At 66.8% G+C, this 57,671-nt stretch carries 43 protein-coding genes (2 of these 43 cut by a window edge); 14 read left to right on the top strand and 29 right to left on the bottom strand.

Annotated features, from left to right (window positions below; genetic code table 11):
• The 11 genes from L6Q96_08075 to L6Q96_08025 all read right to left on the bottom strand — a co-directional run.
• On the bottom strand, window positions 1-1,013 hold the 5' portion of the coding sequence (locus L6Q96_08075; GenBank protein ID MCK6554526.1) for an acyl-CoA dehydrogenase family protein. The gene continues 166 nt to the left of window position 1, outside the view; the window shows 1,013 of its 1,179 coding nt (coding positions 1-1,013); its start codon is at window positions 1,011-1,013; its stop codon lies beyond the left edge, outside the window.
• Window position 1,014: 1 nt separating this feature from the next.
• Complete coding sequence (locus tag L6Q96_08070) at window positions 1,015-1,530, bottom strand: L-2-amino-thiazoline-4-carboxylic acid hydrolase (protein ID MCK6554525.1); 516 nt, start codon at window positions 1,528-1,530, stop codon at window positions 1,015-1,017.
• Window positions 1,505-2,248 carry a TetR/AcrR family transcriptional regulator gene (locus L6Q96_08065; protein MCK6554524.1) on the bottom strand — a complete coding sequence of 248 codons (744 nt, stop codon included), beginning with the start codon at window positions 2,246-2,248 and terminating at the stop codon, window positions 1,505-1,507. Before L6Q96_08065 ends, L6Q96_08070 begins: the two co-directional genes overlap by 26 nt.
• 202 nt (window positions 2,249-2,450) lie before the next feature.
• Window positions 2,451-3,845 (bottom strand): MATE family efflux transporter, encoded by a 1,395-nt coding sequence (locus L6Q96_08060; GenBank protein ID MCK6554523.1) that lies wholly within the window; start codon window positions 3,843-3,845, stop codon window positions 2,451-2,453.
• Between the two features lie 195 nt (window positions 3,846-4,040).
• On the bottom strand, window positions 4,041-7,550 hold the full coding sequence (locus L6Q96_08055) for an FG-GAP-like repeat-containing protein (GenBank protein ID MCK6554522.1): 3,510 nt from the start codon (window positions 7,548-7,550) through the stop codon (window positions 4,041-4,043).
• Window positions 7,532-8,545, bottom strand: coding sequence for a nitrilase (locus L6Q96_08050; GenBank protein ID MCK6554521.1), 1,014 nt, complete (start codon window positions 8,543-8,545; stop codon window positions 7,532-7,534). The genes L6Q96_08055 and L6Q96_08050 overlap by 19 nt, the downstream gene beginning before the upstream one ends.
• 7 nt (window positions 8,546-8,552) lie before the next feature.
• Complete coding sequence (locus L6Q96_08045; GenBank protein MCK6554520.1) at window positions 8,553-10,391, bottom strand: CRTAC1 family protein; 1,839 nt, start codon at window positions 10,389-10,391, stop codon at window positions 8,553-8,555.
• Between the two features lie 102 nt (window positions 10,392-10,493).
• The gene (locus L6Q96_08040; GenBank protein MCK6554519.1) at window positions 10,494-12,647 is read right to left on the bottom strand and encodes a hypothetical protein; all 2,154 of its coding nucleotides are present in this window, start codon (window positions 12,645-12,647) and stop codon (window positions 10,494-10,496) included.
• Between the two features lie 54 nt (window positions 12,648-12,701).
• Window positions 12,702-14,384 carry a CRTAC1 family protein gene (locus L6Q96_08035; GenBank protein MCK6554518.1) on the bottom strand — a complete coding sequence of 561 codons (1,683 nt, stop codon included), beginning with the start codon at window positions 14,382-14,384 and terminating at the stop codon, window positions 12,702-12,704.
• A 28-nt stretch (window positions 14,385-14,412) separates the two neighbouring features.
• Entirely contained in the window at window positions 14,413-15,648 is a 1,236-nt protein-coding gene (locus L6Q96_08030) for a hypothetical protein (protein ID MCK6554517.1), read from the bottom strand.
• Between the two features lie 184 nt (window positions 15,649-15,832).
• Entirely contained in the window at window positions 15,833-16,678 is an 846-nt protein-coding gene (locus L6Q96_08025) for a radical SAM protein (protein MCK6554516.1), read from the bottom strand.
• A gap of 293 nt (window positions 16,679-16,971) precedes the next feature.
• On the opposite strand from L6Q96_08025, the gene L6Q96_08020 reads away from it, so the two are divergent.
• Window positions 16,972-18,801 carry an FAD-dependent oxidoreductase gene (locus L6Q96_08020; GenBank protein MCK6554515.1) on the top strand — a complete coding sequence of 610 codons (1,830 nt, stop codon included), beginning with the start codon at window positions 16,972-16,974 and terminating at the stop codon, window positions 18,799-18,801.
• 126 nt (window positions 18,802-18,927) lie between these two features.
• Here the strand turns inward: L6Q96_08020 and L6Q96_08015 are convergent, their stop codons facing one another.
• The 6 genes from L6Q96_08015 to L6Q96_07990 form a co-directional block, all read right to left on the bottom strand.
• Complete coding sequence (locus L6Q96_08015; protein ID MCK6554514.1) at window positions 18,928-19,275, bottom strand: type II toxin-antitoxin system PemK/MazF family toxin; 348 nt, start codon at window positions 19,273-19,275, stop codon at window positions 18,928-18,930.
• A complete protein-coding gene (locus L6Q96_08010; protein MCK6554513.1) occupies window positions 19,275-19,511 on the bottom strand; it encodes a hypothetical protein in 237 nt (78 codons plus the stop codon). The genes L6Q96_08015 and L6Q96_08010 overlap by 1 nt, the downstream gene beginning before the upstream one ends.
• Window positions 19,512-20,027: 516 nt before the next feature.
• Entirely contained in the window at window positions 20,028-21,980 is a 1,953-nt protein-coding gene (locus L6Q96_08005; protein ID MCK6554512.1) for a hypothetical protein, read from the bottom strand.
• 148 nt (window positions 21,981-22,128) lie between these two features.
• Window positions 22,129-22,914 (bottom strand): hypothetical protein, encoded by a 786-nt coding sequence (locus L6Q96_08000; protein MCK6554511.1) that lies wholly within the window; start codon window positions 22,912-22,914, stop codon window positions 22,129-22,131.
• A gap of 176 nt (window positions 22,915-23,090) precedes the next feature.
• Window positions 23,091-24,347 (bottom strand): DUF1501 domain-containing protein, encoded by a 1,257-nt coding sequence (locus tag L6Q96_07995; protein ID MCK6554510.1) that lies wholly within the window; start codon window positions 24,345-24,347, stop codon window positions 23,091-23,093.
• A gap of 21 nt (window positions 24,348-24,368) precedes the next feature.
• On the bottom strand, window positions 24,369-29,309 hold the full coding sequence (locus L6Q96_07990) for a DUF1800 family protein (protein MCK6554509.1): 4,941 nt from the start codon (window positions 29,307-29,309) through the stop codon (window positions 24,369-24,371).
• A gap of 474 nt (window positions 29,310-29,783) precedes the next feature.
• Between L6Q96_07990 and L6Q96_07985 the strand changes: the two genes are divergently transcribed.
• Window positions 29,784-30,533, top strand: coding sequence for an SDR family oxidoreductase (locus L6Q96_07985; protein MCK6554508.1), 750 nt, complete (start codon window positions 29,784-29,786; stop codon window positions 30,531-30,533).
• Between the two features lie 90 nt (window positions 30,534-30,623).
• Here the strand turns inward: L6Q96_07985 and L6Q96_07980 are convergent, their stop codons facing one another.
• The gene (locus tag L6Q96_07980; protein MCK6554507.1) at window positions 30,624-32,144 is read right to left on the bottom strand and encodes a hypothetical protein; all 1,521 of its coding nucleotides are present in this window, start codon (window positions 32,142-32,144) and stop codon (window positions 30,624-30,626) included.
• A gap of 134 nt (window positions 32,145-32,278) precedes the next feature.
• On the opposite strand from L6Q96_07980, the gene L6Q96_07975 reads away from it, so the two are divergent.
• Complete coding sequence (locus L6Q96_07975) at window positions 32,279-34,645, top strand: adenylate/guanylate cyclase domain-containing protein (protein MCK6554506.1); 2,367 nt, start codon at window positions 32,279-32,281, stop codon at window positions 34,643-34,645.
• Between the two features lie 11 nt (window positions 34,646-34,656).
• Window positions 34,657-35,154 carry an arsenic resistance N-acetyltransferase ArsN2 gene (gene arsN2, locus L6Q96_07970; protein ID MCK6554505.1) on the top strand — a complete coding sequence of 166 codons (498 nt, stop codon included), beginning with the start codon at window positions 34,657-34,659 and terminating at the stop codon, window positions 35,152-35,154.
• Here arsN2 and L6Q96_07965 read toward each other — a convergent pair.
• The 8 genes from L6Q96_07965 to L6Q96_07930 all read right to left on the bottom strand — a co-directional run bounded on the left by L6Q96_07965 (window position 35,090) and on the right by L6Q96_07930 (window position 42,011).
• Window positions 35,090-35,512 carry a DUF6285 domain-containing protein gene (locus tag L6Q96_07965; GenBank protein ID MCK6554504.1) on the bottom strand — a complete coding sequence of 141 codons (423 nt, stop codon included), beginning with the start codon at window positions 35,510-35,512 and terminating at the stop codon, window positions 35,090-35,092. The genes arsN2 and L6Q96_07965 overlap by 65 nt on opposite strands.
• 205 nt (window positions 35,513-35,717) lie before the next feature.
• Entirely contained in the window at window positions 35,718-36,956 is a 1,239-nt protein-coding gene (locus tag L6Q96_07960; protein ID MCK6554503.1) for a site-specific DNA-methyltransferase, read from the bottom strand.
• 10 nt (window positions 36,957-36,966) lie between these two features.
• Window positions 36,967-37,776, bottom strand: a complete 810-nt coding sequence (locus tag L6Q96_07955) for a hypothetical protein (protein ID MCK6554502.1) — start codon at window positions 37,774-37,776, stop codon at window positions 36,967-36,969.
• A gap of 102 nt (window positions 37,777-37,878) precedes the next feature.
• Complete coding sequence (locus tag L6Q96_07950) at window positions 37,879-38,943, bottom strand: phosphotransferase family protein (protein ID MCK6554501.1); 1,065 nt, start codon at window positions 38,941-38,943, stop codon at window positions 37,879-37,881.
• Between the two features lie 45 nt (window positions 38,944-38,988).
• Window positions 38,989-40,374, bottom strand: a complete 1,386-nt coding sequence (gene galK / locus L6Q96_07945) for a galactokinase (GenBank protein ID MCK6554500.1) — start codon at window positions 40,372-40,374, stop codon at window positions 38,989-38,991.
• Window positions 40,375-40,379: 5 nt separating this feature from the next.
• Entirely contained in the window at window positions 40,380-41,108 is a 729-nt protein-coding gene (locus tag L6Q96_07940) for a nucleotidyltransferase family protein (protein ID MCK6554499.1), read from the bottom strand.
• A 90-nt stretch (window positions 41,109-41,198) separates the two neighbouring features.
• Window positions 41,199-41,423, bottom strand: a complete 225-nt coding sequence (locus L6Q96_07935) for a hypothetical protein (protein ID MCK6554498.1) — start codon at window positions 41,421-41,423, stop codon at window positions 41,199-41,201.
• 54 nt (window positions 41,424-41,477) lie between these two features.
• Complete coding sequence (locus L6Q96_07930) at window positions 41,478-42,011, bottom strand: hypothetical protein (protein MCK6554497.1); 534 nt, start codon at window positions 42,009-42,011, stop codon at window positions 41,478-41,480.
• 197 nt (window positions 42,012-42,208) lie between these two features.
• Between L6Q96_07930 and purM the strand changes: the two genes are divergently transcribed.
• The 5 genes from purM to L6Q96_07905 all read left to right on the top strand — a co-directional run bounded on the left by purM (window position 42,209) and on the right by L6Q96_07905 (window position 47,818).
• Window positions 42,209-43,246 (top strand): phosphoribosylformylglycinamidine cyclo-ligase, encoded by a 1,038-nt coding sequence (gene purM / locus L6Q96_07925; GenBank protein ID MCK6554496.1) that lies wholly within the window; start codon window positions 42,209-42,211, stop codon window positions 43,244-43,246.
• A 190-nt stretch (window positions 43,247-43,436) separates the two neighbouring features.
• A complete protein-coding gene (locus L6Q96_07920; GenBank protein MCK6554495.1) occupies window positions 43,437-45,020 on the top strand; it encodes a B12-binding domain-containing radical SAM protein in 1,584 nt (527 codons plus the stop codon).
• A gap of 136 nt (window positions 45,021-45,156) precedes the next feature.
• Window positions 45,157-46,113, top strand: coding sequence for a ketopantoate reductase family protein (locus tag L6Q96_07915; GenBank protein ID MCK6554494.1), 957 nt, complete (start codon window positions 45,157-45,159; stop codon window positions 46,111-46,113).
• Window positions 46,110-46,580, top strand: coding sequence for a M67 family metallopeptidase (locus tag L6Q96_07910; GenBank protein ID MCK6554493.1), 471 nt, complete (start codon window positions 46,110-46,112; stop codon window positions 46,578-46,580). Before L6Q96_07915 ends, L6Q96_07910 begins: the two co-directional genes overlap by 4 nt.
• Before the next feature lie 50 nt (window positions 46,581-46,630).
• Entirely contained in the window at window positions 46,631-47,818 is a 1,188-nt protein-coding gene (locus L6Q96_07905; GenBank protein ID MCK6554492.1) for a sodium:calcium antiporter, read from the top strand.
• A 52-nt stretch (window positions 47,819-47,870) separates the two neighbouring features.
• On the opposite strand, the gene L6Q96_07900 is transcribed toward L6Q96_07905, so the two are convergent.
• Window positions 47,871-48,194, bottom strand: a complete 324-nt coding sequence (locus tag L6Q96_07900) for an acylphosphatase (GenBank protein MCK6554491.1) — start codon at window positions 48,192-48,194, stop codon at window positions 47,871-47,873.
• Window positions 48,195-48,238: 44 nt separating this feature from the next.
• Window positions 48,239-50,272 carry an NAD-dependent DNA ligase LigA gene (ligA, locus tag L6Q96_07895; GenBank protein MCK6554490.1) on the bottom strand — a complete coding sequence of 678 codons (2,034 nt, stop codon included), beginning with the start codon at window positions 50,270-50,272 and terminating at the stop codon, window positions 48,239-48,241.
• Window positions 50,273-50,397: 125 nt separating this feature from the next.
• Between ligA and L6Q96_07890 the strand changes: the two genes are divergently transcribed.
• The 5 genes from L6Q96_07890 (at window position 50,398) to L6Q96_07870 (ending at window position 56,867) form a co-directional block, all read left to right on the top strand.
• Complete coding sequence (locus L6Q96_07890; GenBank protein MCK6554489.1) at window positions 50,398-53,058, top strand: PPC domain-containing protein; 2,661 nt, start codon at window positions 50,398-50,400, stop codon at window positions 53,056-53,058.
• Between the two features lie 84 nt (window positions 53,059-53,142).
• Entirely contained in the window at window positions 53,143-54,036 is an 894-nt protein-coding gene (locus L6Q96_07885; GenBank protein MCK6554488.1) for a hypothetical protein, read from the top strand.
• The gene (locus tag L6Q96_07880) at window positions 54,033-55,577 is read left to right on the top strand and encodes a tetratricopeptide repeat protein (protein MCK6554487.1); all 1,545 of its coding nucleotides are present in this window, start codon (window positions 54,033-54,035) and stop codon (window positions 55,575-55,577) included. Before L6Q96_07885 ends, L6Q96_07880 begins: the two co-directional genes overlap by 4 nt.
• 8 nt (window positions 55,578-55,585) lie before the next feature.
• Entirely contained in the window at window positions 55,586-56,467 is an 882-nt protein-coding gene (locus tag L6Q96_07875; protein ID MCK6554486.1) for a FecR domain-containing protein, read from the top strand.
• A 151-nt stretch (window positions 56,468-56,618) separates the two neighbouring features.
• Window positions 56,619-56,867 carry a hypothetical protein gene (locus L6Q96_07870; protein MCK6554485.1) on the top strand — a complete coding sequence of 83 codons (249 nt, stop codon included), beginning with the start codon at window positions 56,619-56,621 and terminating at the stop codon, window positions 56,865-56,867.
• Window positions 56,868-56,934: 67 nt separating this feature from the next.
• Here the strand turns inward: L6Q96_07870 and L6Q96_07865 are convergent, their stop codons facing one another.
• On the bottom strand, window positions 56,935-57,671 hold the 3' portion of the coding sequence (locus L6Q96_07865; protein ID MCK6554484.1) for an alcohol dehydrogenase catalytic domain-containing protein. Its footprint extends 295 nt past the window's final position; only the last 737 of its 1,032 coding nucleotides appear in the window; the start codon falls outside the window, past its right edge — the gene reads right to left on this strand; its stop codon occupies window positions 56,935-56,937.

Raw genomic sequence — 57,671 nt, 5'->3', positions numbered from 1 at the left:
TCGTAGGCGGCGCGATTGACCAGCTCGCTGCAGAACAACTTGGTCATCGCCGCCTCCGTGCGTACCTCGATGCCCTGGTCGCGCATCCACGCCGCACGGAAGACCATCGACTCGGCGGCGTAGAGTTCGGTTGCCATGTCGGCAAGTTTGGCCTGGATGAGTTGGTTGTCGCCGATCGGCGCGCCGAACTGGCGGCGTTCGCGCGCGTAAGTCGTGCTCGCGCCGAGCAGCCGGCGAGTAATGCCGACCGCCGCCGCTCCGAGTTTGATGCGGTTGGTGTTGATCCAGTCGAGCGCCAGCAGCAGGCCGAGACCTTCCTGACCGAGGATGTTTTCGGTCCGGACCTCGCAGTCCTGCAGAACCAGCTCGCCTTGAAACCCGTGAAAGCCCATGCACGTGTGCGGTCGAACCGGTCCGTACCCGGGCGTGTCGCGGTCGACGAGAAAGCAGGTGATGCCGCCGCGCGCTCCGAGGTTGGGGTCGGTAACGGCAAAGACCATGGCAAAGTCGGCCTGGACGGCATTGGTGATAATGCTCTTGGTGCCGTTCAGGCGATAGCCGCGGGCGGTCTTCTGGGCGCGCATCTGCAGGGCGCCGGCATCCGAGCCGGCCCCCGGCTCGGTGAGCGCGAAGCAGGTCGAGGTCTCGCCGCGGACCAGAGGCAACAGGTACCTCTCGCGCTGCGCCGGGGTGCACGCGAGCAGCACCGAGGTCGGCCCGCCGGGACCACCGAGGACATCGTCGAAGAACACGGTGTCGTGCGAATGGGCTTCCATTTCCAGCCTGCACCGGGTGGAGAAGGGCAGGCCGCCGCCACCCACCTCCGCGGGCAAATCGGCAGCGTAAAGGCCGAGTTCCTTGGACCGCGTCCGTACGTGTTGGCGCAGCTCGTCCGGCGGGGCCACGTCGGGTTCGAGCTTCTCGCGCCGCTGCAGGGGGATCAACTCCTCGCGCAGGAAGCGCCGCAGCGTCTCGGTGAGCATGCGCACGTCGTCACTCGTCTCGTAATGCATCTCAGTCCTCCTTGAGAATGGCGAGCCGGCGGACGCACGGCTCGCCTTGTGCTTTGCGACACGGCTCGGTGGCGGGCTCCGCGGCAAGCGGCATCCCGGCCCCGAAGTGCCATCCGTAAAACCGATCGAAGGCCGCGCATTCGTACCGGTCGGCGACGCCGGCCCGCACGATGCGCTCGTGAATGAAGCAACGCTCGACGCTGACCTCGTAGGCCCGGTCGTCGAGCGGAACGAACCGCACCTCGATATCGGGGGGTGTGGTGAGGATCGCCGAACAGCCGTCGTTGAGCAGCTCGATCATGTCGTCGATGGACTGCGCCGGGCCGCGGTCGAGCGCCCGCAATAGGCGGTGCGCCTCGACGCGTCCCTGGTGGCGCAGGATCTCGCGATTCAGCCGGTTGGCGACCTCGATGCCGAAGGCGTCGCTGACCGCGCGAAACCAGAGCGCGTCGTGCGTGTACCAGCAGCGGCGCAACAACGCCTCGCGTTCGTCAGCGGGGATTGCGGGCTTTGACACGACTGGACCTCCTTTGCTCCGGCTTGGGCGGCGGAGCTGCGGCAGGGCCGGCCGGCGTGGTTAGCCAGTCGAGCGCCGCGGTCACCATGAGATCGGAGACAAGGCGCCCGTCGGCGGTGCGTTCGAGACCCAGCAGGCGCACCAGCGTGAGGGTGAAGCCGATGCCGTTCAGGATCCATCCCGCCGCCAGCGGGTCCACGTTCTCACGGACGCGTCCCTGCGCCTGTTCCGCCGCGACGGCGCCCGCGAGAAAGTCCACATAGGCGCGATGGTTCTCGCGCAGCGCGAAGGCGAGATGGGGATCTTCCGACTCGGCCAACGCCTGGAATTGCACGGCAAGGGCGTCGTGATGATCGTGCACGCCCTGCAGATAGGTGCGCGCCAGGCGTTCGAGCCGACCTCCGCGAGTCGTTTCCCGCGTGCGGGCTGCCGCACCCGCCGGCCGCCGTGCCGGCGCCGCGGCGGGTCGCTCCGCGTCGTCAGCCGACCAGTTCTCGAGCACGCGCGTGCCGAGGCGTCGCAGGACGCGCTCGAACAGGTCCTTCTTGCTGGCGAAGCGCTTGTAGATCATCGCCTCCGAGATCCCGGCCTCGCTGGCGATCGCCGCGGTACCCGCACGCCGGTAACCGAGCCGTGCGAACACTCGTGTGGCCGCCTGCAGGATTTGCTTTTCGCGTTCCTCCGCCGGCAAGCGCGTCCGTCTTGCCTTGGGTACCATGGGCTTCGCCTGCGCCATAAGTAAGTGGGCACTTACTTATGAAATAGCGACGCGAAGGTCAAGCCCCCTCGTGCGCACGATGGGATGGCGCGTCCGGCGCCGAACCCGGGCGCGCCGACAAGCGCGCCGCGGTCGGTTCGGTGGACCCGAGGCGGCTTGCCCATCGGGCGTTTGGGGGCGGCGGCGGTGGCCGCTCTTTTCGTTATGAGGGCTGCTGGGTGGAATGCCGGCCGTACTCGGAGGCCAGCACGCGGGTGCGCCGGAACCACACGACCACAAGGGTCAGGGCGACGGCGATCAAGCCGGTGCAAAGGCCGACCCACAGGCCGCGCACGCCCCAGTCGAGCCGAAAACACAGAGCGTACCCGAGCGGCAGGCCGATACCCCAGTGCGCCACCAGATTGGAAAGCATCGGGGTGCGCGTATCGCCGGTACCGCGCAGCGCACCCGTGGCGACGACCTGCAGGCCGTCGAAGAGCTGGAATACGGCGGCAATGCCGAGCAAGGATACACCGACCGCGATCACCGCGGCCTCGGTGGTGAAGGCGCGGACCAGCGCGTGCGGCACGGCGACAAAGGTCAAGCCGGCGACGCTCATGAACGCCGCGCCGAGCATGAGCGCCGTCCAACCGGCGCGCGCGGCGCCGGCCGCGTCGGCACGGCCGAGGGCGTGGCCGACGCGCACCGCTGCCGCCGACGAGACCCCAAGGGGCACCATGAACGTGAATGCGGCGATGCTGAGCGCCACTTGATGGCCGGCAAGCGTATCCGGAGAAAGCCGCGCCGCCAGCAACGCCGCCGCCGCAAACACGCCCATTTCCAGAAGGATCTGCAGTGCCGCGGGCCATCCGAGGCGCGCGATCTCGGCGAGACGGGCGAACTCCGGTCGATACGAGACGCCTCGGCCCGCCCCCGTCCGCGACTCGTGTCGGAGCAGGTAGATGAGCAGGTAAAGGAACATGTACACCCGCGACGCGCAGGTGGCCCAGCCTGCCCCTTCGGCACCCAGAGCCGGCAGCCCGAAGTGGCCGAAAATCAAAGCCCAGGCGGCACCCGCGTTGATCGCATTGGCGCTCAGAAGCGCCACCATGATCGGGCGCACCGCGCCGATCGCCTGCAGGTAGCGCCGCAGGGCGGCGTAGAGCAGCAGGGGCAGCGTGCTCCAGGCGAGCGCACGCAGATATGGCACCGCTTCGCGCGCCACCTCGGGGCGTACGCCGAACGACTCCAGCCGCGGCAGCAGAGACATGAGGATGACGCCGAGCAGTGCCGAGATCGTCACGCTGACGTAGACCCCTTGCACCAGCGCCCGCCGTCCCTCTTCGGGTTGCCCCTCGCCGACCGCGCGCGCCACCAGGTAGTCGAGACCGAGCAGCATGCCCATGCCGGTAACGGCTACGGTGTAGAAGATGTGGCTGCCGATGCTCACCGCACCGATCGCCGCGGCGCTCACGCGTCCGACCAGCATGGTGTCAACCAACCCCATGCTCATCCAGCCGATCTCCGCCAGCACCACCGGCCCCGCCAGCCGCAGCATCGGCCGCAACTCGGTGCGCAGTCCGGAGCGCACTTGCCCGTATCGGGAGGTCAGCGACATCGGCCAGCGACGATAGCACCGTGTCGGGTGCTCCCAAGAGGCAGCGGCCGATTCCGTTCCGCTGCCGCGGCGGAGGGTGGGGTCCCGCTCGGGTCCGTCGGCCGCCGCGCGCGTCGCCCGACAAGCGAGGCCGCACGCGAGATCGGGGAGCGGAGCTGTCCACGCGTTCTGGCGGGACCGCTCCGCGGTTCGCCCTTACTGGCCGACCACTCTGCGGGTGTTCCACTCCGCCGCGTAACGCTCGTGGTCCGGGGTTGCCGGCCCGGGTCGCGACGGCGGGTAGTTATCCATTGCGTGGTAGGGCAGCGGCTCCACCGTGTCGGGGAACGCGGTGTAGAGGTTCATATCCTTGCAATACCCGTCGGCGTGCAGCACCACCGTGCGCGCCCGCCCGTCGGGCAATGCCGGCAAGGCCATGGCGTCGAACTCCAGGGCCAGTTCCTCGCCGCGCCCGAAGATCGCGAACTTGTCGTCGGCCGCCTCCAGCAACGGACGTACGTCGCCGAAGCGCGTGTAGTTGCCGGTCAGGTTCTTGAACGGCAGGCCCTGATCGACCCGGTGATAGTCGTAAAGCGTCGGGTTCGCGCCGTCCGGCGAGTACTCGCGCGGATAACCGAGATAGCGCAGCTCCGCCACCGCCGGCCGCAGCACTTGCCCGGTCAGCTCGGGCCCACTGACGTCAACGGCGGCAAATATCTGATCCCAGTACACCTCCATGTTCGTGCGAATCCGCAGCCGTCCATCGCTGCGCCACGGCAGCTCCGAAATGTCGACCGTCATCATGCGCGGCAGCCCGCCCGGATAGCCGGCTTCCGCCATCGCCACGCGCCAGCCGCCCTTGCCGTCGGGCACCTCGATTCGCGGCGATTGCATGCGCAAGCCCGCCTGCGACGCCGCGTAGTTCACATGCGAGTAGGTATACTCGACCCAACTGTACAGGTAGAGGACCAAACGGGCGTCCGGCGCGACTCCACGCAAGCGGTCGCCGAAGTCGATCTCGATCCAGTGATCCTGCGCGTAACCGATGAAACGCCGATCCATGGGCGGTTCCACGTAACGCCGGTCAATGGTCAGAATGCGCTCCCGTACGTCCTCGCCGCGATCGGTGCGTGCAGCCTGCGGGAATATCTTATCGGCCGCCGCCAGCGGCCGACCGGTGGGGAACGGCGGCGAGCCGGTGAAGCGCTCGTCCGGATAGACCTCCCAGCCGGCCGGATGGTCGTAGGCGTGCAGGTGCACTTCGTCGAGGTAGGTGATTTCCTCGAGCGGCTCGGCGATACGTAACACGTAACGGCCGTCGCGCGGCCGGATCAGCTCGGGCGGGATGCGGACGTCCTCGGTCGGATCGGGCGGCGCGTACTCTCCCGGCGCGATGAAGAAACCGAGCCCGCCAACGCCGAGAAAATCGGTCACGAAGGCGAAGCCCTTACCGTCCCACGCGAACAGCAGCGGACAGGACGACGGCTTGCGCAGCACCTTCGGTACGCGCCAGCTCTGATCGGCGGCAACCTCCAGCTCGCTCTGTAAGACGGCATCCGGCCAGTTGAGGCGGACATAGTCGGCCCTGGCATCGGCGCCGAGACCGAAGTGCGCCTGGCGCGGCGTGCTGCCGAGATAGCCGCCGGCCGCCTTGACACTTCCCACCTGGAGACGGCGCCCGGTCTTAACCTCGACCTGCAGACCGACCGCAGCCGGCTCCACCCAGCGCGCCTCGCCCTCGCCGGCTTTGGCCGGGATGACTTGCAGCCAGTGCCGGCCCGGCACCGCCGGAGCCTGCCAGAACTCGGGCCGCGCCCCGGCACGGGCCACGAGCAGATCGAGTCCGCCGTCGGCGCCGAAGTCAGCCGCGACCGCACCGCGCGCCGCCGGCGCCGCCCGTTCCGCGCCGAACGCCGCGGGTGGCGCAAAGATCCCGCCGCCCGAGTTCATCAAGATCCGGTGGCGCACGCCGCCGTCGCGGCCGCTGTCGAACAACACCAGGTCCAGGTCGCCGTCCAGATCGAGGTCGCCGAGGGCCGCGTTGGCCGCCCCTCCCAATCCACGCGCGACCGCGGCGAAGGTCTGGTCCTCGACGAACCGCCCGCGCTCGACCTGCAAAAATAGTCGCGGCGGCTCTGCGCCGAGCAGGATGAGCAGATCCTCACGGCCGTTGAGGTCGACGTCGCCCGCCATCGCCCCGACCGACGCACCGGCGTTGGAAAGATCGGCGAAACGTGCCGTGGCATCGGTGTACTGGCCCACCCGGTCATTGAGAAAGACCCGGTTCGGCTTATTGGCGTTGAGCAGCAGGAGGTCGAGATCGCGGTCGTCGTCGAGATCGAAGAACAGCACCCCGACGGTTGCCGCATCGCCGCCGTCGATACCGGCGGCCTCCGCCACCTCGACGAAGGTGCCGTCGCCGTTGTTACGAAACAGCGCGTTCGGTGCGCCGGGCGCCTGGGCTCCCGTGCTCGCGACGTTGGCCACGTAAAGATCGAGATCGCCGTCGTGATCCGCGTCGGCCCACGCCGCCCCGGCGCTTACCACATCTTTACCGGCCGTAGCGGTCGCCGCGGTGACGTCGGCGAAGCGTCCGCCCCCCTCGTTTCGGTAAAGCCGGTTCGTACCGGCACGCGTCAGGTAGAGATCGGGGTCGCCGTCGGCGTCGTAGTCCCCGAAGAAAGCGCCGATCGCGCCGCTGCCGTCGATGCCGCTATCCGCAACCGCGGCGAAATGCCCGCCCTCGTTGCGCAACAACGCTCCCCGAGCGTCGGGTCCGGCGGCTACGAGATACGTGTCGACGTCACCGTCTCCGTCGATGTCGTCGGCGGCCACGCCCGGTGCGAACGCCGGGGCTCCGCCGGTCAGCGGTACGCCCGGCCATCCGGGATTACCGGCGGCGGCAAGCGTCAGCCCGTGCGACTCCGCGGCGTCGGTAAACGCCGGCACGGCCCCCGCTTCTGCGGCGGCGGCCAGGCCGGGGAAGGCGCGGATCACCTCGGCGTAGCGGCCCATCTCGCCGTATTTCATGCCGGAGAACGCCCCGGCCTTGGCGGCCTTGAGGGCGCGGAACCGGCTCATCAGTTCCTGAGCGCGCTCCTTCTCGCCGGCCTTGATCAGCAGCGATTGCAGGCGATAGCAGGCCGATTCGTGATGGGGGGTCTTGGCGAGCGTCTTCTCCAGATGCGCCCGGGCGGCGGCCGGGTCCTTGTCCATGACGAGAATGCCGAGCTGGTAGTGCGCGTCGGCGTCTTCAGGGTCGATACGTAACACTTCTTCGAACTGTGCCTTCGCCTCTTCGAAGCGCGTCAGGTGGCGGAGCAGCATGCCGAGAGCGTAGTGGGCGTATGGATCGTCCGGCGCCACCGCGATGACCTTCTTCAACTCGACCTCGGCGCGCCCGTAGAACTCGTCGGTCTGCCCATTGAGCAACGCGATGCCGTAGTTGAGCCTGCCGAGGGTCCAGTCAGGCGCCAGACCGACCATCTCCTCGAATGCCTTGATGGCTTCCACCGGCTCGAAGCGGTCCATCAATCCGACACCGCGGTTGAACAGCTCGACGACACGCGTCGCATGCTGCGGCGGGATACCGGCGGCCGCCGGCGCCTTTGCCGGTACCGCGGTCGGGGTCGCTGCCGGACGCGGTTCGGTATCGCGCCGCGAACAGCTCGAGAAAGCCGCCACCAGTCCCGCACTGACGAGGAGCGTCAGGAATCGCTGTCGCATCGGAGTTTGTCCTTGGCCGCCACGATCGCCGCGGTGGTCTTCTGTACATCGAGATCGCGCTCGTCGGTCCAGAGGCCCGGCGGGTAGTAACTGCGCCGATAGACCGGGTAGGCCTCGGTGCGGAGGTGGGCGAGCATGTGATGGCCCTGTCGCACCGAGCGCTCGTGGCGCAACGCACCGATGTCGATCGGCGCGACGACCACCTTCGCACCCGGTCCGGGGTCGGCCTGCGCGAGGATGCGGCCGTCGAAGTCGACGATCATGCTGCCGCCCGGCCAGGAGAACGGCGGATAGTTCGCGGCGCTCGCAGCCTGGTTCGCCGCGACGACGTAGGCGACGTTCTCGAGCGCACGGCAGCGATTTACCACCGTCCACCAGTCCATCGGCGCGGTGGCGCCCCAGGGATCCATGTAGGCCGAGACGCGGATGAGCACTTCCGCCCCGTTGGCGCAAAGCTGGCGCAGCACTTCCGGAAAGATCCAGTCGTAGCAGATGGCAACGCCCAGCTTGCCGATCGGCGTCGAGGCCACGGGGAACAGCTCTTCGCGGTAGCCTTCCAGGTCGTGCGGGCTGGCGTTGACCTCCCACGGAATCCACGGATTGACCTTACGGTACTTCGTCAGCAGTCCTTCCGGCCCAACGAGACACGTGGTGTTGAACACCGCGTGCGGCCAGGCGGGATCCTCTTCCAGGAAAGTTCCGGTCTGAATGTAAACCCCGAGGGCGCGAGCCGCTTCCGCGTAACGTTCCGTGTGTTCGTTGGGTACCGGGACGGTGAGGTGACGGCGCAACTCGGCAGCGGTCGGATACGCCGGTGCGGCATGAGCGAACTCCGGGAAGACGAGCAGTCGCACCGGAAGGAAGGGTGCATAGCCTTCGACGGTGCGCTGAACGGTCGCCAGCATATGCGAGACGCGCTCGCCGATCTGGTCGCGCCGCGTCGGATTCGGGAGATCGATCTGACAGGCGGCCGCGCCGTAACGCAGGGTCGTCATCGCCGTCCTAGTCCGTGCGCGCGAGGCGCGGGTCGGGGCTCGCAACCGGATGGGTCGCCTGCACGCGGCCGGCGGGGACGTTGGCCAGCACGGTTTCCTTACCGTCGGCCCAGCGCACGCGCAGTTCCTCGGCCCCTGACGCGGTCCCGAGGCCGAACACCAGCTCCGGGGCGTGCATGCCGAGGAAGGTGACATCGCCGCCGCACCAGCGGTACTGCCGGCGGCCGTTAACGAGCACCTCGACACGGGCGCCGAGGCACGCGGCCGGCGGACCCTGGAGCATGACTTTCAACGACCGGTTCGCGGTCTCTGTCTCGTTGCGCAGCAGCAGCGGCTGGCCACGGTTGATCGACACGGCCAGGTCGACCTTGCCGTCGCCGTCGTAGTCGGCGGCGGCCAGACCGCGTGCCCAGTAACGGCGCGTCAACGCCTCGCTGGCTGCCGGCGCGACGTCGTGCCACTGTTTGCCGTCGTTCCAGAACAGAAAGATCGGCTCGGCAATCATTTGCGCCGGGTCCTGCTTATGTTCCAGCGTGCTGCCGTTGGCGACGGCGATGTCGATCCATCCGTCGAGGTCGAAATCGAGCAGCGCGCTGCCCCAGCCGACCATATCGAGCGAGACCTCGCCGAGCGCGTACTGCCGTGTCTTGTCGCGATACTCGAGGTCGCCGCCGGAGGTGATGACGCTCTGGTAGAAGGCGTTCTCCTGCGCCACCCAGTGGGTGAGAAACAGGTCGGGAAGTCCATCGGGCTGGCCGCCGCCCATTTCGTTGATCTCGCCGACCGAGAGGCCCATCGAGGCCCGTGGGTCTGCCGTGCCGGTCATCGTCGACAGGTCCGCGAACGGCGCGAGATCCTTACCGCCCATGTCGCCGATCATGTTGCGGAAGAGTTTGTTCTCGGAGACATCGTTGTTGACGTAGAGATCGAGCCACCCGTCGCCGTCGAGGTCCGCAAACACGGCGTTAAGGCTGCGGCCCTCCGGGCTGGTGACGCCGAGGCGTTCGGCGACGTCCTCGAAGGTGCCGTCGCCGCGGTTGCGGTAGAGGCGGTTCGGAACCGGATCGAAGGAGTTGGGGTTGAGTGTGAACGGCACCGAGTAGGCGGTGTCGCCGCGGGGCAACGTGACCTCGGGGCCGATGCCCGCGTCGTCGTAACGGACGTAGTTGCAGACGTAGAGGTCGAGATGACCGTCGCGGTCGAAATCGCCCCAGGCGGCGCAAGTGGACCAGAGCGGATCGGCGACACCCGCCGCCGCGGCAACATCCTCGAACGTGCCGTCGCCGCGATTGCGGAAGAGTCGATTCGGACCGTAGTTGGTTACGTAAAGATCGGCGTCGCCGTCCGCGTCGTAATCGGCGAAGGTCGCGCCCATGCCGAAGCTGCCCGCGTCGCCGACACCGGCCGCATCCGTCACGTCGGTAAACTTGCCGTCTTCGTTGCGGAACAGATGGTGCTTCGCCTGCGGGTCGCGCGGTCCGTGCAGCGGTCCGGGGAAGTTGACGACGTACAGGTCCCAGTCGCCGTCACCGTCGTAGTCGCCCCAGGCGAGCCCGGAGCCGGTGTCTTCGGGCAGGGTGCGGCCGCGCGGCCCCGGACCGTGGCGCATGACGATACCGGCGGATGCCGCCACGTCGCGAAAGCGGATCGGTGGCGCCGCGGCGTTGGCGCCCCCCTTAAATTGCGCCGTTACGCCCTCGGTGGGATCGGCGAGGTCGGTCTTGCGACTCGTCTCCACCCGGATCGCCAGCACGGCGACGGCGACGGTGCCGAGGAGCGTGGCCCACACGGCGAGCCACACCTTTCCGGTACGGCTGAGGCCTTTGCCCCCGCGGAGCCAGCTCATTCGGTCCTGTCCCTTTGCGTCGCGGCGCGAATCGAACTACCCCTCCCGAGCATTCTGCCGTAGTAGGACGATGGCATTGGTGGAACGCGACCCCGAACGCGCTCAGCGCGTCTCTGCCATGGCGAGCGGCGCGCCGTCCTGCAAGGCAATCTGTTTCTTCGTCGACGCCTGAGGAACGACTGGCTGGTACACGCCGCTGTCGCGTTCCATGGTTGGCACGACCAGGTCGAGGAACTGCTGGCGGTAGCGGCGGAAGTTGAGATCGGCCTCCACGGTCAAAGGCCCGCGCGTATCGGGCGGTACGCGGAAGCGGTACACCTGGTTGTCCGTATAGCGCGGGAATATGACTCGCGCGCCCTTGCCGCCGGCGGATTGCCACAACTCGTGCTTGAGGAGCGGTTGGCCCTCGCGGTTCATTGGCAGACCCTCGAGCACCATGGTGCCGACGTCGCGCGGATTGCCGATGGTGTGCACCTTGCCGGGTTCGTCGAGAATCCAGCGGGTCTCCGGATCGACCTTGCCCCACTCGGCGACGGTGTTGCCGAGAGCGTCAAGGACCCGCAGGTGTATCCAGGCGTGCATGAAGTCGAGCGGCCCGGTGATCAGATTGTGTCCGGCCTTCTGATTCATGACCATGGCGCGCAGCGTGACTTCCTCGCCGGGGTTGGCGCTGTCGGGCGCGAGCACCTCGATGGAGCCCACCGGACCCTCGGGCCAGATGTGCGCAATCTCGGGGAGTACCGTCTCGCCCCGGATCCACGCCTCGGTCAGCTCCACGTGCTTCTCCCAGTTGGGCAGCTTCAGCACCGCCGGCATGAACATGTTGGTTCCGATCGTGCCGTGATGGCGGTGGGCGCCGTCGTCGGCGCGGCGGCGCACGTCGCCGGCTTCACCACGTCCGGGATCGGTCGAGTCCTTCACCAGACGCATGTGGCAATCGCGGCAGGCGAGGTTCTTCTCCTGATTGTCGGCGACGTGCCAGCTACTCTTGCGCCACTCGTCGAACTGGTTCTGACTGGCGGCAAGACCGAAGCGATTGAGGGCCTCGGGGATGAACTGCTTGTGGCAGGCGCCGCAGAACTCGGGCGTGCGCATCAGGTTGCGATCGTAGTCGGCCAAGTGCTGGCGCGGGTAAGCGCGGATGAGGAAGTCGGACACCGACTTCTTCCAGCCTTCGGTGTTCTCCCACAGGTATTTGTTCGGCGGCGTGAGCACGTAGTCGGCGTTGCCGCGCTGATCCACCTTCGAGATCGAGTGGCACACACCGCAGGAGCTCCCCTCCTGCATACCCGGTGCCGCGAGGTCCATGTTGTGGATGTCCTTGGCGCCGGCGAACAGCGAGATCGGGTCATGGCAGCCGGCGCAGTAACGTGTTTCGGCCGGTTCCCGATCGTTTGCGAATATGCGCTGCACGGCGAGGAACGGCGGGTTCATCGCCGAGAAGCGGTGTGCGCTGGGCTGCCATTCGGCAAGGATCTGCTCATGGCATCCGCTGCTGCCGCACGATTCCGAACCGGACAACACGCTGGGATCGACGAGTTTGAGGCTCTCGGTACGGGCGTAGGTGGGGGCAAACGGGTTGCCGCGATACTCGTCGAATTGCTCGACGTACTTCGAGACGCTGTAACCCTCCGGCACGGGAAGCTCGCCCGGTCGCGACGGCCAGAAGGGCAACACGGCAGCGATCGCAACGGCGGTGGCCGCTGCCCAGGCCACCTGCTGGCGTACGAAGCGTCGCATGGCGGTCGCCAATTCGGCGGCGCGCGCGGCCACGGCACGGCGGCGGGTGTAAGCCAGCGTCAGGTGCACGACCACCAGCACGAGGACGGCTATGCCGGTGATCAGGTGTACGAGATCCCATATCGGCGAGCGCTTCGGGCCGACAGCCGCCTCCCAGGTCAGCACCGCGCCGCTCACCGCGCAGGCCAGCGTGAATGCGCCGAGGGCGTAGCCGAGCAGCATCACGACGGTGGTTTTCTGACGGTACCACACCAGAAAGTGACGGGTCTGATAGATCGCGTAGGGCGCGATCACCAGCAACCCGACAGCGGTGTGTAGCAGGACCTGGAACTGCGCGGCGGCGGAGAACGGCGCGATATAGATCCACAACCCGGTCAGGCCCTCGACGATCAGGACGGCGGTGACGGCGATCGCCAGCCGCGAGGTCCACCCCTGCAGCGCCAAGGCGTTGGTGCCCGCACCGGCGACCTGCTCGGCCTTGGCCTGATCGCCTTTGTTCCGGATCGGACTTGCCATCGTCAGTTCTCCACGCCCGAGCGTTTCTCGAAGAGAGCGATGCCGGCCGAACGTCTACGACGCCGGCTTCGTGCCCTGCGGCTCCTCGATGACCGTGAGGGCCGCCGCGCGCGCGGTGTGCGTCGAGCGCTTCTTCGACGGCCAGGTGACCTCGACCCGCGCCTCGGCGATGCCCGGCTGGAGGCCAAGGTGGATGGTCGGATCGCTGCTGCTGAGGTAAGCGCCGGGGTAGCGCACTTCCGTAACCGTGGTGCGATCGCCGAGGCGGATGGCCACACGCGCGCCGATGGCGTCGGTATTGGGCCGCTGACCCTTCAGGCGGATCTTCATCCAGCGGTCGTTGGCGGGCAAATCGTTACGCAGTAACTCGGCGCGCTGTCCGGAGTTGGACACCACAATGTCGATGTCGCCGTCGTTGTCGATGTCGCCGAAGGCGGCGCCCCGGCCAACGCGCTTGCGCTTGAAGACCTCGCCGCACTTGTCGGCAACGTTCGCAAAGCGTCCGTCGCCGTTGCCGACGAAAAGCATGCGCTGCTGCGGATACGTGATGCTCTGGGAAAAACCCTCGACGTAGTCGACGACGTGGCCGTTGGCGACGAAGCAGTCGAGACGGCCGTCGTGGTTGAAGTCGGCGAAACGCGTCGCCCAGCCCACGTGGCGGTAGTTGTCCTGATCGAGACCGAGCGCGCGGGTGGTGTCCTCGAAGAGCATGTTGCCCTTGTTTTGATAGAGGTTGTTGAACTCGAAAATCATGTTGGTGACATAGAGGTCTTGCAGGCCGTCGCCGTCGAGGTCGGCCACGTCGACGCCCATGGCGGCCGTCTCGACGCCGTCCGGGTCGTAGGCAACGCCGCCCTCGGTGGCGACCTCGGCGAACTTGCCGCCGTCGTTGCGGTAGAGGAAGTTGGGTGCGGCGTCGTTGGCGACGAAGACGTCCTGATCGCCGTCGTTGTCGAAGTCCGACGCCACCACGGTGAGGCCTTTGCCACCGGGCGCCAGTCCGACACTCCGAGAAACGTCGCTGAAGGTGCCGTCGCCGTTGTTGCGGAACAGCGCATCGTCAGCGGGCTCGTAGTCGCGCGGCCCCGGAAAAAAGCGGAAGCCGGTGCGCTGGGAGAGCGTGGAGGAGTGGACCCCGGCCATGCTCGGCTTGAACTTCACGTAGCTCGACACGTAAAGGTCGAGGTCGCCGTCGCCGTCGTAGTCGAAGAACGCGGCGCCGGCGTGCCAGCCGTCGCCACCGGCGGTGCCGGAGCGTTGGGTGACGTCCTCGAAAGTCCCGTTGCCGCGGTTGCGGTAGAGCCGGTTGGGCCCGTAGTTGGTGACGAAGATGTCGACGAAGCCGTCGCCGTCGAAGTCGGCGGTGGCGACGCCCTGCCCGTACGACGGCGCGTCGAGGCCGGCAGCCGCGGTGACGTTCTCGAAAGTCCCGTTGCCCCGGTTGCGAAACAGGGCGTGCGAGGTCGGCTTGTCGGCGCGCGGACGGCCTTCGGCATCCATGAACGTGCCGTTGACGAAGAAGACGTCGAGCCAGCCGTCCTTGTCGTAGTCGAACATCGCCACGCCGCTGCCGGTGGTCATCAGCACGTTTTCGAGCTTGTCGGCGCCGAAGGTGTGCTGGAAGCGCAGGCCGGCCGCCTCCGTCCCGTCGACGAACGGCGGCGGGACGGGACCTTCCGCCCGCGCCGGCGCCGCGATCGCGAGCAAGAAGAGAAGCGCAAGCCGAGCCGGTCGCACGGTGCCGCCGACCCGCCGCGCCGGTCCCCTACGACCCGTAGTAGATGAAGGTGAAGTACAAACCATCAGCGTCCCCGTCCATGGGCGAATTGATCGCGATTCGATAGTCGAGCATGAGCGATACCGATGTCAGGATGGAGTATCCGGCCTCGAAGATAACCGCGGTGTTGTCCGAGCCCGGTGTCCCCAGATCGCGGATGACCGATTCGGCCTGCATTGCGAGGCGCAGGTCTTGCGCCCAAGGCAACACCCAGTCCACCCAGCCGAGTGCGCCAAGAACGTCGGCGGGCTTGCCGCCGGTAACCCCGATGTACCGCGCGCCGCCGGCGAAACCGTCCTGGCCGTAAGTGAACTGCAAGCCGCTCATGAGGTAGGTGCCGTACTTATAGAAGCTGTCAAGCCCGAAGCGCCAGCGGGAAATCGAGTTGCAGTCGAGAATCAGGGCCCCGGCAACCATCGGCAGCTCTCCATAAAGGAACGAGGCGCCATACTGGAGGTCCCAGTAGGTCGGCGCCCCGACCCGGCCCATGAGAAGGTAACTATGGCCGTTGGCGCAACTGTGAATGCCCTCGCCCCAGCCGATCGTGGCCGCGGTCTCCCAGTCGTACTCGCCGATGGGACCCTTCAGGTCGAGTCCCCAGTCCCACTTCAGGCCCAGATCGGTGGCTTCGAGCGGCAACAGGAAGCGTTGGCGCGGCGCGAAGATCGGGTTGACACCGTAGGGAATGACGAACTGGCCGGCCCGCAGCGTGACTCGATCCAGGCCGCCCGGATTGAAGCGCACCCAGAAATCCTGCGGCGCGAAGCGCCACTGCTCGATGCCCGCGTCAGGTTCCATTTGCTCGTAAGTAATGCGCGGGTGCAGGTCGATGGCGCTCACCGGCAGCCAGTCGGGAAGCACATGCTCGTTCAGAAAGAACTGCGGGCCGAAAGTCTGGACGTAGTCGACGCCGACGTAGTTGCCGGGCGGGCGTGGATTGAAGTCGAGGTGCGTGCGTTGCGTGTTGCCGAAGGGAACGTTGAGCAGGCCTTTCGAGGAGTAAAAGCCGGACAGGACCAGTTCGAGGTACAGGAAGTGGCGTCCGACGTCGGCTTCCGGCTCGACTTCCTGGGGTTCTTCGCCAGGCGCCGGCTCGGCGTAAGGCTGCTGGGCGACCACGCGAGCCCCGGGGACGGAGGCGAGGACCAGCAAGGCCAGCAACCCGACGTGCCATCGGCGGCGTACGCGGGACCAGTGGCGCGGCAATACGTTTAAACAGATCACGCGTAACACTCAGGCCCGCCCGCTGCCCATCCTCTGTACCCCGCCCGCGTCACCCATCGGCCCGCGGCTCACTAACACACGCGTGCCACCCCGCGCCCCTAGCACCGGTGACCGTCGTTCGTGCGAGAGGGTGATATAGGTCAGCGCCGCGAATGACGCCGCGCAGCGGGCTGGGGTGCGACGTTCAGACGCTGACGCGCACTTGGAGTCCGGTTGCCGTGGCGATACGGCGGCCCAGGGCCTCGAGTTCGTCGTCGGGCAGGGCGCGCAGCAGTGGTGCCTCGGGTTGGAGGGATGGACGCGCCTGGCTGTACAGCCGCACCCCGGCCAGCCGCGCCCCGGCGGCACGGACTTCGTTCAACAGGGCGCAGTAGGCGTGTTCCTCGGCGCCGGCGAGGGTTGGCCCGCCGAAGTCGAGGGCCATGGTTTGCACCCACGTGCGGCAGGCGCGGGCCGAGATATCGAGGTTGGAGCGGGCGCGGCGCACACCGGCAGGGTTGCCGTTCAGGCGGGCCAGCAGGGCGTCGGTGCCCCCGTCGAGTTTGAACCACACCTCGCCTCCGAGGGCTGCCAGCCGCTGCAGGGCGTCGCGGACGTGCCGATGGTGGACGAGAGAGCCGTTGGTGATCAGCACCACGTCGAGTGTGCCGGTGAGTTGCCGCGCGCCGAGCACCCGCTCGACGATCGCGATGACCTCCGGTAGCTGACGAGAACTGGTGGGCTCGCCGTTACCGGAAATCGCCACGTCGCGCAGGGTGCGGGCTTCGGGAGGGACATTGGCCAGCATCCACTCGCCGCTGCGCGCCTGGCGCAGCATCAGATCGAGTTCGCGTTCGAGCCGATCGAGGTCGATCTCCGGCGCCCGGCCGAAGGCGAGGCCGGGCACCTGGCAGTACACGCAGCGCCAATTGCAGGCATCGTTGGGGTTGAGATTGACGCCGATCGATACGCCGCGGGCGCGCCGGGAAACCACCGGATAGACGTAGGTCAGCCCGGCTCGTTGCCGATCGTGGTCATTGGTCGAGAGCAATCGGTCCGGCCTCCTCCTGCGTACCAGCACGCCCCATAGCAGCCGTCTGCGCAGGTGGGAATCGACGCCTCGGTCCTTTACCCCCCGGCTGATTTACGAATTCCGGTGCGGGCAACCCTTGTGGTTGCCCTGGTCTGCCGACACGGGGGCAGGCACAAGGCCTACACCTACGGAGCCCACGGGAAGGAGCCGCCACGCTCGCCGGCGATCCATCGAAACCCGCCGGGCCACCTCTATCGTATCGCCGTTGCCCTGCTGCTAACCCAGGGGTCGCTCGGTGCGGGAGGACGGACATGACTGCAGGACCTGACACCAATCGTCGCACTTTCCTCAAAGCCGTGGGCGGCGCGCTGGGCAGCGCTGCCCTGCCGCTCGGTTCGATCGCCGCCGGCGCCGCCGAACCCGCTGCCCCGGACGTCATTGTGATCGGTGGCGGATTCGCAGGGGTGACCGCCGCTCGCGAGCTGCGGCATGCCGGGTTTCGAGTTCTGCTCCTCGAGGCGCGTAACCGGCTCGGCGGGCGCACCTTTGCCGTACCCGTCGGCGACGAGATTTTCGAACTCGGGGGCACGTGGATCCATTCGACGCAACCGCACGTCTGGGCCGAGGCCAACCGCTACGGCCTCGAACTCATAGAGACACCCGATGGCCTCCCGGAGCGTATCCTCTGGTGGGACGGGACGCGGGCGAAGGAAGCCGGGCTGCTCGACATGCGCCCACTCGTCGGTGCCGCTCTGTGTGCGAGTGCGGACGACGCCGCCCCGGACATGCCGCTCCCCGTGCTGGAAACCTTCGCGGCGCTCGACCTGCTGATGTCTCGTTTCCATGCGGAAGCCAGTACCGCTCTCCCACGGCCATTCGATCCGTTCTTCTCCGACGCATGGCAGGCCCTCGACCATTTGTCGGTCCGCGACCGTCTCACCGCGATGGACCTCGCCGCGGACGAGCGCGCGCTACTGGAGGGGGTTCTCGGCGCCAGTGCGCACGGTGCTTTTCAAGAGGCCGGGCTCGTCGACATGCTCCGCTGGTGGGCGCTCTCCGGTGGCGATCTGCAGCGCTACTCGGACAGCGTGGCGCGGTATCGGTTTCGTGACGGCACCTCCAGCCTGATCGATGCGATGATCGCCGACGCGGCTCCGGACGTGCGCCTGCAAACGCCGGTGGTGCGGGTGGTGCAGACCGAGGACGGGGTCGCCGTTACGACCGCCGCGCACGAGACGGTACGCGCTCGCGCGGTTATCGCGGCGTTGCCGCTGAACGTCCTCGCGCAGATCGAGTTCTCCCCGTCACTCGATCCGCTGAAGGTTGCCGCCGCTCGGGAACGGCACGCCGGCGCCGGCGTGAAAGCGTACATTCGCGTGCGCGGCGAGCTGCCACGCATGCTCGCCCTCGCGCCCGAGACCGAGCCGTTCTCGACGATCATGACGGCGCACGGCGGCAAGGACGGCGGCGTCCTGATCGCCTTCGGCACCGATCCGCGGAAGATCGACGTCCATGCCGTATCGGCCGTGCAGGCGGAGGTAAGGCGTTATCTCCCGCAGGCCGAGGTGATCGAGACGTTCGCATACGACTGGCACCTCGACCCGTACGCCCGCGGAACGTGGTGTATCTTCCGGAAGGAGCAGATTACGAAGTATCTTGCGGCGCTGCGCGCCCCGGCCGGGCGGGTTTACTTCGCCGGCGGCGACTTTGCGCTCGGGTGGCGCGGGTTCATTGACGGGGCGATCGAAAGCGGCACGCGGACCGCCCACGAGGTGATCGACCGCCTCCACGACCGACCGCAGCGCCGGTCGCGCGCGGCCGTGCACGGTGGGGCAGGCGAGGCTGCCCACGGGGCGACCGCCTTCGGGCCGTGCGCGGTCTGCCACCCGACCGATGCCTCCGGGCGCAGCGGCGCCGGACCGAACTTGCGCGGAGTGGTCGGCCGCAAAGCTGCCAGCGATCCGTCCTTTGCTTACTCCGAGGCGCTGCGCGCACGCGGCGCGACGTGGACGGAGACGGAGCTCGACGCCTTTCTCGCCGATCCGCAGGCCTACGCTCCGGGAACAACCATGTCCTTCGCGGGGCTGAAGGATCCTGCCGCGCGGGCCGCGGTGATTCGGGTGCTGCTCGGAGGGAAGTGAACCGTCAGCCGGAGATCTCGCCGGCACGGGTCCGGGCGGCGCGGTGGCGAGTCAGGCGACCCGTGAGGAGACGTGGTGGGTGTCCAACAGCCCGTCCTGTCCGCAGTCCGCGGCTCCGACCGCCGGCTATAGACCGAGACAGTGTCGAACCGCGTCTTCGACGCGATCGAGCACCGCCCCACTGACTGCGCCGGCTGGCGCCGCCGAGAAGCGCCTCGGATCCAATGATCGGATCTGGAAACAGAGGAATACGGTTTCCATCGGCAACCCGCTCTCCGCGGCGGTGACACGAACATTCGTCGGGTAGTCGCGGGCTACATTCTCGCCTTTCGTTCCAACGACGACCGTGACAACCAAGGGCAGTCGGTTGATGGCATCTACGGAAACGACGAGCACCGGGCGGTCACCAGCTTGCTCGCGCCCCTGCACCGGGCTCAGGTTGACGAAGTAGATCTCGCCGCGGCGGATGGGCATTAATGTCCGGCGAGGCCGTCGGCACTTGCGCTCTCGAAGTCCGCTCCGATGCCCAGAATCTCTTGCTGGATCTGCGGATCGTCAGCCATTGCCGCCAGCTGCACTTCCCAGCTCCGCTCACTTGCGGTCGCACTATTGCGGATCAGCTTGGCAAGCCGTTCCAGCAGCAGCGTTTGCTCGGCAAGAGTCAGCCGGCCGATATCTGCCTCAATACGCGCAAGGGTTGAGATGTCCATTCAAGCCTCCTGCCACTTGACCATAGCACAGCCCAGCGCAAGAGCCGAACAACTGCCGGTGTTCTGGGGTGGGGCTGATGTGTGGCTGACGAGACACCTGTACGCAAGTACGTTCGAACGCTCGCGACCGGCAACCGCGTGCGCCGGCGGCGGTCCGATCCGGCGGTTGTCCGAAACTTCTTCGCATCACACGAAGTTCCCGACCTCGACGTGTTCGACGTGACGACACAGCCGCCGCATTAAGCGGTGCCGGGGTTCCCAGGCAGCCGGCGGTGTCCTCGAGGTGATCGCACAAGCCCGAAGGGGCCCGATTCCCGCGGGGGCTCGCCGGTACAGGTCGGGGCGGCGCGGTGGCGAGTCAGGCGACCCGTGAGGAGACGTGGTGGGTGTCCAACCGCGGGGCTGAAGGATCCTGCCGCGCGGGCCGCGGTGATTCGGGTGCTGCTCGGAGGGAAGTGAGCCGTCAGCCGGAGATCTCGCCGTGCCTGATCCGCCGCCGACTGACGATGGCCGACGTTACGGATGGCGGCACGAGTCCGTGGGGTCGGTCCTCGCGGCGATCTCCGCGGCGTCGTCGTAGCCGTCGTGGTCGGTGTCGGCGTCGTGCGGGTTGCAGGGATACTGGCCCGGCGGGTTGTCGGCGAAACCGGCCCACGAGACGAGATGGTCTTCCCAGCGCGAGTGCAGGCAGCGCTGTTCGTCGAGGTTGGTCAGTCCGTCGCCGTCCGGGTCCTCGTGCGCGTTGGCGATCGAACCGGCGCGGAAACCGTCTATCCATCCCATCGCGATTTCGAAGGCGTCGAACATGCCGTCCCCGTCCGAGTCCCTGGCTCCCGCATCGTCCGGTCCCAGCATTACCGGCACCTCCAGAAACCGTGCGTTGGCCGAGGTGAAAAGCGACGGTGCGAGAACCATGGTGTACGGCTCCGTGGCGGAGACAGCCGGAATGCCCGCGTACATGGCGGGGTCGTACGAGGTCCCCTCGGCGTAAAAGTCGATCGTATCCGCGCTATTCTGGTCGGTGACGATCCCGCCGTAGTCGCGCAGGGCGCGGGCCATGGACTTATCGAGGCTGGTCCACGGCTGGGCGTCTATCGTGGAGTCGGTCCACACATCCGGACGGAGCTGCAGGCGCGCGCCCTCCGGCGGGGCGTCGGGGTAGGCGGGGCCATAACCGTCGCTCAACAGGGCCGGCGGAACCGGACCGCCGCTGGCGGCGAGGGTGGTCGACAGGGCAAGCGCGTGTTCGATGGGCCCGCCGCCCGCGATTTCGCCCGGTCGGATCAGGCCGGTGGTGAGCGCGAAGCCCGACCCTTTCGCGGTGTCGGGACCGATGACGTTGTTACCACTGCCTTTGAGGAACACCTTGCCGCCGGCCTCGCAGGCGTAATGCAACTCACCGTCGCCGCCGGCCGCGAATGACCAGGCGATCTTCTTCCAGGTCCCGTCGGCGTCCTTGCGGCAGCTCCAGAAGTCGTACTCGATGCCGTGCACCCAGTCGACGATGGCAATATGGCTGTCACCCATCGGGTCGGGCCGGAGGTCCACCCCGGTTGGAATCGGCACATTGCGGATGGCGGGTCCCGTCGGGTTCCAGGGACGGGTAAGCCGGACGTCCTCCATCGTAACGTCGCTGAAGCAGCGGTGCCGGAAGGCGGCATCGCAGTCGGCAACCGGGTCGGAGACGATGTTGTAGACGGGGAAGGTCCATTCGCGGACGCTCAGCACTATTGCGCCTGCCGGCGACGGCCGGATGTAATCGAGCATGGAGGCGTTGTTCCCCGCGGGTTCCAGGGCTGGACCGGCAGTGACGGGCTGGAGCCATGGAGACAGGGCCGGGTCGAACTCGCGACCGGGGACCACGGGCTTGACAACCCCGGAGCCAGGGAACCCGCAACTTGCCGGCGACACCGGCGGCAGCGTAGGGTCGATACTGGTGGCCAGGGAGGCGATCGCCGCCTTCAGGCAACTGCGGGCCGCGGCGTTCCCTGCCACGCCGTCGCAGGTCCCGCCGAGATCCGCCGTGACCGGGTCGGGGCACAGCCTCTCCAGGCGGTCGAGCCAGTCGGTACCGCTCCCGGCGGCCTCGACCTCGTGCACCAGAGCCCTGGTGCAGAGCTTGCCGGTACGGCGTCCGCAGCGGTCCGCGACCGCGCCGGTGAACGAACGGGACCCGGCATCCCAGGCGTCGCCGTAGCAAAGTTCCGCCAGGTTGCCGCACAGGGCAATCGCTTCGCTGCGGCAGTCGGTGCTGACGTCCGCCCTCTGGACCCTCGACGTGTCGGGGATTCCACCTTTGCGGGCGGCACGGTCGTGCGCCACGCAGGCGAGGCGCACGGCCTTGGCGACATCCGAAGGGGATAAGCCCAGACACGCGGTGGCCGCGGCGGCGTCGGTGTACGTCCCGGCAACCAACAGCACGGAGAGAGCACTGAGCAGCCGCCCGGCGTGCATCGCCCAGTGACCCACTGCTCGTCTGACCGCACGCCGGCGGGGGGATGAATGTCTGTGCAGGCACTGCGGCGACGCCGGGCCGGTGTATGGGTGGGAGCGTACGGGTTCCACGCGAATAAGCCAGACAGGGCCGCCGTGCAGCGCTCGGTCCGGTGAGCCGCCGTCAGTCGTTGGTGCACACGCCCCACGTGCCGAGATCGACGCTGCCCTCGCTCAGACGACGGCTCGTTCCGCACGTGGTGCCGCCCGGCAGGCGGGGAGTCCGCTGTGCACCGATGTCGGCGGTCGTGTTGCCGGTCACCGTTGACGCCTTGAGTGTATTGACGCCGGGATAGATCGCCCGCACTCCGTATCCGCCGTTGCCCGTGGACGTCAGCCGCTCGGCCCTCAGGCGGTTGCAATACACGCCGTCATGTCCGTTACCGGTCGCGGAAACGTCGGTGAGACGCAGGTTCTTGCCGGTAATACCGTAGCCCGGGTTGTCGAAGGCGGCGACGTTGGTGGCGACGAGGCGATCCGCGCTCGCCCCCCAGTCCTGGTGCGCTCGGAGCTGAACGTTGTTCAGCCTCAATCGATTGCCAAGGATCCCGATCCCGCTGTCGCTCACCTCGACGTCAGAGACCTCCAGTCGGCTCGGGTCGAGCCCGGTGATCGCGACGCCCCCGAAGCCGCTCACCCGGCCGGGACCCTCGACGCGGCAGCGTCCCGCCAGGCAGGCGATGCCGACGTGGCCATTGACCGAACTCTCCGCCGAGACGGCGTAACCGTTCATTTGCAACGTCGCCCCGCGCTCGAGCGTTATCGACTCGGCGAACGGGCAGACCAGGTCCCCCACCACCACCCCGACCGTCCCGGCAGGAACGGTCTGACCGCACGCGGTCACGTCCAGGGAACGAGCCGGCAGGGGCAAGGCGACGACCACCGTGGAGAGAACTGCAGCCGAGAGCATGCACCGCACCGGGCCGGGCGCAGAGAAGACACGCATCGGAGGCCTCCCATCGGGTTAGGATATGCAGCCTTCTATGCGATGGGTTGGCTCCCTGTCAACAAATTGGTTAGCCAGGGGCGACGTCGAAAATCCTTGGCGTGTCGGTTCCCCGGCTCGGTCCGGCGGCGGCGCCTTTCTCACGCCATGAACCCGACGGGCGTGTACGTGTGCCCGGGCAGGAGCGTGGCCAGGTCCGTATTCCCCATGTGGCGCGTCAGCACGTCGCCCATGACATCGCGGAAGTCGAGGCTGTGATCGAGGTAGCGACCGCGCACCATCTGCGCAGTCCCGAGACCGGGCCATGCGCCGTACATCCCGCCGCGGACCGCGTGCCCGGCAACGAACCAGGCGCCGGCGTGGCCGTGATCGGTGCCGCGATTGTCGTTCTCGCGTGCGGTGCGCCCGAACTCGGTCATCGTGAGTACGACGACATCCTGCATCATCGGGCCGAGATCCGCATAGAGCGCGGCGATCCCGCGCGCAAAATCCTGGTGACGGCGCGATTGCTGGCCGTTCGTCTGTCCGCCACCTTGGTCCGTGTGCGTGTCCCAGCCGCCGATGCTCAGCGCGGCGATCTCCAATCCGAGGCCCACCTTGACGAGCTGTGCCACCTGTCGAAGCTGGGTCCCGAAGGTTGAGTTCGGATAGACGGCCCCGTTGGCGGGCACATAGCTGCGTGGGTCGACTTCGCTCAGGACGGCGAGGTCGTTGATGACGACCCGGCCGCTGTTTTGGACCAGCGTGCGGTAGGCTTTGGTGTCGTCCGGTTGCTGGCTGTAGATTCGGCCGAGATCGGCGAGCAGGACGTCTTCCTCCCCATCCGGCAATCCGAGCGTAAAGTCGGTGATGTCGTTGAACGCCGACACCACCGCCTGCCCGCGCAGCGCGTCGGGCAGTTCCGCGCCGAAGCCGACCGCGCGCAGCGCGGCGGGTTGTGGGACGGTGACGAGATGCCGATTCAGCCAGCCGTCGAGGGTCTTCGAGACGGCCGCGCTTTCGATGAAGAGCTGACTGTCGAAATGCGACTGCGAGGCATCCGGGTATTGTACCGCCGGCAGCACGGCGAGGTGACCCTCGGCGTGGATCGGCGCGAGCGCCGCGAGGCCGGGATGGAGGCCGAAGAAGCCGTCGAGGTCGACTGCCGAGGCCGGGTCGCCCGCCGAGGGCGGTGCGATGCCGATGGTCGGTCTGAGGCCGGCGTAGTTCGGATCCCCGTACGGGATTACCGTGTTCAGCCCGTCGCAACCCCCGCGCTGGAAGACAACGACGAGCGTCTTGCCGACCGCTGCGCGTGCCATGCGGAGGCGTGGACGCAAGGGATTGCTCAGTGCGAAGCCGGCGGTCGCCGCCGAGGCGGCCGCCAAGTAGCGGAAGAACTCACGTCGCGTTACCATGAATGGGTCCTCTCCTCGGGCTTACTGGAACTGATAGCCGGGGTAGCTCATCACCGTGGCCACCATGCGGCGCAGCTTCGCGTCGGCGTTCGGGGCATCGAGGTCGAAGGTCTCCATGCCGTTCGCCGTCAGGAGGTCGAGGGCCACCTGCCGGTCGAGCGTCGTGTAATCGTGGTGGAACAACATCTGGAAGAGGAACCCCACGATCCCGTCGGCAGTGGTGAAACCCGCCGTGCGGAAGAACTGCTGCAACTGCACGCCGGTGACGCCGCTGCCCGGTAAGCTGCGCGCCACGTCGTTCACGAAGACGATGCGCTGCAAGAGAGTGTTCGAGTTGATCCAGTCGTCGCCGGTTTCCGAATAGCCGGTGGGAATCGGGTTGAGGAACAGCTTCATTCCCATGTCTCCCATGGCGCGGTGCAACCCCGCCGTATTCGGCGTCGCGCCGAAGTTGCGCACGACGGCGACGGTGAATTCGAGCGGCGTTTTCACCTTCGCCCGGAAGTGCCGCGGGTCACCCATTTCGGGCGAACGCAAGATCCTCTCCACCGCCGGCGAGATCAGACCGCCGCCGCCGGCGAGAGCGCCGGCGCAGCCGTCCACCAGAGCAGGCGTTGGCGTGTCGCTCACGAACACTCTGGACAGTTTCGTGCACAGGAAGCGTGCCGTGGAGGGATGGCCGGCGAGGATGTCGAGGACTTCCTCGCCGTCTTCGATGCCGCGGCCCGCGGCGAGCGTCCGCCCGAGAACTACCTTGACGCCGGTGTCGTGGTTTGCCGCGTCGAAAGCGAACTGACCGTTCTGAACGGTCCAGCCGGTGAAAGCCCGCGCCACCTCCTCGACGTCGCCCTGGGTATAGCCGCCGTCGACGCCCAGCGTGTGCAGCTCGAGCAACTCGCGGGCGTAGTTCTCGTTCGGACTGCCTTTGGTGCTGATGGCGTTGTCGAGGTACTCCAGCATCGCCGGGCTCTTGGCGCTGATGTCGAGCAAGATCCGGAAGTCGCCGAGGGCGTTGACGCGAAAGGCGTCGTTCTCAGCCACTTCGTACGCGACGCTTCCGTGCTTGCTCTGGTCGGTGCTGAAGTGGTTGTCCCAGAACCACGTCATCACCTCGCGCAGTTGCCGCCGGCTGTAGATGGCATGTTGCAGGACATACGCCTGCAGTTCGGCGATACTGGCCGGGCGGGGCTGCCCCGCCATCATGGCAACGAAGGCCGAATCGTCGACCGCCAGCGGATTCAACTGCTGGGCGAGAAAGGCGTTCGCGCCGATCTGTCCGACTTCCGCGAAGAGCTGTGGAGTCGCTCCGAAAGTGATGCGGTTGATCAGGTGGGTGCCTTCGAAGTCCACCGCCACGACGACCAGATCGAGCGCGACCGTAGCGGTGTGACCGGCGGCGTCCCTGGCCTCGAGAGCGATCCGGATCGTCTGACCCTGCGTCACCTGCCCGTTGAGAACCGAGAAGGTCCACGCCCCGCTGCCGGGCGCGACGTCGACGCGCTGGCCACTGACGGTGCGACCGAGAACCGGGTCGTCGACGGTGGCTTCGAGGGCGGTAACCCCGATGTCGTCGGTGACCGTGCCGGCCAGTAAGAAGCCGGTCTTTTCGACCTCGTCGCCCTGCCGATGCGAGCTCACGACGATTTGCGGCGGCGCCGCGTCGGCGATGGCGCGCACGATCGCCATTGCCGAAGACTGGTTGCGGGCCTGGTCGTTTGCTCTGACCGTCAACATCACGGTCGCGCCTTCTGTCACCATCGCCGCCGTTACGGTGTAGGTCCAGCGCTGACTTGCCGCGTCGTAAGCGGCGCTGCCCTGCGTGAGACCCTTGTGCGGGTCAGAGACGGCGACCGTCACGTCGGCCACCATCGTGTTATCTGCGGCAAAGCCGCTCATGGTGAACCCGGAGGCGTCGACGTTGGCGCCGTCTGCCGGGGTGACGACTTGCACCGTCGGCGGCACCAGATCGAGCGGGTAGGAACCGGTGCGAGTTATCCGGAACTCGAAGGGTCCTTCCCGGTCGACCGGGCCGCTGTAGTACGATTTCTCCTCGCCGAAGGGGCGGCGTACTTTGAAGACGTAGACGCTCCCGGTCGGGGAGTTGGGTGTAGTGAGACTCACCCCCGTGAGGTCGAAGCGCACCATGCCATTGGCGTCGGTGTCGGCTCGTTTGGCCCATCGCAACGAACCGTCCGGAAGCTTTTCGTAAGCCGTTACCGGGATTCCGGGGAGCGGGACGTCGTTGTCTGCGTCGATGAGGGTGAATGGTATGGTCCCGGCGCGCATGACGAGGTCGCCTGTTTCCAGGATTGGCTCCGTAGACACGCCGCCGGCTGCGTACGGGTCGGCCTCGATGATGTAGACCCGTCCGCTGCCCAGACCGTCGAGGTCGAAGCGTACCACGCCGGCGGCGTCCGTTTCGGCCCATGCGGCCCAACGGGTGGTCCCGTCCTCGAGCACCTCGTCGGCGCCGACCCCGGCGCCGGTAATCGGTGCCGCGCTCATGCCGTCGACGAGGAGCACGTTGAGGGCCCGGTTGCCGACGACGAAAGTGATGCGGCCGGGCTGGTTCAGCGGGTCACTGTATTTGTGGCTGCCGTTGACGGGGCTATGACCCTCGAGAACGTAGGTTGCCGTGTTGCCGAGGCCGGGAAGATCGAAGCGGATGATGCCGGCGGCGTCGGTGATGCCGGCGCGGGTCCACTTCCGGCGACCGTCGGATTGCAGCTCGTAGGCGGCGACTTCGGAGTCGGCGAGCGGCCCACCGGTCGCGCCGCTGATTACCGTGACCTCGAGAGCGCCGACGAGGAAGTCGAAGGGGCCCGCGTGCGTGACGTCGGCGCTGTCCGCGTAACCGCCGTTGTACGGTTTGCAGCGGAAGAAGTAGATGCGGCCGGCGTTGACGCCGTCCAAGTCGAAGGCGGCTTCCCCGGCGACGTTGGTGGTCAGCGAGCGGACCCAGCGGAGACGAGTGCCGGTGCGTTCGTAGGCGGTAATCGAGATACCGCCGAGGGGCTCGCCGCTGAGCGCATTGCGCAGCGAAACGGCCACCGGGGGGTTACCGACCGTGAACACGTATCTTCCGGCAGCGCTGATCTCCCCACTGCGTTTCAGGCTACCGTCGACGGGGCTTACGGCTTCGAGGACATAGGTTTTCGACCCGTCGAGTACGCGGAAATCGAACCGGATGAGGCCCGCGGCGTCGGTCTTACCGGTGGTTACGGTTTTCAACCGCCCGTCGCTTTGCTTTTCCCGGGCGACGACGCGCAGGCCGGGCAGAGGGCTGCCGTCGCCGGCGCTAACCGCAGTCACCTCGACACTGCCGACCCGGAATTCGAAGCGTCCGGGCGCTTGCAGGTCGCGGCTGTACACGGCGCCGGTTCCGTACGGTACCGCCGTCAGCACGTACGTCCGCCCGCTGCCGAGGCCCGGCAGATCGAAGCTCACGGCGCCCGCAACATCGGTAGTGCGGCTGATTACCGCCTTCAGCTTACCGTCGGCGAGACGTTCGTGAGCCGAGACGCGAAGACCGGCGAGCGGATCGCCGCTGAAGTAGTTGGTGACGACGACGTCGAGCGGGGCATTGCCGACGGTGAACGTGTAGCGGCCGGGGGCGTCGATGGGGTCGCTGCTCTTCCTGGTGCCGTCCACCGGGCTCTTGGCTTCGAGGACGTAGACCCGGCCGGTGCCGAGGCCCGGTGGGTCGAACCGGATGACGCCGTTGGGGTCGGTGTAACCGCGGCCGATGGTGTGCAAGGTGCCGTCGGTGCGCTTCTCGCGGCAGGCGATTTCATGGCCCGCCAGAGCCGTTCGGTCGGGGCCGCCAATGGCCGTGACCTCGAGGGTTCCGACGGCGAACTCGTAGTCGCCGGCGCTGCCGAGATCGGGTGAGGTCGCCGTATTGGTGTAGACCTTCGTGGTCAGGTAGTAGAGCCGCTCCTCGCCGAGACCGTCGAGGTCGAATATCGCCAGACCGTTCGCGTCGGTGGTGCGCTGCGCCACCCAGCGGCCTGTGCCGTCCGGGAGGCGTTCGTACGCCGTGATCTTGATGGTGCCCAGCGGTTGGCGGCTGACGTGGTCGATGAGGGTGACGCGGAGCGGAGCGTTGCCGATCGGGATCGTGAAGGCGCCCGTCTGGGTCAGCGGGTTGCTCGTCTTTGTGCTGCCATCCCACGGACTGGCGGCGCGCAGGACGTATGTGCGTCCCTGGCCAAGGCCGGGGAGATCGAAGCGGATCACGCCGTGGTCGTCTGTCGTACCCTGCTTGGTCCACTTGAGCGTCCCGTCGGCCTGGCGTTCGAGAGCGGTGACCCGCAGGCCCGGCAGCGGATCTTCGGTGCCACCGGCAATAACGGTGACGGTCAGCGTGCCGACTTTGAAGGTGTAGTCGCCGGCCGCGGTGAGGTCCTCGCTTTCCGAGGAGCCGCCGTTGAAGACCTGCGTTTTCAGGACGTAGGTGCGGCCGCTTCCGAGGCTGGGGAGGTTGAAGACGGTGCGGCCGTCGAGGTCGGTATCCTGCCCCTTCGCCCATTTGAGGGAGCCGTCAGCGAGGCGTTCGTAGGCGCTGATGCGCTTGCCGGCCAGCGGTGCGAGCGAGAACGCGTCGATCATCGTAACCGTCAGGGGCCCGTCGCCGATGACGACGACCGCCTTGCCTGCGGTAGTGATCTCGTGACTGCGTCCGACGCCGCCTTTATCGGGGCGGTGTGCTTCGAGGACATAGGTGTGACCCGTGCCGAGGCCCGAGGCTTCGAAGGTGACCGTGCCGTCGGCGTCCGTGCTGCCGTGGGTGACGACGCGCAACGAGCCGTCGGGGTGCTTTTCCTTGAGGCTCACGGGCATCGCGGCGATGGGGGCTCCGCTTTGTGCGTCCAGCACCTGGATGGTGACGGACGGGGCATCGTCGGTGGGCTGACCTGCTCGCAGCGCCGATGGGAAGGTCCCGAGGAGCGCCGCGGCCATCCAGACTAGACATTGCTCGACTCGCCGCCGGCGTGGGATGGCCGCGAAGGCGTTTGCCGCAGGGCGGGGCGAGCGCGGAACGTGGTGCGGATGCATATGGAGCCTCTCCTGGTCGCGCGTCGATCGCTGGGGTCGTGCCGATGGCGCGGAGCAAGAGGCGCGCCGACGCCGATGCGGCGAGTGAGTCGTCGGGAGCGGGACTCGTCTACGTCCCAGTCCGCGTCGTGTGGGTCGTCAGGTGCTACATCGAGCCGTTGCTGCGGTAACAGACCGGCGAACATGTATCGTTGTTAGATTTATATTGTTGCCGACACGCCACGTGGCATGCCTTCGGCCGCGGTCGATGCGGCGGCGACTTGTTGACCTGATACGCGGGCAGCCGGTACTTCCTACGGCATGACGATACGGCGAGAGCTTCCTGCGGAAGCATGCGGACAGGCTGCGGCGAGAGGTCGACTGGCGGGTCGTCGGATCATGGTGGTGGGGGCGGGCACGCGTGCCATCGAGGATGCCGATCCGCCCATCGGCAACGGGCGAGCCATGGCAGTACTGGCGGCGCGCGAGGGGGCGCGTGTGGCGGTAACCGACCTCGACGGCGCAGCTTTACAGGGGACCGTCGACTGGCTGGCCCGCGAGGGACACGAGGCGGTAGCGCTCCTGGGTGACGTGGCCGATGCGTCAACGTGCGCGCGTCTGGTTGCCGACGCGAGCGCGCGTCTCGACGGTCTGGACGGGCTGGTGCTCAATGTGGGTATCGCCGGAGGCAGGGAGCTGGGGGGCACGGACCCGGAGGTCTGGGATCTGGTCATGGCGGTGAATCTCCGTGCGCATTTTCTTCTGTCACGTGCGGCTTTGCCCCGCATGACCGGTGGCGGTGCGATCGTATTCGTCTCGTCGGTTGCCGGCTTGCGGCCCGGAAGTCGGATTCCCGCTTACGACACGTCGAAGGCCGGGATGTTCGGTCTTTGCCGTCACGTCGCGCTCGAAGGCGCGCCCTGCGGTGTTCGCGCCAACGTGGTCGTGCCCGGTCTTATCGACACGCCGCTCGGGCGCCTGGCAACCTCGATGCGTCCCGGTCGGGCGCACACCCCCGTGCCGCTCGGGCGTCAGGGCACCGGTTGGGAAGTGGCGTATGCGACGATCTTCCTGCTCTCCGACGAGGCCAGCTATATTACCGGGCAGGAACTCGTCGTCGACGGTGGGCTGGTGTTCCAGGCGGGGTGAGGCGGATGGCGGGTGGCAAGTTGAGGACCTTGACCGACCACGGATCGCGGACCACTGACCACTCGCCATTTACCGCGTGCCACTCCCCACTCACTCCCGGAACACATCCGCGGCCGCGGCCTTCATCAGCTCGGCGTCGGGCGCGAGGATGAACCCGGTCTGCAACGCGCGGTCGGTGGCGGCGTTGAACGCCGACACGTAATCCTCGGCAGTCGGGTACAGTTCTGCCAGTGTCTCCACGTCGAAGGGTGTTGTAGTGCCAAAGAGCAGGCAGACAATTGAGCCACGGCCGTCACCTGAGAACGTGGCGATGGGCACGTCGACCTGGGGCGTGCGAATCCCACCGCGCGCGTTTCCGTAGGGGTCACGCTCGATCGTGTAGGGGGGCGAGGCGGAGGCCGCGATCCGCGGTGCCGACGGCGGCGGCGTGCCCAGACGCACCCAGCGATTGAGGGCTGAGAGAGCTGCCTTGGCGACGAAGTGATGAGGACCGGAATTGATCGGGAGACGGCAGGTCACGCCGGGGACGGCTGACTGCGTGAGAACCAGGCGGGCAGCGTCGGGCGAGTTGCCGAGATCGGTTGCCCCAATCCCTCCCACGTAAGTGTCGGCGTGGGCGGTTCCGGCAACTTCCCAGAGTCGGAAAGCAGCCGTGTCGGGCTGTCGAGCGGCGACGGACTCGAGGATGGTGAGGTCGGTTTCGGTTTGCAGGGTGAGCACGGGGGCATCGAGATCGTCGCGGATGCGCGCTGCCGCCGGCACCGCAATACGCGGCTGTGGCGCTTCGGAGAGAGGGGCCCCGGAGAGACCGCCGCCGCCCCGACTGTGGACGAGATACCCGTCGTAAATACGGGCACGGTGGTGGATGGCGTTGATGTACGTGACCATGCGGAAGGCCGATTGCGACTCGCCGGCCGCGAGCAGCGCCGCGATACGTAAATCGCCGAGCGGTGCCGGGCCCCGCGGGTTCCGCAAGGCCTGACCGGCTTGCGAGAAGATGTCGTACGAGAAACTGTCGCCGGGGTGTACAAGCGTCCCGTACCGTTCCGGGTCCGCCGTCTTCAGCGGCGTCCCCGGCAGACCCAGCATGGACCCGCCGCCCTCCACGCCAACGATTTGCGCCGATACGCCGACCCAGGCGTACCCGCTGCGGACCAACTCGGTGTGCGTGTAGATCCAGTCCGGCGCCGCGTCGCGGCCGCCACTGACGTTCAACCATTCGACTACGACCGTGCCGTTGAACCGGTTCCCGTCGATCGGGCGGTGGACCAGGATACGTGTCCTGAACGCCGCCGTTTCGTTCGGTTCCACGGTCCACTTGCCGTCTTCGGATAGCTCCGCGGCGGCGCTGTAGGCCGTTGCGGTGCCGGAAATGAAGTACTCGGCGCGTGTGTAACCCACGGCGGCCAGGTCGAATACGGTCGTGGCGACAAACGGCACGCCGGCACCGCCGCCGACCGGTCCATCGATAATCGGGCTGGCGACGGTAGCCGTCGAACCCGATGCGGGCACGCCGTCGTCGTCGCCACAGCCGGTTATCGTTGCGAGGAGCAGGGCTATCGCCAACGCGACGAACCTCCCGCGTCCGGCGGTTTTGCGCAGGTACGGCATCCGTCAATCCTCCCTGGCGTTGCGTAGCTCGTGTGGCGTCGAAAGGGCAAGCGAATAACTCGGGGGGGCCGCCGCCGGTTCTTGCCGCCGGTCCGGTCGCCTTGTTAGGACGGTGTGCTAGGGTACCGGCGCGCATGTCGCTGCTCGACGGAACGCCGGTTCAGAAGGCGGTCTTCGCATTTTTCGTTGCGTTATCATTGGTAGGACTGGCGCTTGCCTTCGCGGATAAGTTCGACCGGTTCGGCACGCCGAACGTGGGTTGGATGCTTGATGGTCAGACCATCTCGCCGACGCACGGCGACGCCTCCGAGGCCGGCTTGCGGGGTGGTGGACGCATTCTCCGGATAAACGGCCTTGACGTATCGGCGGCGGCGTTGCGGGGACAGACCACGGGCCCCAACGTCGTGACCGACATCGGGGCGACCAACACCATTACGATGCGGAGTGCGAGCGGTGAGCTGCGTGAGATCACGATCGCCGTGCGGCCCTGGGAATGGGACGACTTCGTTTTCACGCAGGGGGCGACCGATGTCATTGCCCTGCTGTTCCTGTTCGTCGGCGTTACCGTCTTTCTGCTGCGTCCCTACGAGACCCCGAGCTGGGCCTTGCTGTCGCTGTGCAGCGTCGTTGGCGGGACGCTCTTGACGGGATTTGTCCCGATCGACGAGGCGCACGGCTGGAACGCCGACTATTTCTTCTTTGTCGTCGGCCTGGTGCCTTACGTGCCGTTCCACATGCTGCTGGCTTTTCCCGTGGTTCACCCGTTGCTGGTGCGCCGGCCCGGAGTGCTCTGGTGGGTGTACGGTGCCGGCGCCCTGCAAGCCGCCGCCAATCTTGCCGGGGCCGGGGCCGGATTCGAGGGTGTTTTCGCGTACGCGCGCAACATCAGCGCGGGCGTGCTGCTGATCGGGCTTGGCGCGTTCACCTTCCGTTGTGCGCGGTTGGCGGTCCACCGCGCCGACCCGCTGGTTGCGCAGCGGGCGCGGATTCTGCTCGCCGGGGTGGTGGTCGGTCTTATGCCGTTCGGTCTGGTGCAATTCGCGCGGGAGACCTTCGGGGCGCTGGAGATCGACAGCCGCTTCCTCACGTGGCCGGTGGCCGTCTTCGTCCTTGCGCTGGCGCGCGTGACGCTGCGTCCGGCGTTGATGAACGCGCGCATCGCCGTGCGCAAAGCGGTGCTGTACACGGCGGCGGTCGCCATTCTCAGCGTCGTTGCGTTCCTGCTGGTGTCGGTGCGACCGTACGCGGTGGGCGCCTTGCTGTTCCCGTTGCTCTACTTCTGGCCGCGCTTCGAGGCGCGGCTCAATTCTCGACTCTACCCGCAACGGGCACGGTTTGCGGAACTGCTGCGCGACGTCGGCACCGACCTTGCCGCGGCGGTGACGGTGCCCGACGTGTTGGACGTGGCGGCGCTTGCGCCAGCACGACTGTGCGACGCCCGCAGCACGGTGGCGTTCCTGCTGCCCGGTGCCGTCGACGATCGCGAACACAGCCGTGCCGCCGGTGTGGTGCCCGGCGGCGCCGTGCCGATCGAGGCCGAGCCGATCGTGCAGCTCGTGCGCGCGACGCGTCGGGACGTGCTGCGGGCGCAGCTCGCGGTCGAACCTCAGTATGTCAATGTACGTGCCGAGTGCGAAGCCGGGTTCGACCGGCTTGGCGCGACGCTGCTGGTGCCGCTGGTGCACGAACAGCGCGTCGTTGGGGGACTGGCGGTCGGTGCGCGCAAGTCCAACGACCCCTACGAACAGGCAGACGTCGACGCCCTGGCGGCCGCCGGACAACAAGCGGTGCAGGCAGTCATGCGCGTTGCGGCGACGGAACGGCTGGTCGCCCGCGAGCGGGAGTTCGCCGATCTCAAGCGCTATTTCCCGCCGCAGATCATCGATCAGGTAATGGCCCGTGGCGGCGCCGCCGAGCTCGGTAGCCAGCGCAAACTGGTGACGGTGCTGTTTGCCGACCTGCGCGGCTTCACTTCCTTTTCCGACACGGTCGAACCGGAGGAGGTGATTTCGACGCTGGACGAATACCACTGCGCCATGGGGGCCCGGATCGCGGAGTACGAGGGTACGCTCGAGCGCTTTGCCGGCGACGGGTTCATGGTGTTTTTCAACGATCCCGTCGATCAGCCCGATCACGTCGAGCGCGCGGCGCAGATGGCTCTGGCGATGCGCGCCGACGTCGAGCGGTTGCGCGCGAAGTGGACGCGCAAGGGCTACGGCATTCACGCGGGGATGGGCATCCACACCGGCTACGCCACCTGTGGATTCATCGGCTACGAGGGGCGACGGGACTACGCGGTTATCGGCAACGTCACCAACCTGGCTGCCCGCCTGTCGGATTTCGCCGGCCCGGGCGAGATAATTATTTCTGCCCGGAGCTTCGGGGAGCTCGACGGGCGGTTCGTCGCCGAGTCGACCGGGGAACTCCACCTCAAGGGCTTTCAGCAGCCGCAGTCGGCGTTCCGGCTGCTTGCGATGGCGGCGGTCTCTGGGCCGGCGTAACGCTTCCCGCCATGTACGACAGCTCTTTCCGGGCGGGCCGGCGAGGCCGAGAGGCTCGACGACCGCCGGTAATCGAGTCGGCGCGGCCGGCGGACCTCGCTGCGGTCCTGGAGCTGCTGGCGCGGTGCGATCTGCCACAGGCCGGCCTCGCCGCGCACTTCGCGCGGGCGCTCGTGGCACGTGTCGATGGCGAGGTGGTCGGTTGTGTGGCGCTGGAGGTGTACGGGCGCGCCGCGTTGTTGCGGTCGCTGGCGGTGGTGTCCGCCTGGCGTCGACGCGGGCTCGGTCAGGCGCTGGCGGGCGCGGCGCTGGCCGCGGCGCAGGCCGCCGGGGTGACCCGGGTATACTTGCTCACCGATACCGCCGAAGGGTTCTTCAATCGTCTGGGTTTCGAGCGCATCGAGCGCCGCCGCGTCGATCCGGCAGTGCTCGCGTCGGAGGAATTCACCCAGGCGTGCCCGGAGACGACGCCGGTGATGTGGAGGGAGGTCTCGGGTCCGCCACCGTGAGCTTTTCTACCACGGTCTGCCGTACGTGCTCCCAGACCGCCGCGCGCCACGGTCCGGCGTCGGCGTCGCCGCGGCGAATGCGTTCGCAGAGCGCCAGGTTGCGCCGGCGCAGCCGGGTGCGCAGCGCCTCGCGCCCCACCGGCGGCGGAGCGTCGTCGTCGAGCAGAGTGCCCAGGCGTTCCCATTCGCTGCGCAGGTGCGTTTCCTCGGTCGCGAGTTCACGGCTGACGATGGCGAGGACGTTGGCGGCAACGCGGGCATGATACTTCTTCGGTCCCTCCAGTGCCGGGACGACGTCGTTTTCGATGAACTGTTGGACGGCGTTCAACAGCTCCATGTACGTGGGTCGGTCTTGCATGGGCGCGATTCGGCGGGGTGCAGGCTGTTACTTACCAGGCTGTCAGTCGGTGAGTCGTTACGGACTGGGCCGTCGGGTCGTCGGGTCGTCGTGAAATCCAACGCGACTCACCGAACCGGCAACCGCCCGACCGCCAGCGCGCCGGTTCAGCGGCGGGCCGTCCACTCCAAACCGCTATGCGTTAGACGGCGCACCGGTAGGCCATCTATGGTTTCGTACCATGAACGACAAACTCGAACAGCTCCTTCTTCGAGGTCCGCTTTCTGAACCGCTCGACCGCCACATTTCCCAGGCCAGCGGCCCGGAATATCGCGGCGTAGATCTCTTCCGTGGGAAGCAGCACGTCGTAGAACTTCGAGTTGCCGACGACGTAATGAACCCGCGCCCCGCGGGCGAGAACCCTTACGAGACTTTCCACATGGAGGACAGCATCTTCGAAGTACTTGTGGACATAGCGACCAAGAAGATCGCTATGTCCTTTGATCCCCTTGATACAGGCGTCGAACGGCCCCCAGGAAACGGTAATCCTCGTACTTGGTTCCCACTTCGCGACGAGACTCGTTGCACATCCCCACGTTCCGCCGATCGCCTTCCAGTCCAGCTCCCCGGCCTGACGACCATCAGTGAGGTAGCCGAGCCAATACATGTAGGGTCGCAACTCGCGGATGTAGCTCATCCGGTTGGGATACGGTGGCGAAGTGATGACCGCCGAATACCGTTCTGGTGGGAGGAGCCGATCGAGGTTCCGTGAATCTCCGAGATAGACACCGACGATCCCCGTCGGCGTCTCGGCTGCGGTATCGAGAACACCAGCAAGGGCGCGCTCGAAGTGACCCGCGACGATTTGAGAAGCCGGTTCGTCGAACAACGTGGGCTGTGTGTCGGCCCGCCGAAACGACATCGACTGGTGCCGGAAGCTGACCGCGGCCGTCTCGATCACGGTACGGCAGAAAGCGATGCGGAGGAGATCGCGCGCCCGGGAGGCTGGCTCCTCGGATATCCGGGCGAACAGCCCTGACAGCGCGTGGAGCGTCGAATCGGACCACCACTTATGAATGTCCTGGATCGGGGGAACCCAGGCGTGCTTCCCGTTCACTCCCTGCGATACGGCTTGCTGAGCCACCATATTGGCATGCCGTATCTCTGCCTCGTCGTAAGATGCACACTTCGCAGATGCCAGCCAAACGAGGAAAGGGTTCAAGTCGACCGTGTCACAGGCGATGCCCTGCCCCGAGCAGGCTAGCGCGGTAGTCCCAGTCCCGCAAAACGGGTCGAGGACGACGTCTTCGGGGGATAGCCCAGCGACGAGACCTTGAACCAGATGAAGTGAGTAGGCTGGCGTAAGACGAAGCCAACCGTGCCGACCCTGGGACCGGTTCCCCTTGAAGGTGAGGTGGTCCCTGCGGCGGAGATGGCCGTCTGGTTCAGTTCGCAAGAAGTTCATTCGAGTCCGTTCACTTTTCACTGAGCAGGCTCCGCAGGACCGCATCGACAGTTGCGCGAAGTGAGGCAGCATTGCGTCGGAAGAATCCTGCAAGATCGTAGCCTACTACCTCCCGTAGAAAAACGTATGTGCTGTCAAACGCAGAGCCTGACGTATTCCCGACGAGAAGAAGCCAGCGGGCGCGGCGATAGCGCTCCGCAACGTCAGAATCCATCTGGGTGGAGAGAAGTGCGACGACCGGCAGGTATTGGTGCGCATAGGCGTTTGCTGCGTTGGCAACGTCAGCATTCTGACGCTTCGAGTCTTTGCTCTTGTATCCTTGGCGCACCTCGAATACTGCGCCCTGAAGGCCTCGCGCTGCCTTCCTGGTAAGTTCGAGATGTCGCGCGGACTCCGCGAGCCACGAACGCACGGCATCCCCTCGCGGACCGGGCGGTAGCGCCGTCGTTGGAATCCTCGCATCCAAGGAGAGCGTTCGTTCTCGGCCACCACTCGATTCCGGGACGCTATACGACCAGTTGGCGGCTTCCTCGTCGATGTTCAGCGAATCCCGAAGGACCCGATTGAAGACCCACTGACACCCGATGCCGATCTGCCGGTAGACGGACGTCATTCCGCCGGCTGTCCTGTGAGCCGCATACATGAGTGGATTGTCGAGGCCGAACCAAGAGTAGAAGGGGTCCGCTCGATAGAGCTTCTGGAATTCCCCCACGGTGAAACCGGCCTTGCGCCCGTGCCCGAAGCGCGGCCGGTAGTCGGCACAGACGCTGATAGCGCCAGTGATGATTTCCAGGTACTCGGCATCAGATGCCTTGGCCATTCTCGCTCCAACCATTGTCAGTGTCAGGATTTGTGTGTCCCATCCTCGGCTGCCCGTCCTCGTGCCGTCCAACGGCCTGTTCCAGGCGCACTCCTCCTTCGTTCAGCTTCCGATTAGCTCCAACAACTCCATCTCCGTCTCCGCCGTGCGGCGACCGATGCTGGCGTGTTCGACGCTCCGATGATGGCCGTCGAGATAAGTTCGCGCCTGGATAATGGTGATTATGCCCCACTTGAGGTTGCCGAGAATCTCCCAGTAGCGCACCCGCTCCGGGTCCACCGCTCGGCCGCTCGACCCGGCGTAGGCGTCGAACAGTTCATCGCGTGCGCCGACCCCGCCAACCGGCCGATCGTCGTTGCCGAAGCGCCACGAACGGACGCACAGCCAGCCGAGATCCTCCATCGGATCGCCTACGTGCGCCAACTCCCAGTCAAGCACCGCACGAATACCTTCCGGACCGCAGATGACGTTGCCCATACGGTAGTCGCCGTGGACGACGACGCACTCCGCACCCCCGGGCATGTGCGAACGCAACCAGCGAAAGGCCAGCTCGAAGGCGGGATGGGGATCGAGGGTGATGCCGCGATAGATCTGTTCGAAGCGATCGAGCTCGTTTTGTGCCGGCGACTGGCCGTCGCTCGGCGCAGTCAGGAAATCCAGGCCGTGGGCGACCCGGTCTATGCCGTGGATCGCGGCAAGAATGCGACCGAATTGCGCTGCCATGCCGGCGCGGGCTGCCGCGAGGGCGGGGTCGCGCAGCAGCTTGCGCGGGATCGTCTCGCCGTCGATCCGGTCCATCAGAAAAAACGGTGCCTCGAGGACGTCCGGATCGTCGCTGTACCAGTAAACGCGCGGCACCGGTACGCCGCTGGCGTACGCGGCGCGCAGAAGCCGGAACTCCTGCCCGCCGGCCGTGCCGGCGCCGGCGGCGTGCGGATCGCGCCGCAAGACAAGACGCCTGGAGATCGTCTCGTCGCCGTCTCGGTACGCAAGCTCGAGTGACCAGATCTCGCGCGACGCCCCGCCGGCAAGGCGGTGGAGATCCGTGATCGCGACGGCGGCGATCCCGAGTTGTGCGGCGATGAAGTCGGCGAGTCGGTCCTGGATGTCGGCGGTGTTCATGCGGGTCTGAGCCGTGACGTAGCGAGCCAGAGGTCCGTGGTTCAAGGGGCGATGCGTCCCCGGGGGGGCCGGGTCCTTTTCGGGCGCCTGCTAACCCGGGCGGCCTTTCCCCCGCCACACCTCCGCGCCTTGCCGCGGGCGGAAGATGAACCGGTAGTTGCCGACCGATTCGCCCGGAGGCAGCCGTGGGGCATAGAACGCGCGGTCGATACGGGTGAGAAACGCCGGCACGTCGGCGTCGCGCACGAGGTTGACGGTGCAACCCCCGAACCCGGCCCCGGTCAGGCGTGCGCCTAGAGCGCCGGCGTCGCGCGCCAGTCCGACGAGATCCTCTAGGGCCGGGCAACTTATTTCGTAGTCGTCACGGCAACTCGTATGCGAGGCGTCCATCAGGCGTCCGAAATTCACCGCATCGCCGCGTGCCAGGGACTCTTCGGCCAGTTCGACACGATCGGCTTCCGACAAAACGTGGCGGGTACGGCGCACCAGTGCGAAGGTGTCGCCGATCGCAAGCGGGACCTCGCACGCGGTGCGCAGGCGTTCGGGGGTCGTGCCGACCGCCGCGGCGATCTCGGCAAGCGACAGCGGCCGGTCCGGGATGACCGCGGTCAGGTTCGCGAGCCACTCGATCAGCGGGCGGCGGGGGCGCAGGGTGGCGAGGTTTCCGAGGGTTTGAAGTCCATGCGGTGCGCTCGCTCCGAGAGATCGGTTGAGCACCTGACACGCGAGGCGTCCTTCGATGACGCGCAGATTGTAGGCGTCGCGCGCCGCTCCCGACTTCTCGGCCTCGACGAGGCTGTGGCAGACGATCACGGAATACCCCGGCGGCAGCGGCACCGGTCGAACCCGCAGCGGAAAGAAATCGATCCTCAGTGCGTGGTCGGCCTGGGCGAGCAGACTCGTGGCCTGGTCCATCCCGCCGCTGAGGGTACCGACGTAGCGTTCCGCCACCGGCAGCAGTTCGGCGAGCGCTGCGTACGGGATTTCGGCACCGTTCGCGGCGAGCAGGGCGAGGGCGTTGGCAACTACCAGAGCCGAGGACGACGACAGGCCGGCCCCGCTCGGAATCGTGCCGTCGACGAGCAGGTCGGCTCCGACGCGCAAGCATTCGCCATACGCCCGCATCAGGCCCTGGGCCGCCGCCTTCGAGTAGTTGGCCCAGTCCCCGGGAGGATCGGGGGAAATGGTCTCGGCCAGCTTGTAGCGATGAGCGGCGAAGCGCGATGCCGTGTTGAAAAGCCGGACGGTCGTATCGGAGCGGGGCGCCACGGCGACGAGGACGCTGCGGTCGATGGCCATCGGCAGCACGGGCAAGCCGTTATAGTCGGTGTGCTCGCCGAGCAGGTTGACGCGCCCCGGTGCGCGCACGACGGCGACGACGCGCCGTCGACAGATGCGCCGCAGGGCGGTGGCGAGCTCGGCGCCGCGGGTTCGTTCCAAAGCTGCGTGGCCGGCCCTGTCGAGCGGTGCGGTCATGGGCGTCAGGGCGCGGCGGGTGCGTATGTGCGTTCCGCCGCCGCGAGGTCTTCCGGCGTGCCGAGGTCACTCCAAGAACCGTCGACCGCGACGGCGCGGACGTCGCGGCCGTCGGCTATCATCGCGGCGATGGCCTGTGGCAGCTCGTACTCGCCGCGCGGCGACGGGGCGAGGCGGTCGAGGTACGAGAAGAGCGCCGGACCGACGACGAACAGGCCGGCGTTGTTCCACTGCGTCGTCGAGGTGCCGCGCGGAGGTTTTTCGATCAGGCGCGTTACGCGCCAGTCGTCATCGACGTAAACGGCCGCACCGCGCCAGGGGTCGTCGGTGGGGTTGACGGTGAGGAGAAGGTCGACCGGCGCGATTCGGAACCGCTCGATCACGGCCCGATAGGTCCGGGGCTCGACGAGCACATCGCCCCAGGAGAGCACGAACGGTTCCGCACTTACGAGGTCGCGCACGAGGGTGAGCGCCCGCGCCGTGCCTTCCGGCACGGACTGCCGCCTGTAGGTGAGGCCGAGCCCCGTCGCCGTGCGGGCGCCGAAGTGCGCTTCGATCTGTTCACCGAGGTAACCGGTGACGACAACCGCATCGGTAACTCCGGCGGCGCCGAGACCGTCGAGGATATGACCGAGGATCGGCCTTCCCTGTAGCTGCAGCAGCGGCTTGGGGGTCGCGGCCGTGAGCGGCCCCATGCGGGTGCCGCGGCCGGCCGCCAGCACAACGGCGAACATGACCGCGAGAGTAGCTCGGGTTTGGTGGTCTGGGGAAGTCGGGACGAACGCGCAGGTGCGGTCGGGGCGGCGACGGTCGTCCGGGTCGCGTCAGGCATCCTTGCCGTGTTCGACGAGCCACGCCGCACGGCAGCCGCGATTGCGGCAGAACCAGCGCTCGCCGTCGTTGAATGCCGTAACGCAGCGGGAGCTGCCGTCCGCCAGGCGGATGACCGGATGCGATTCGTTACACTTGGCGCATCTGACGGCGGTCGGCGGTTCGGAACGGGAGGGCCGCGCGCGCCGGCGACCCGAGATGTCGATTACGGTGCCCATTGCCGGTCGTTACGCTTGCCACGAGGGAGGGGGTCTGCAGCCGAGCCGCGCTGCTCAGCGGCTGGTGCGGCCGACGTCGTCGCGCTGCCATGTGGCAAAGAGACTGCCGTCGGTGTCCGACCATGCGTACGAAGCGCGACCGCGAAATGTCTTCTTCAGTTCGTTGACGATCCGGTGCGCCAATTTCTGGGAAGTCGTCAACACGTCGAGCCCATCGCGGTCGCGATCGATGGCGACCAGGCGCCGTTGCGGTTGGGTGGCCGCAGCGCGGTCGGCCACGTTCTCGATGCGCCGGCGGATAGCCTCTTCGTTGGCGGCAACGAAGGCTCCGCGCAGCGCCACACGGCCGTAATACTCGCCGCTGTCGGCCTGCCGGCAGGCGGGGCAGACGGTCCAGTGCACGTTGGTCATCAGCGCTTGCGTTACCTGCCGGTCCTTGCGCCAGGTTTGCCGGGAGAATATCGCCCCGCAGCTTTCGCAACACGAAGGGTCGGGCAGCGCCCTGCCCTTGGCGGCTACCGTCGGCTTCTTGGTTGTCCGCGAGCCGCGGCGGTTGAGTGCTCTGATCAGGCCTTTTCCGCTGGTCATGGGCCCTTCACTACCGGAACGTGGGCAGGAGGCCAAGGGCGGGTGGTTCGGTGTTCCCGGTCCGACGGCCGACGGGGTCGGACCCCGGCCCGCCGTTGCCCGTGCGTGATGGACGGGCAGGTTGAATGCGGGAGCCGGCGGCGCGGCGCATTCGGTGTCGGTTGATTTTGCTCGATCGCTGTGAAAAGGCCGCGGCGATGGCTGGATCTTATCGTGGGGCGGGGGTCGATATTGCCGCCGGGGAGCGGGTTGCTTCGGCGGCGGCGCGGTTGGCGCGGGCGACGCGGCGGCCCGAGGTGGTTGCCGGAGTGGGTGGGTTTGGCGCCGTCTTTCGGATTCCGCGGGGTTATCGCCGGCCGCTTCTGGTTGCCTCCACCGACGGTGTCGGAACGAAGCTCCGCGTGGCGTTCATGGTCGGACGACATGACACCATCGGCATCGATCTTGTGGCGATGAACGTCAACGACATCCTCACGCTGGGGGCCGAACCGCTGGCGTTCCTCGACTACTATGCCACCGGCCGGCTCGATCCCGCGGTGGCGGCCGCGGTCCTGAAGGGGATCGCCCACGGTTGCAAGCTCGCCGGTTGCAGCCTCGTCGGGGGGGAGACGGCGGAGCTGCCGTCGTTCTACCAGGGTGGAGAGTACGATCTGGCGGGCTTTGCGGTCGGTGTCGTCGAGCAGGACGAGTTGGTCGATGGCCGGGGCGTGCGGCCGGGTGACGTGGTGATCGGACTGCCGTCGAACGGGTTGCACAGTAACGGCTACTCCCTTGCCCGGCAGGTGTGTTTCGACCGCGCCGCACTCCGCCTCGATGCCCGGCCGCCGGAGTTGGGGGTGGCTTTGGGCGAGGAGTTGCTGCGGCCGACCCGGATCTACGTGCGTACGGTGCGGTCGTTGCCTCGCGGGGTTGTGAAGGCCATGGCGCACATTACCGGTGGCGGCCTCACCGGCAACCTCCCGCGGGTCCTGCCGTCGGGATGCGCGGCGCGGATCGACCTCGGGTCGTGGGAGGTGTCGGGGATCTTCCGACTCGTACAACGTCTGGGAGAGATCGACCGCGACGAGATGTTCCGGACGTTCAACATGGGTATCGGCTTCGTGCTCGTCGCGCCGGCGAGTGCTGCCGACCGTATTCTGGCGAGTCTCGCGCGGCGCCGTGAGCGCGCCCTGGTGATCGGCGAAATCGTCCGCGCCCGGCGCGGTGGTAAGGCCCGCGTCGTGTTCGCGTCGTAACGAAGGGCGGGGAGAGCAGGCAGCCGGGCACCTCGGCTTCTCCGAGCCTCGGGGGCACTCCCGGCGACCCGCAGTAGCAACGGGCGCCGAATTCCAGTATGGCCGAGGCAGACGGTTGACGATGGTGCCGGTGCCGGCGGGCTCGAGAACGGAGCCGCAGGGATGCCGTGTGTCCGGACGGGAGTTGCCGATGAAGATCTGCCTGATTGCTCCGAAGAACCCCGAGTCCTTTTGGACCTTCGACCGCATCTTGCCGAGCCTCGGCAAGAAGTGCGTGTTTCCGAATCTGTCCCTGCCGACGGTGGCGGGGATCACGCCACCGGGTCATGACGTCGTCCTGATGGACGAGAACGTCGAGCCGATCGACTTCGACGTCGATGCCGAGATCGTCGGACTGACCGGTTACGTGATCCACAAGAAGCGGATTTTCGAATTGGCCGCCGAGTTCAGGCGTCGCGGCAAGTTCGTGGTCGTCGGTGGGCCGTTCGCTTCGCTCTGTCCCGAGGAGCTGCGCGGCAAGGTGGACGTGATCTTTGTCGACGAGGCGGAGTACACGTGGCCGCAATTCCTGCGCGAGTACGAGGCGGGGAACTGGCGCGCGGAATACCATCAGGGCGAGAAGCCGAACATGCACGATTCGCCGTTGCCGCGGTTCGATCTGTTGAAGGCCGACCGGTACCGGACGATGACCATACAGTTCGCCCGCGGGTGTCCGTTCAACTGCGAGTTCTGCGACATCATCGTCATGTACGGCCGGCGTCCGCGCACCAAGTCGGTCGAACAGGTCATGGCCGAAGTGCGCGAGATCCATCGGCTCGGCATCCGCAACGTCTTTGTCGTCGACGACAACTTCATCGGCAACAAGAAGGAAGCCAAGGATCTGCTGCGGGCGCTCGCCGTCTGGCAACAGCAGCACGAGTACCCGATCGAGTTGATGACCGAAGTGACGTTGAACGTCGCGCAGGATGACGAGCTATTGCATCTGATGCGGGGGGCCAATTTCACGACGATCTTCGTCGGTATCGAGTCGCCGCGTGCCGCCAGCCTGCAGGAAACCCACAAGACACAGAATCTGCGCGAGAGCATCCTCGACTCCGTTCATCGCATCCAGGCCGCCGGGATGGAGATCATGGCGGGGATGATCGTCGGTTTCGACCACGACGACCCAACCATCTTCGACGAGCAGTTCCGGTTCATCCAGGAGGCGCGCATTCCGGTTTCGATGACCGGCATGCTCAACGCCATGCCGAAGACGCCGCTGTACCAGCGACTCAAGGAGGCGGGGCGGCTCCTCGCCGAGTCGGTCGGCGATCAGTTCGTGTTCACCAACATCGTGCCGGAAGGCATGTCGCGCCTGCAGCTTTACGAGGGCTACAAGAACCTGCTGCAGCGGCTCTACAGTTACCGCAACTACCGCCGTCGGACGATGCAGTTCATTCTCAACAAGGGCTCGCAGATTCAGGCCAGATTGCTGGCGGGCGGCAGCGACTTGCGCATCTTCCGGCATGTGCTGTGGACGTGCATGGTGCGCACCTCGCCGCGGCGGGCGTGGATGACGTTTCGTTTGTTGCTGGAGACCGCACTGCGCCGGCCGCGCATGTTCCGCGACGCGGTCACCTTCGCACTGCTCCACAAACACCTGTACGAGTACATGCGGACAACGTGCGCGCGCATCGACGAGCTGGTTACGGAGATCAAGCTGCTTCCGGACGACCTGCGGCTGCTGCCCCGGGGCGACGGTCCCCTGGCGGCGGACGGCGGCAACCCGAGGTGACCGGCGGTTCCCGCGGCCGGGCGGGACGCGTGACGATCTCGGTTCGGCGTGCGGTGGATTCTCGGAGCGAACGGTGCCGGGTCGTGCCCGATGCGATCGCGTCCGTCTCTCGTGACCTGCGCTATCGCGCGACGCCATGCGGATCTTGATTGCCGGTGCGGGTGCGCTCGGGTCCGTTTTGGGGGCTTTCCTGCGGTGCGCCGGCGACGAAGTGACCTTGCTGGGTCGGGCGGCGCATCTCGATGCCATTGCCGCCGGCGGGTTGTTCGTGGAGGGTATCTGGGGCGACCGCCGCGCCAGCGGGTTCGATCTCGCTTATGATGCGGCGCAACTGAGAACCGCGTTCGACGCGATTGTCGTAGCGGTCAAGGCGTACGACACCGAGGCAGTGGCCTCCGCGGTTGCCGGCACGCTGCGGCCGGACGGGGTTGTGCTGTCGCTGCAGAACGGGCTCGGCAACGCGGAGATTCTGGGGGGCATTGTCGGACCGCAACGTGTGCTGGCAGCGCGGGTTATATTCGGGGCCGAGGTCGTGGCTGCCGGGCGGGTCAGGGTCACCGTCTATGCCGAGCCCGTGCTGGTTGGCGCCTGGCCGCCGGCAGATGCGCGGCGAATCGAGCTGGCGCGGGCGTGGGCGCAGCGCATCGATGCGGCGGGGATTCCGGCGGCGTTCGCCGACGATATCGCCGCGGCGCTGTGGGGAAAGGTTCTGTACAATGCCGCATTGAATCCGCTCGGCGCGCTGCTCGGGGTGCACTATGGGGCCCTCGGCGAGCACGACGATACGCGCGCGATCATGGACCGGGCCATCGAGGAGGCGTTCTCCGTCGCGACCGCCGAGGGGGTCAGGTTGCCGTGGCCATCGGCTGAGGCGTACCGCGAGGCTTTCTACGCGCGGCTGCTGCCTGCCACGTTCCATCACCGTTCGTCGATGTTGCAGGACCTCGAACGCCGGCGGCGGACCGAGGTGGACGCGATTAGCGGCGAGGTGTGGCGGCGCGGCCGGTTGCACGGTATCGGCACACCGGTGAGCGAACTGCTGACACGTCTGGTGCGCGCATGCGAGACGGTGCGGACTGGAGAGCGAGCATGACGACGGTGACTCTGGCGGCGGGCAGCCTCGACGCGATGCGCGCGCATGCGCGTGCGACCTACCCGGACGAGTGCTGCGGTTTCGTCATTGAGCGCCTCGGTGGCGAGGAGGTGGTGCCCGTCACCAACATTCAGAACGAGCTGCACGCCCGGGACCCGCATCAATACCCGCGTACGGCGGCGACGGCGTACACGATGGGTCGCGAGCAGGTCGCCGTGATCGACGGGGTCGAACGCGGGCAACTCGTCTTGCGCGCGATCTATCACTCGCACCCCGAGCACGATGCGTACTTCTCGGCCGAGGATCGCAAGCAGGCGGTGGGGCCGTGGGGCGAACCCAACTATCCGCAGGCGGCGCAGATCGTGCTGTCGGTGCGCGGTGGTGCCGTGGCGGCGGTGAAGGCCTTCGCGTGGGACCTGGTCGCGGGCGATTACGTCGAAGCCGATCTCGGGGTGGGGCCCGCCTGAGCAGGGCCGGGTTGCGCGTGGAGGCGGGGCAAACTATCGAGCGTTTTCCCATGGCGCGGAACTGGACCTTGATTGCGGGGGCGTTGGTAGCGACGTTGCCGGCGTTGTTTCTTCGTCTGACTCACGGGCATCTCTCGCCCGGGATCGAGGCGGGGGTTTTCGGCGTGGCGATTCTCGGTGGGGCGTTTCTCCTGACGTGGGCAGCCGAAGTGGCCGAGATGGACATCTCGCAGGGGTTGGCGTTGGCCTTTCTGGCGCTGGTGGCGGTGCTGCCCGAGTACGCGGTCGACCTGTACTTCGCGTGGAAAGCGGCGGCGAATCCGCAGTACACGTCGTATGCGACGGCGAACATGACCGGGGCGAATCGTTTGCTCATCGGGATTGCCTGGCCGTTGATCGTGCTCCTGTTCTGGTCGCGGACGCGCAAGCGGGAGCTGGTGCTGCCGGCCGAGCGGTCGGTGGAGCTGGTGTTCCTGACGTTGGCCACGGTCTACTCGTTCGTGCTGCCGTTCAAGGGGACGATTTCGCTCTTCGACATGTTGGTCCTCGTGGGTCTGTTCGCGGGCTACGTGTGGCGCATTGCGCAGTCCGAATCGGAGGAACCCGAACTGATCGGGCCGGCGCTGGCGATAGCCGGGCTCGGGCCGGCCCGGCGGCGGGTGGCGGTTGGGGTGTTCTTCGTGTTCTCGGCGGTCGTTATCCTGTCCTCCGCAGAGCCTTTTGCGGAGGCTCTGGTTGCGCTCGGGCGGCGCCGGGGGATCGACGAGTTTCTGCTCGTGCAATGGCTGGCGCCGCTGGCGTCGGAAGCCCCGGAGATCGTCATTGCCAGCATCCTGACGCTCAAGGGGGATGCGCAGGCGGGCATGGGAGCAATGGTGTCGTCGAAGGTGAACCAGTGGACGCTGCTCGTCGGCACGTTGCCGTTCGTGTACAGCCTCGGACTGGGTGCGCCGGGGGCGTTGCACCTCGATAGCCGGCAGGTCGAGGAGATCCTCTTGACCTCGGCGCAGTCCTTGTTCGCCGTGGCCGTGCTCTCGAATTTGCGCCTATCGCTGCGCGAGGCGGGACTGCTGTTCGGGTTGTTTGCGGCGCAGTTGTTCTTTCCGAACCCGACGGTGCGCTACGGATTCGCGTTGGCTTATCTGACGCTGGCCGCCGCCACGATGGTGCGCAACCGGCACCTTCTGGCCGGTTTCCTGCGCGCCGGCATCCGCGGCGCGGCGCCGGGTCGCCACTGATTCGATGTTGCCGGACCGCGGTGTGCGGCGCGCGACCCGTCCTGCTCGCCGGTCACCGTCGGATGCGGAAGGCATCGAAGTCGCCGGCATAGGGAAGGAGTTGCTGGTCGACGCCGGTAACGAGCGCGCCCGGGGGGCCGGCGTGGCTCCAGTCGATGAGCCGGCGGACGAGTTCGGCGTGGCCTTCGGCGACCAGCTCGACGTCTCCGTCGGGCGTGTTGCGCACCCAGCCCGTCAGGCCAAGGCGCATCGCTTCGTCGACGGCGGCGTACCGGAATCCGACACCCTGCACGCGTCCCTTGATGCGTAGCCGCACCCGCTGTCGCACCGGTGGCTCGCCGGCAGGAGTTTCCGGCGGGGGTGGCTCTGTGGTCATGCCGGCGACCTTACCACGTCCGGGTTTGCGGCCTCGACTCCCGACTACGCAACCGTGCCTTCGAGCAGGTTCCGCAAACCGGCTTCGTCGAGCACCGTGACGCCGAGCGCGCGAGCCTTGTCGAGTTTGCTGCCGGGTTCGTCGCCGGCGACCACGTAGTCGGTCTTCTTGCTGACGCTCGAGGCGACCCGGCCGCCGTGGGCTTCGATGTCGCGTGCGACCTCATCGCGCGGCCGCGACAGAGCGCCCGTTAGCACGAACGTCTTGCCGGCCAGCGATCCCGACCGCGCGCGTCGTTCTGCGGCCGGTTGCACCCCGGCGCGCAGCAGGCGGGCAATGATCGTGCGGTTTGCCGGCAGATCGAAGAAGGCGCGGATTTCGCGGGCGGTTTCGGGGCCGACGTCGCGGACGGCGAGAAGCTCGGGTTCTCTGGCTTCCTGCAGGGCGGCGATGCTGCCGAAGTGCTCGGCGAGCACGCCGGCCATGTGCTCGCCGACCTGCGGGATGCCGAGTCCGTTGAGGAAGCGCGCCAACGTGGTGTGTTTGCTGCCGGCAATGGCGTCGAGGATGTTTTGCGCCGACTTTTCGGCCATGCGGTCGAGGTCGACGAGCTGGGCCCGGGTGAGATCGTAGAGGTCGGCGACGTTGCGGATCAATCCGCGTTCGACGAGTTGCGACACCAGTTTTTCGCCGAGGCCGTCGATATTGAGGCCGTGTTTCGAGGCGAAGTGGCGTATACCTTCGCGCAGCTTTGCCGGGCAGTCCATGCCGATGCACCGATGGGCTGCGGCCCCTGCGTCGCGAATCACCGGGCTCTCGCAGACCGGGCAGGTTGCCGGCATGCGGAACTTGCGCTCCCGGCCGGAGCGGCGGTCCTTCACGACTTCGACGACGTAGGGGATGACGTCGCCGGCCCGTTCGATGACGACGGTGTCGCCGATGCGCACGTCTTTGCGCTCGACCTCGTCCATGTTGTGCAGGGAGGCGGAGGTGATGGAGACGCCGGCGACCTGCACGGGCTCGAGTTCGGCGGTGGGCGTAATGACCCCGGTGCGGCCGACGGAAGGGATGATGTCGACGACGCGGGTGGTGCCTTGCTGGGCGGCGAACTTGAAGGCGATAGCCCAGCGCGGCGAGCGGGATACCTCGCCGAGCTGGCGTTGCGCCGGGAGGGAGTTGACCTTGGCGACGACGCCGTCGATGTCGTAGGGCAGCTCGGCGCGACGCCCGGCAAGTTCGGCATGGTAGCGCACGACGGCGTCGGCGCCGGCGCAGATCCGGTTCAGGGGATTGGTCTTGAGCCCCCAGGTGCGCAGTGCGGCGAGGAAGTCCCAGTGGGTGTCGAAGCCGGCGCCGTCGATTTGGCCGGGCGCATAGGCGAAGAAGTCGAGCGGGCGGGATGCCGTGATGCGCGAGTCGAGCTGGCGGAGCGACCCTGCCGCGGCGTTGCGCGGATTGGCGAACGGCGGCTCGCCGCGTGCGGCGCGTTCGGTGTTGAGCGCGTCGAAGGCGCGGCGGAAGTAGATCGCCTCGCCCCGGATCTCGAGGCGCCGCGGCGGTGGCGGAGTTTTGCGGGCACTTCCGAGGCGCAACGGGATGCTGCGGATCGTCCTGACGTTTGCGGTGACGTCTTCGCCGTTGGCACCGTCGCCGCGGGTGGAGGCCACGGTCAGGTCGCCGTTCTCGTAGACGAGTTCGACGGCGAGCCCGTCGAGTTTGGGCTCGGCGACGTATTCGACCGGATCGGTGGTGTGCAGCAGGCGTTGCACGCGGGCGTCGAACTCGCGCAGATCGGCTTCGCTCATGGCATTGTTGAGCGACAGCATCGGCAGGGTGTGCCGCACGGTGGCGAACTTTTCTGCCGGCGGCGCGCCGACGCGCTGAGTCGGCGAAGTCGGACTGCGGAACTCGGGATGGGCGGCTTCGAGTTCCAGGAGGCGTCGAAAGAGCCGATCGTACTCGGCGTCGGAGATCTCCGGCGCGTCGAGGACGTGGTATCGATAGTTGTGATGGTCGATCCGGGCGCGCAGGGCTTCGATCTCCTGCGCGATGTTGCCGACCGAGGGTGTGGCGCTCACCACCGGATTTATACCGTCGAAGCTAAGTTGCCGGCAAACCGCGCGGTGCGGCGATCGAATCGACCTTGACTTTCCGCTGCGGCTACTCGAATGATCGAAGGGTTGCCGCAGGCGAGTTTGCGAATATGCGCAGTTGGTTAGTGGCTACCGGGGTGGCGGCGTTCGTCCTGGCGTTCGTCGAGACACCGGCACATGGGCAGACCTGTGCCGGCGACTTCGATTTCAGTCGCCAGGTTAGCGCGGACGACGTGCCCGAGGGAATCGCGTTCCTTTTCGGCAAGTTCGGGGCATTCAACGACTTTACCCCGGTCTTGAAGGGAATTGCGGATGTCAACCGCGACGGCGGGTTCACGGTCGCCGACATCGGCGGCACGGTTAGGCTTATCGAGACAATATGCGGTGCGACTCCGACGGTCGGGACACCGCTGCCAACCCCGACGCCCTCGCGGACCTCCAGCGCGGGTGCGACAACCAGCTCGACGCCCGGGACCCCGACGCCGACGCCGACCCCGGTCGTGAGCCCGACGGGTTCCGTGACACGACCGCCGACGCCGGTCGGCCACGGTCCCGATTGCCCGCTTCAATCTGCAAGCGTGGGAACGACCGCAGGAGCGCTGACGGTGACGGATTGCGTCGCCGCGGTGGCCGGTGGGAATCGGTACGTTGACGGGTACGAGCTGGCCGTCGAGACACCCGGAGTGGCGGTGCGTGTCGACGTTACCTCGACGGAGTTCACGCCGTACCTGTTGATTCGCGATCCTGGGGGGCAGTTTGTGACCGTGGAAGGGACGCCTCCGATCGAGTTCGTCGCGACCTCGTCGTCACCGTACGCAATATTTCTTACGAGTGCGCCGGGGTCTATATCGGACCTGGGGGGGTACGGGCTGAGTGTATCGACGCGTGCGTGTCCCGTCCCGCTCGCCCTTGCCTTGCCGCAAAACGGCGAGCTCACCGCGGACGACTGCCCTGAGCCGGCGGTTCCGTCGGTGGGATCGCAGTTGAACCCGGCGGATCAGTTCTTCATCACGGTGACCGATAGCGAGGTGCCGAAGAATATCAGGCTGCAGATGACGGTTATAAGCGGCGACGTGGACCCGGAATTCGCGGTCATCGGACCGGACGGGTACGAGTTGCTTTACGCCGCCGCCGACAACCTGGTGATCGGAGAGGACGATCTCAACGAAGACGCCCGGTTTCTGGCTTTGCAGCCCGGTCGATACACGGTGATAGTGTCTGGACTGGGCGGCCTGGGCAAGTATCGCATCGCGCCGGTCACGCAGCCCCAGTGTCGCACCAAGGCCCTGCCGGCCCTCGGGGATGTGACGCGGGCGCAGGTCTCCGGCAAGCTGTTCGGTGCGATTTCGGGTCCGAACAGCTCGAGTTGTGCGGCGCCGCTCAGGCCGCCGGCCTCGGACGTCGACGCTCCGGAGCCCGGCAGTCCGTCCGATGTGTACACATTCGACGCCAGCGCCGGGGATGTCGTGAGTTTCATGCTGGACTCTGACGATGACCCCTATCTGTTCCTCCTCGGTCCGGTCGACTGCAGCCGTGCCGGCGCGGGTTGCGTACCGAAAATGTTGCTGGCGACGGACGACGACAGCGGCGAATTGGGTGGCTCTTCGGCCCAACTGGCCGCAACCATTGTCCATCCCGGGACCTACCTGCTGATCGTGGCAAATGCCGCTCCTCTTTTCCCGCCGGAAGACGGGGACGAGGGAGAAGAAGTGTCCTACACGCTCTTCACGCAGCGGTGTACGAGCCGGGGGACTCTGACGCTGAACGGCGCGGCGCGGTCGGCCAGCTTCGATGCGTTCTCTTGCCGCGGTTCCGGTGGAGTCCCGGTGGCATCGTACGCGTTCGAAGGTACTTCAGGTAATTTCGCGGCGGCCAGCGTGACGGGAAATACCTTTGACGCTTTCGTGCGAATTGTCGGACCGGATGGCGCAGTAATGCAGAACGACAACGACCCGTTTGCGCCCGGCAGTGCGAATGCATTCGTGGGTCGGGTTATGGCTAGCACCGGAACGTACTTTGTAGAGGCGTCGGCGTCGACGGCGCAGGATGCTCCGTCGCTGTCATCGCCGGTGGCGTACAGTGTCGGCGTGAGGAGCTGCCCGCTGGCGGTCGGGAATACCGGGGCGGTGAACGGGTCTCTTACCGCCGCCGACTGCACTTTGCCGAACGGGCGCAGGTACGACGTTTACCGTTTCGATGGCCCGGCCGACCCACAGCGACCCGACGTGCTCAGTGTGCGGGTGCCCGAAGGCACCTGCGCCGCCGCGCTGCTCACCTCGGGAATGCAGGTGCCGGTTGATCAGTGTGCGACCGGCGTGTTCGAGTTGCCCCTACTCCCCGGACGCTCTGGCCTCATCGTGGCTGGCGCCACCGCGGGGACGGGCGGACCGTATGTGCTCGATGTTGCGCGTTGCGGGTCGACACTCGTGGGATTCGGGACGTCGACCGCGGGCGTGTTGAGTGGCGGCGATTGTGCGGCGGCAGACGGCTTGCAGGCGCAATGGTTTTTCGCCCGGGCACCGACCGGGCTGGTGACGTTCTTGTCGAATGGTGTCCTGGGAAACGCATCCGCGGAATTCCCTCTCGATGTCCGCCTCACGGATTCGTTCGGTGCGTTTCCCGCGGGTGAAGGTGGCGGCTTCGCCGATAGCGCCGAGTTGATGTACAGCTTCGGGTCGGACCTGGGTCTGCTGATGCGGATACAGAGTGCCAGTGGCTCCGACACGGGTGTGTTCCGGGTGACGGTGAACGCCGGCGAACGCCGACAGTAAGCCGAAGAACAAGATAGTTTGACTTGACGCTCTCTGAGAGCGTGGTGTATCGGTCTGTCCGTTGCCATAAGTTAGGAGGGCGTGGTGCGGGCGGCGAAGAGAAGAGGACTGGTGCGCGCGGCGGTTCGGCTCACCGGTGCGTTGATCGGTGCCGCGTTAGGCGTGCTGGCCGGATGCGGTGAGGGGGGGACGCCGAGTGCGGTGGGCAGCGTTGTGGCCATGCGCGCCGTTTGGCAGCGGACACCGGCCGATCCGACGGGGGGGACGCTTGGGTTTGAGAGTTCCACGCAGGTCCCGCCCAGCGTGCAGACGATCGAGGTGCGGGTGTCTCCGGCCGGGGCGCCAGCGGAGCGAGTTTTCGTACAGCCCACCGGCGCGTCGGTGACGGTTAGCGGCATTCTGCCCGGGGTGGTTACAGTGCAGCTCTTCGGTTACGACGTGCCTTTTGCCGAGCGTAGCGAAATCGTTTCGGCCGCTTTGCCGCCGTCGTTTGCGAGCGGTCCGAAGTCGGTGGAGGTCGTTCCTTATGCGGTCACGGACGCGGGGGTGTTCGAGTTGGCCGCGCGGCCGTTCGTCACCGGGTTCGATCCCGTGCCGGGGGCAATCGGGGTGAGCCGGCTGTCGCCGGTCGAGTTTGTCATCGCGACGGCGGTCGGGGCGGTCGACCCGGAAGGGATCGACGTCGACATTGACGGGTTGGCAATTGTCCGTTCCGGGGAGAGCGATCCGCAGGCAGGTCTTATCCCCTGTGACGACAAATCCGAACTGCCTTGTAGCGCAGACGGCGACCGGAACTTGGTTGGGTTTCGCTTCTTTTATGATCCCTTGTTGTCGTACCCGCCGGAAGCCCCGGTGGGTGTGTTCGTGTCGGCCGCGGATTTTCAAGGAATCTCGGTAGCGTACAGTTACGGATTCAATACGACAGCCGACGCGCTCCTGGCTGGCCCGGGCGCCCGAGCGAGGGGGAGTGTTAAGTGAGGCGCCGCTGGTCTCTGGCCGGGGTTGTGGTGGTGCTGGGGTGTGCGGTGGTGGTCGCCAGTGCCGCGCCGGCGCGGGCGAACGTCGAATCGCAGGCCTTGTACGCGCGTGGGCTGATACCCTTCAACCGCGCCGAGTGGGTGGCGGCTTATCAGCTGTTCAATCAGGCGGTCGAGGCGGATCCCGAGGATGCCGTGGCCATCTACTACCGCGGCCTTGCGCAGGCCCGTGGCGGCCAGGCGGCGGCGGCGATCGGCGATTTCGAGCGGGCGCTATCGCTCGATCCGAACCTGCCCCATGCGGCGCTCGATCTGGGGATTGCGTACTACGACACTGGGCAGTACGCCGCGGCGCAGCCGTGGTTGGAAAAGGCGCGGCAGCAACCAGCTGAGCGGTACACGGCGGCACTGTTCCAGGGGCTGACGCTTTACCGCCTCGGCGACCTTAACAACGCACTGGCGTACTTGAACGAGGCACGCGGCGACCCGGAGGTGCGCACGACGGCGAGCTATTATGCCGGGTTGACGATGTTGCGACTCGGCAACACGTCGGCCGCCAGGGAGCTGTTCACAGAGGTTGCCAACGAGCAACCGCAAAGCGAGATCGGGCAGGCGGCAAGAGCCTACCTGGCCGGTGGCACGGGCGCGGCACCGATGGCAGTTAAGCCCTGGGGGGTCTACGGCCAGGTCAACCTGGAGTACGATAGCAACGTGGTGATCGGGCCGGATACATCGAATCCGGGGTTTGTCGCCGCCGGGCTGACTTCAAAGGGAGACGGCCGGGCCGTGGTCGCGGTGGGGGGGCATTACCGCCTCCTCGAAACCGACTACGGGGCGTTGTTGGGCTCGTACGATTTTTCCCAGAGCCTGCACTTCGATTTGACGCAGTTCAACCTGACGGGCAACCGGCTTCAACTGCACGCACAATCGAGTCCGGGTCCGTTAACGTACGGGATATCGGCGGCCTATGACATCTATCTGTTAGACTTTGGGAGCTTCTATCAGGAGGGCATAGGTCTTCCGTGGCTGAGTTATGCGTGGGTGCCCGAGGCGCCCACGCAGGTATACTTCCGCATTCGCGGCCGTGACTTCCTGGGTACTCCCTACAACCCCGGCCGCGACGCGGCGAACTACGGCCTCGGCCTGCGCCAGTGGCTGGCACTCGGCGATCCGCAATGGTTGCTGACCTTTGGCTACCTGTGGGAGTTCGAGGATACAATTTCCGACGGGCCGGCTGGACGGGACTTCCAGTACAAGTCGAACCAACTCGACATCGGTGTCACGCTACCGCGATTGTTCGATACGACGGTCCAGCTCGCCTACCTGTTCCGACTGGACGATTACCAGTATCCGAATAGTCGAGTGGCTTTCGCTTTTGCGCGTCACGATAACGCCAGTCAATTCGTGATCGGCGTCGTTTACGATATGACGGCGAACGTGGCGTTGACGTTGGATTTTATCGGCATCGTGCACAATTCAAATATCCTGGACTTCGAGTATCCGCGCATTGTTGTCGGGCCGGGTGTGCGGGTAAGCTTCTGAGGACGAGCATGCGACTACGGACGGTAAGGACAATCTGTGCCGGCCTGCTGTTGCTTGCCGGCATGGCGCGGACGGGGCTATCCGAGGAGCGGGCAGGCACCCTTGCGGCGGTTCAGGGACTCGTTACCGTCGACCGGTCGACGGGGGCAATGGCGGGAGTCGTCGGGGCCGCAGTCGATGTGGGCGACCGTATCTCCACGGATGCAACCGGGCGAGCCAAGCTGGTTCTGGAGGGGGACAGTGTTCTCGACCTGGCGCCGAACACCGACGTCAAGGTGGACCGGCTTCGCAGTCATGGGCGGCGCGGGATGGAGGCGGTACTGCAGTTGCGGCAGGGTGCTGTCCGGGTCTGGGTCGGGTCTGCTTATGGCGGCGATGGTCGCTACGAGGTGGAGACGCCAACGGCGATCGTAGCGGCGCGCGGTACCGAGTTCGTGGTGCGGTACTACATTGATGCCGAAGTTACCGAAGTGCTCTCGGTCAGTGGCGAGGTGAGTGTGGTGGGACGTTTGGCGGTGCTTGGCGGAGCGGTGGAGGTGTCGGCCGCGCAGTACACGCAGGTGCGCCGCGGGGGCGTCCCGACCACGCCGGAGCTTCTGAGCGACGCCCGACTGCGTCAGTACGTCGAGGGTTTGGAAATATTTGGCACCGGGCGCCGCGACGGCCTTAACGTCGAGCACGGCCTGGTCGTTGGACGACTCGGGAGTCCGGACGACGTGCCGGCGCGCATTGCGGGTAGTGCCTCTGCCGGGATAGGAACAAGCGCTCCGGAGGAGTTCCTTGCGAATCGGTTGTCGCAGGACGTGCGTACGAATACGCAGCCACTGCTCGATTTTGAGCGGACGCCGCCGGGGCAGGTCCCGCCGGGGAGTGCAATCGTCGATTACTGAGTGCGACGGGAGTGAAGGAATCGCTGTGGTGCGGGGCCGGTGAGGCTCGGTTGCGTTGGCCCTCGGACTTGCTCACGGTCAAATTTTGTGCAATGAAACGAAGGTGTTTTGAAACTGGAACTTGCCATGTGGCGAGAAGGAGGTGACAGCAATGCGGATCCGGAAGACTCAGGTGGCGGCGGGATTGGCTGGTCTGCTGGTGCTCGGTATGACAGCCGGGTGCGGCCCGTCCAAGAAGGAGCAGGAGTTGGCTGCCCGCATTGAGGCGGCGGCTAGCAAGGCCGAAGCGGCGGCGAACAAGGCCGAGGCGGCGGCACGAAGCGCGGCGGACTCGGCCCAGCGCGCCGAGGCGTCTGCGGCCAAGGCCGAGGCGATCTTCCAGAAGCACATGAGGAAGTAGAACCAAGGAGCAGACTTATCGGCAAGGAGGGCACCGCCTGGCGGGTGCCCTCCTTGCTTGCTCCGCATCAGCGAAGGGGGAAGAGGACCAGCGTCTTGATCGACGCTCGGTCCTGCGCGGCGGTGCGGTAAGCCTCCGCTGCTTCATCGAGCGGGAACCGATGCGTGACTACCTGTTCGACGGCTACTACACCGCGCACGATGTAGTCGAGAGCCGTTCTGGTTTCGGCCGGGCCGCACGAATAACTGGGGATCAACCTGATCTCGCGGAAATAGACGTCGAAAGTCGATAGGCTCAGTCGCGTCTCGGCCGGGGTGCCCATGAATTGCACGACCGTGCCGCCTCTGGCTGCGCACGCGAGGGCAGTCTCGATCGCCTCGACGGTGGGGGGGCCGGCGACGACGATCTCGCAGCCCTCCCCGCCGGTTACGGCGGCCACCTGAATAGATAGGTCATCGGCGGAGGCATCGAGAACCACGTCGGCCCCGAGATTGCGGGCGTGGGCGCAGCGCTCGGGAACGAGGTCGGCGCCAATGATCTGGCGGGCGCCGAGATGGCGCGCGAGGATCACGTGCAGCTGACCCATAACGCCGAGTCCGATGACCAGGACCGAGGCGCCGGCAACCTGACCGGCGCGGCCGAGGGACTTGACGACGCAAGCCGTGGGCTCGATCAATACGCCGTCCTCATCGCTGACCGAGGCCGGCAGTGAGAGGGTGTCTCCGAAAAGGTTCGCCTCCGGTACAAGGAAGAACTCTGCCATACCGCCGGGAACTATGTATGAGGTGCGCCAGGTCGGGCACT

The sequence above is a fragment of the Candidatus Binatia bacterium genome, from assembly GCA_023150935.1.
GTDB lineage: Bacteria > Desulfobacterota > Binatia > HRBIN30 > HRBIN30 > JAKLJW01.
The sequence above is the reverse complement of the archived record's forward strand: the minus strand, read 5'-3'. Positions and strand labels throughout refer to the sequence as shown.

Excerpts from the sequence above, each read along its gene's own strand:
- L6Q96_07915 (MCK6554494.1), top strand. The coding sequence starts at position 45,157 with ATGCGGATCTTGATTGCCGGTGCGGGTGCGCTCGGGTCCGTTTTGGGG.
- L6Q96_07910 (MCK6554493.1), top strand. The coding sequence starts at position 46,110 with ATGACGACGGTGACTCTGGCGGCGGGCAGCCTCGACGCGATGCGCGCG.
- L6Q96_07900 (MCK6554491.1), bottom strand. The coding sequence starts at position 48,194 with ATGACCACAGAGCCACCCCCGCCGGAAACTCCTGCCGGCGAGCCACCG.
- L6Q96_07975 (MCK6554506.1), top strand. The coding sequence starts at position 32,279 with ATGTCGCTGCTCGACGGAACGCCGGTTCAGAAGGCGGTCTTCGCATTT.
- L6Q96_07990 (MCK6554509.1), bottom strand. The coding sequence starts at position 29,309 with ATGGCCGCGGCGCTCCTCGGGACCTTCCCATCGGCGCTGCGAGCAGGT.
- L6Q96_08020 (MCK6554515.1), top strand. The coding sequence starts at position 16,972 with ATGACTGCAGGACCTGACACCAATCGTCGCACTTTCCTCAAAGCCGTG.
- L6Q96_08060 (MCK6554523.1), bottom strand. The coding sequence starts at position 3,845 with ATGTCGCTGACCTCCCGATACGGGCAAGTGCGCTCCGGACTGCGCACC.
- L6Q96_08065 (MCK6554524.1), bottom strand. The coding sequence starts at position 2,248 with ATGGTACCCAAGGCAAGACGGACGCGCTTGCCGGCGGAGGAACGCGAA.
- L6Q96_07980 (MCK6554507.1), bottom strand. The coding sequence starts at position 32,144 with ATGCCGTACCTGCGCAAAACCGCCGGACGCGGGAGGTTCGTCGCGTTG.
- L6Q96_07920 (MCK6554495.1), top strand. The coding sequence starts at position 43,437 with ATGAAGATCTGCCTGATTGCTCCGAAGAACCCCGAGTCCTTTTGGACC.
- L6Q96_08045 (MCK6554520.1), bottom strand. The coding sequence starts at position 10,391 with ATGAGCTGGCTCCGCGGGGGCAAAGGCCTCAGCCGTACCGGAAAGGTG.
- L6Q96_07995 (MCK6554510.1), bottom strand. The coding sequence starts at position 24,347 with ATGGTAACGCGACGTGAGTTCTTCCGCTACTTGGCGGCCGCCTCGGCG.
- L6Q96_07890 (MCK6554489.1), top strand. The coding sequence starts at position 50,398 with ATGCGCAGTTGGTTAGTGGCTACCGGGGTGGCGGCGTTCGTCCTGGCG.
- L6Q96_07935 (MCK6554498.1), bottom strand. The coding sequence starts at position 41,423 with ATGGGCACCGTAATCGACATCTCGGGTCGCCGGCGCGCGCGGCCCTCC.
- galK (MCK6554500.1), bottom strand. The coding sequence starts at position 40,374 with ATGACCGCACCGCTCGACAGGGCCGGCCACGCAGCTTTGGAACGAACC.
- L6Q96_08050 (MCK6554521.1), bottom strand. The coding sequence starts at position 8,545 with ATGACGACCCTGCGTTACGGCGCGGCCGCCTGTCAGATCGATCTCCCG.
- L6Q96_08000 (MCK6554511.1), bottom strand. The coding sequence starts at position 22,914 with ATGCTCTCGGCTGCAGTTCTCTCCACGGTGGTCGTCGCCTTGCCCCTG.
- L6Q96_08010 (MCK6554513.1), bottom strand. The coding sequence starts at position 19,511 with ATGGACATCTCAACCCTTGCGCGTATTGAGGCAGATATCGGCCGGCTG.
- L6Q96_07985 (MCK6554508.1), top strand. The coding sequence starts at position 29,784 with ATGGTGGTGGGGGCGGGCACGCGTGCCATCGAGGATGCCGATCCGCCC.
- L6Q96_07940 (MCK6554499.1), bottom strand. The coding sequence starts at position 41,108 with ATGTTCGCCGTTGTGCTGGCGGCCGGCCGCGGCACCCGCATGGGGCCG.
- L6Q96_07955 (MCK6554502.1), bottom strand. The coding sequence starts at position 37,776 with ATGGCCAAGGCATCTGATGCCGAGTACCTGGAAATCATCACTGGCGCT.
- arsN2 (MCK6554505.1), top strand. The coding sequence starts at position 34,657 with ATGTACGACAGCTCTTTCCGGGCGGGCCGGCGAGGCCGAGAGGCTCGA.
- L6Q96_07930 (MCK6554497.1), bottom strand. The coding sequence starts at position 42,011 with ATGACCAGCGGAAAAGGCCTGATCAGAGCACTCAACCGCCGCGGCTCG.
- L6Q96_08015 (MCK6554514.1), bottom strand. The coding sequence starts at position 19,275 with ATGCCCATCCGCCGCGGCGAGATCTACTTCGTCAACCTGAGCCCGGTG.
- L6Q96_07870 (MCK6554485.1), top strand. The coding sequence starts at position 56,619 with ATGCGGATCCGGAAGACTCAGGTGGCGGCGGGATTGGCTGGTCTGCTG.
- L6Q96_07960 (MCK6554503.1), bottom strand. The coding sequence starts at position 36,956 with ATGAACTTCTTGCGAACTGAACCAGACGGCCATCTCCGCCGCAGGGAC.
- L6Q96_07875 (MCK6554486.1), top strand. The coding sequence starts at position 55,586 with ATGCGACTACGGACGGTAAGGACAATCTGTGCCGGCCTGCTGTTGCTT.
- L6Q96_08055 (MCK6554522.1), bottom strand. The coding sequence starts at position 7,550 with ATGCGACAGCGATTCCTGACGCTCCTCGTCAGTGCGGGACTGGTGGCG.
- purM (MCK6554496.1), top strand. The coding sequence starts at position 42,209 with ATGGCTGGATCTTATCGTGGGGCGGGGGTCGATATTGCCGCCGGGGAG.
- L6Q96_07965 (MCK6554504.1), bottom strand. The coding sequence starts at position 35,512 with ATGCAAGACCGACCCACGTACATGGAGCTGTTGAACGCCGTCCAACAG.
- L6Q96_07905 (MCK6554492.1), top strand. The coding sequence starts at position 46,631 with ATGGCGCGGAACTGGACCTTGATTGCGGGGGCGTTGGTAGCGACGTTG.
- L6Q96_08040 (MCK6554519.1), bottom strand. The coding sequence starts at position 12,647 with ATGGCAAGTCCGATCCGGAACAAAGGCGATCAGGCCAAGGCCGAGCAG.